Annotated in this window: 54 protein-coding genes, 3 tRNA genes and 1 pseudogene (2 of these 58 cut by a window edge); 24 read left to right on the plus strand and 34 right to left on the minus strand. The window is 71.9% G+C overall.

Annotation, left to right across the window (positions count from 1 at the left end; all coding sequences use genetic code 11):
* On the plus strand, positions 1–1,248 hold the 3' portion of the coding sequence (locus ABT360_RS00935; protein ID WP_351808663.1) for a tetratricopeptide repeat protein. It extends 87 nt beyond the left edge of the window; 1,248 of the gene's 1,335 nt are visible here — the last part of the coding sequence; its start codon lies off the left edge, out of view; the stop codon is at positions 1,246–1,248.
* A 44-nt stretch (positions 1,249–1,292) separates the two neighbouring features.
* Here ABT360_RS00935 and ABT360_RS00940 read toward each other — a convergent pair whose 3' ends face one another.
* Positions 1,293–1,889, minus strand: a complete 597-nt coding sequence (locus tag ABT360_RS00940; protein ID WP_351808666.1) for a histidine phosphatase family protein — start codon at positions 1,887–1,889, stop codon at positions 1,293–1,295.
* Between the two features lie 118 nt (positions 1,890–2,007).
* On the opposite strand from ABT360_RS00940, the gene ABT360_RS00945 reads away from it, so the two are divergent.
* From ABT360_RS00945 to ABT360_RS00970, 6 genes are all read left to right on the plus strand, one after another.
* Positions 2,008–3,132 (plus strand): hypothetical protein, encoded by a 1,125-nt coding sequence (locus tag ABT360_RS00945; RefSeq protein ID WP_351808669.1) that lies wholly within the window; start codon positions 2,008–2,010, stop codon positions 3,130–3,132.
* Positions 3,123–4,712, plus strand: coding sequence for a hypothetical protein (locus ABT360_RS00950; RefSeq protein WP_351808672.1), 1,590 nt, complete (start codon positions 3,123–3,125; stop codon positions 4,710–4,712). Before ABT360_RS00945 ends, ABT360_RS00950 begins: the two co-directional genes overlap by 10 nt.
* Positions 4,709–6,073: an AAA domain-containing protein gene (locus tag ABT360_RS00955; RefSeq protein WP_351808674.1), complete on the plus strand. Its 1,365-nt coding sequence runs from the start codon at positions 4,709–4,711 to the stop codon at positions 6,071–6,073. Before ABT360_RS00950 ends, ABT360_RS00955 begins: the two co-directional genes overlap by 4 nt.
* Positions 6,074–6,274: 201 nt before the next feature.
* Positions 6,275–6,628, plus strand: coding sequence for a hypothetical protein (locus ABT360_RS00960; RefSeq protein ID WP_351808677.1), 354 nt, complete (start codon positions 6,275–6,277; stop codon positions 6,626–6,628).
* Positions 6,629–6,736: 108 nt separating this feature from the next.
* Entirely contained in the window at positions 6,737–7,333 is a 597-nt protein-coding gene (locus ABT360_RS00965; RefSeq protein WP_351808680.1) for a bifunctional DNA primase/polymerase, read from the plus strand.
* Positions 7,324–7,397 (plus strand) — tRNA-Lys (locus ABT360_RS00970). Before ABT360_RS00965 ends, ABT360_RS00970 begins: the two co-directional genes overlap by 10 nt.
* A 91-nt stretch (positions 7,398–7,488) precedes the next feature.
* Here the strand turns inward: ABT360_RS00970 and ABT360_RS00975 are convergent.
* Entirely contained in the window at positions 7,489–8,730 is a 1,242-nt protein-coding gene (locus ABT360_RS00975) for a M6 family metalloprotease domain-containing protein (RefSeq protein ID WP_351808683.1), read from the minus strand.
* Between the two features lie 342 nt (positions 8,731–9,072).
* Between ABT360_RS00975 and ABT360_RS00980 the strand changes: the two genes are divergently transcribed.
* On the plus strand, positions 9,073–10,938 hold the full coding sequence (locus ABT360_RS00980; protein ID WP_351808686.1) for a putative bifunctional diguanylate cyclase/phosphodiesterase: 1,866 nt from the start codon (positions 9,073–9,075) through the stop codon (positions 10,936–10,938).
* Positions 10,939–11,003: 65 nt separating this feature from the next.
* On the opposite strand, the gene ABT360_RS00985 is transcribed toward ABT360_RS00980, so the two are convergent.
* From ABT360_RS00985 to ABT360_RS01000, 4 genes are all read right to left on the minus strand, one after another.
* Positions 11,004–12,689, minus strand: a complete 1,686-nt coding sequence (locus ABT360_RS00985; RefSeq protein WP_351808689.1) for a glycosyl hydrolase family 18 protein — start codon at positions 12,687–12,689, stop codon at positions 11,004–11,006.
* A 186-nt stretch (positions 12,690–12,875) separates the two neighbouring features.
* Entirely contained in the window at positions 12,876–13,976 is a 1,101-nt protein-coding gene (locus tag ABT360_RS00990; protein WP_351808692.1) for an LLM class flavin-dependent oxidoreductase, read from the minus strand.
* Positions 13,977–14,036: 60 nt separating this feature from the next.
* A complete protein-coding gene (locus tag ABT360_RS00995; protein WP_351808695.1) occupies positions 14,037–14,759 on the minus strand; it encodes a maleate cis-trans isomerase family protein in 723 nt (240 codons plus the stop codon).
* Complete coding sequence (locus ABT360_RS01000; protein WP_351808698.1) at positions 14,756–15,526, minus strand: maleate cis-trans isomerase family protein; 771 nt, start codon at positions 15,524–15,526, stop codon at positions 14,756–14,758. Before ABT360_RS01000 ends, ABT360_RS00995 begins: the two co-directional genes overlap by 4 nt.
* A gap of 59 nt (positions 15,527–15,585) precedes the next feature.
* On the opposite strand from ABT360_RS01000, the gene ABT360_RS01005 reads away from it, so the two are divergent.
* Both ABT360_RS01005 and ABT360_RS01010 read left to right on the plus strand, forming a co-directional pair.
* Positions 15,586–16,536 (plus strand): D-2-hydroxyacid dehydrogenase, encoded by a 951-nt coding sequence (locus ABT360_RS01005; RefSeq protein WP_351808701.1) that lies wholly within the window; start codon positions 15,586–15,588, stop codon positions 16,534–16,536.
* Positions 16,529–17,926 (plus strand): amidase, encoded by a 1,398-nt coding sequence (locus ABT360_RS01010; RefSeq protein ID WP_351808704.1) that lies wholly within the window; start codon positions 16,529–16,531, stop codon positions 17,924–17,926. The genes ABT360_RS01005 and ABT360_RS01010 overlap by 8 nt, the downstream gene beginning before the upstream one ends.
* A gap of 17 nt (positions 17,927–17,943) precedes the next feature.
* Here ABT360_RS01010 and ABT360_RS01015 read toward each other — a convergent pair whose 3' ends face one another.
* Positions 17,944–18,441: a DUF3830 family protein gene (locus ABT360_RS01015; protein WP_351808707.1), complete on the minus strand. Its 498-nt coding sequence runs from the start codon at positions 18,439–18,441 to the stop codon at positions 17,944–17,946.
* Between the two features lie 42 nt (positions 18,442–18,483).
* On the opposite strand from ABT360_RS01015, the gene ehuB reads away from it, so the two are divergent.
* The 6 genes from ehuB (at position 18,484) to ABT360_RS01045 (ending at position 22,595) form a co-directional block, all read left to right on the plus strand.
* The gene (ehuB, locus tag ABT360_RS01020; RefSeq protein ID WP_351808710.1) at positions 18,484–19,371 is read left to right on the plus strand and encodes an ectoine/hydroxyectoine ABC transporter substrate-binding protein EhuB; all 888 of its coding nucleotides are present in this window, start codon (positions 18,484–18,486) and stop codon (positions 19,369–19,371) included.
* Positions 19,368–20,120 carry an ectoine/hydroxyectoine ABC transporter permease subunit EhuC gene (gene ehuC, locus ABT360_RS01025; RefSeq protein ID WP_351808713.1) on the plus strand — a complete coding sequence of 251 codons (753 nt, stop codon included), beginning with the start codon at positions 19,368–19,370 and terminating at the stop codon, positions 20,118–20,120. Before ehuB ends, ehuC begins: the two co-directional genes overlap by 4 nt.
* Positions 20,117–20,767 (plus strand): ectoine/hydroxyectoine ABC transporter permease subunit EhuD, encoded by a 651-nt coding sequence (ehuD, locus tag ABT360_RS01030; RefSeq protein ID WP_351808716.1) that lies wholly within the window; start codon positions 20,117–20,119, stop codon positions 20,765–20,767. The genes ehuC and ehuD overlap by 4 nt, the downstream gene beginning before the upstream one ends.
* Positions 20,757–21,497: an ectoine/hydroxyectoine ABC transporter ATP-binding protein EhuA gene (gene ehuA / locus ABT360_RS01035; RefSeq protein WP_351808719.1), complete on the plus strand. Its 741-nt coding sequence runs from the start codon at positions 20,757–20,759 to the stop codon at positions 21,495–21,497. The genes ehuD and ehuA overlap by 11 nt, the downstream gene beginning before the upstream one ends.
* Before the next feature lie 166 nt (positions 21,498–21,663).
* Positions 21,664–22,422 (plus strand): IclR family transcriptional regulator, encoded by a 759-nt coding sequence (locus ABT360_RS01040; RefSeq protein ID WP_351808722.1) that lies wholly within the window; start codon positions 21,664–21,666, stop codon positions 22,420–22,422.
* A gap of 99 nt (positions 22,423–22,521) precedes the next feature.
* A tRNA-Lys gene (locus ABT360_RS01045) sits at positions 22,522–22,595 on the plus strand.
* Between the two features lie 77 nt (positions 22,596–22,672).
* Here the strand turns inward: ABT360_RS01045 and ABT360_RS01050 are convergent.
* From ABT360_RS01050 to ABT360_RS01070, 5 genes and pseudogenes are all read right to left on the minus strand, one after another.
* A complete protein-coding gene (locus ABT360_RS01050) occupies positions 22,673–23,326 on the minus strand; it encodes a response regulator transcription factor (protein WP_351808724.1) in 654 nt (217 codons plus the stop codon).
* Positions 23,305–23,468, minus strand: a pseudogene (locus tag ABT360_RS01055) (sensor histidine kinase); the annotation flags it as partial. The pseudogene ABT360_RS01055 and the gene ABT360_RS01050, both read right to left, overlap by 22 nt.
* Before the next feature lie 215 nt (positions 23,469–23,683).
* Positions 23,684–24,274 (minus strand): lytic polysaccharide monooxygenase auxiliary activity family 9 protein, encoded by a 591-nt coding sequence (locus ABT360_RS01060; RefSeq protein WP_351808727.1) that lies wholly within the window; start codon positions 24,272–24,274, stop codon positions 23,684–23,686.
* 115 nt (positions 24,275–24,389) lie between these two features.
* On the minus strand, positions 24,390–25,619 hold the full coding sequence (locus tag ABT360_RS01065) for an SPFH domain-containing protein (RefSeq protein WP_444852154.1): 1,230 nt from the start codon (positions 25,617–25,619) through the stop codon (positions 24,390–24,392).
* A 20-nt stretch (positions 25,620–25,639) separates the two neighbouring features.
* Positions 25,640–27,013, minus strand: a complete 1,374-nt coding sequence (locus ABT360_RS01070) for a peptidoglycan-binding protein (protein ID WP_351808730.1) — start codon at positions 27,011–27,013, stop codon at positions 25,640–25,642.
* Positions 27,014–27,207: 194 nt separating this feature from the next.
* Between ABT360_RS01070 and ABT360_RS01075 the strand changes: the two genes are divergently transcribed.
* The 3 genes from ABT360_RS01075 to ABT360_RS01085 all read left to right on the plus strand — a co-directional run bounded on the left by ABT360_RS01075 (position 27,208) and on the right by ABT360_RS01085 (position 31,571).
* Positions 27,208–27,281, plus strand: a tRNA-Lys gene (locus ABT360_RS01075).
* Between the two features lie 415 nt (positions 27,282–27,696).
* Positions 27,697–29,622, plus strand: coding sequence for a glycosyltransferase family 2 protein (locus ABT360_RS01080; RefSeq protein ID WP_351808733.1), 1,926 nt, complete (start codon positions 27,697–27,699; stop codon positions 29,620–29,622).
* On the plus strand, positions 29,619–31,571 hold the full coding sequence (locus ABT360_RS01085; RefSeq protein WP_351808736.1) for a galactose oxidase-like domain-containing protein: 1,953 nt from the start codon (positions 29,619–29,621) through the stop codon (positions 31,569–31,571). Before ABT360_RS01080 ends, ABT360_RS01085 begins: the two co-directional genes overlap by 4 nt.
* A 61-nt stretch (positions 31,572–31,632) precedes the next feature.
* On the opposite strand, the gene ABT360_RS01090 is transcribed toward ABT360_RS01085, so the two are convergent.
* From ABT360_RS01090 to ABT360_RS01155, 14 genes are all read right to left on the minus strand, one after another.
* A complete protein-coding gene (locus ABT360_RS01090; RefSeq protein ID WP_351808739.1) occupies positions 31,633–32,664 on the minus strand; it encodes a glycoside hydrolase family 6 protein in 1,032 nt (343 codons plus the stop codon).
* A 154-nt stretch (positions 32,665–32,818) separates the two neighbouring features.
* Complete coding sequence (locus ABT360_RS01095; protein WP_351808742.1) at positions 32,819–33,481, minus strand: class F sortase; 663 nt, start codon at positions 33,479–33,481, stop codon at positions 32,819–32,821.
* A 2-nt stretch (positions 33,482–33,483) separates the two neighbouring features.
* The gene (locus ABT360_RS01100; RefSeq protein WP_351808744.1) at positions 33,484–34,071 is read right to left on the minus strand and encodes a hypothetical protein; all 588 of its coding nucleotides are present in this window, start codon (positions 34,069–34,071) and stop codon (positions 33,484–33,486) included.
* Positions 34,072–34,207: 136 nt separating this feature from the next.
* Complete coding sequence (locus ABT360_RS01105; protein ID WP_351808747.1) at positions 34,208–34,987, minus strand: HAD-IIA family hydrolase; 780 nt, start codon at positions 34,985–34,987, stop codon at positions 34,208–34,210.
* 81 nt (positions 34,988–35,068) lie between these two features.
* Complete coding sequence (locus ABT360_RS01110; protein WP_351808750.1) at positions 35,069–36,607, minus strand: alkaline phosphatase family protein; 1,539 nt, start codon at positions 36,605–36,607, stop codon at positions 35,069–35,071.
* 138 nt (positions 36,608–36,745) lie between these two features.
* The gene (locus ABT360_RS01115; protein ID WP_351808753.1) at positions 36,746–37,804 is read right to left on the minus strand and encodes a 2-aminoethylphosphonate ABC transporter substrate-binding protein; all 1,059 of its coding nucleotides are present in this window, start codon (positions 37,802–37,804) and stop codon (positions 36,746–36,748) included.
* Positions 37,805–37,818: 14 nt separating this feature from the next.
* Positions 37,819–38,616, minus strand: a complete 798-nt coding sequence (locus ABT360_RS01120; RefSeq protein ID WP_351808756.1) for an ABC transporter permease — start codon at positions 38,614–38,616, stop codon at positions 37,819–37,821.
* Complete coding sequence (locus ABT360_RS01125; RefSeq protein WP_351808759.1) at positions 38,597–39,460, minus strand: 2-aminoethylphosphonate ABC transporter permease subunit; 864 nt, start codon at positions 39,458–39,460, stop codon at positions 38,597–38,599. Before ABT360_RS01125 ends, ABT360_RS01120 begins: the two co-directional genes overlap by 20 nt.
* Positions 39,453–40,508, minus strand: a complete 1,056-nt coding sequence (locus ABT360_RS01130) for an ABC transporter ATP-binding protein (protein ID WP_351808762.1) — start codon at positions 40,506–40,508, stop codon at positions 39,453–39,455. The genes ABT360_RS01125 and ABT360_RS01130 overlap by 8 nt, the downstream gene beginning before the upstream one ends.
* Positions 40,505–41,185, minus strand: a complete 681-nt coding sequence (locus tag ABT360_RS01135; protein ID WP_351808765.1) for a phosphonatase-like hydrolase — start codon at positions 41,183–41,185, stop codon at positions 40,505–40,507. Before ABT360_RS01135 ends, ABT360_RS01130 begins: the two co-directional genes overlap by 4 nt.
* 2 nt (positions 41,186–41,187) lie before the next feature.
* Positions 41,188–42,300 (minus strand): TIGR03364 family FAD-dependent oxidoreductase, encoded by a 1,113-nt coding sequence (locus ABT360_RS01140; RefSeq protein ID WP_351808768.1) that lies wholly within the window; start codon positions 42,298–42,300, stop codon positions 41,188–41,190.
* A gap of 104 nt (positions 42,301–42,404) precedes the next feature.
* A complete protein-coding gene (locus ABT360_RS01145; protein ID WP_351808965.1) occupies positions 42,405–43,169 on the minus strand; it encodes a GntR family transcriptional regulator in 765 nt (254 codons plus the stop codon).
* A 62-nt stretch (positions 43,170–43,231) separates the two neighbouring features.
* Complete coding sequence (locus ABT360_RS01150; RefSeq protein ID WP_351808771.1) at positions 43,232–44,035, minus strand: hypothetical protein; 804 nt, start codon at positions 44,033–44,035, stop codon at positions 43,232–43,234.
* A 184-nt stretch (positions 44,036–44,219) separates the two neighbouring features.
* Positions 44,220–45,287 (minus strand): ROK family transcriptional regulator, encoded by a 1,068-nt coding sequence (locus ABT360_RS01155; protein ID WP_351808774.1) that lies wholly within the window; start codon positions 45,285–45,287, stop codon positions 44,220–44,222.
* Between the two features lie 56 nt (positions 45,288–45,343).
* Here ABT360_RS01155 and ABT360_RS01160 point away from each other — a divergent pair, with 56 nt between their 5' ends.
* Both ABT360_RS01160 and ABT360_RS01165 read left to right on the plus strand, forming a co-directional pair.
* Positions 45,344–46,408, plus strand: coding sequence for a Gfo/Idh/MocA family oxidoreductase (locus ABT360_RS01160; RefSeq protein ID WP_351808777.1), 1,065 nt, complete (start codon positions 45,344–45,346; stop codon positions 46,406–46,408).
* Entirely contained in the window at positions 46,405–46,872 is a 468-nt protein-coding gene (locus tag ABT360_RS01165; RefSeq protein ID WP_351808780.1) for a heme-degrading domain-containing protein, read from the plus strand. The genes ABT360_RS01160 and ABT360_RS01165 overlap by 4 nt, the downstream gene beginning before the upstream one ends.
* A 78-nt stretch (positions 46,873–46,950) precedes the next feature.
* Here ABT360_RS01165 and ABT360_RS01170 read toward each other — a convergent pair whose 3' ends face one another.
* Positions 46,951–47,394: a DUF2000 domain-containing protein gene (locus tag ABT360_RS01170; protein ID WP_351808783.1), complete on the minus strand. Its 444-nt coding sequence runs from the start codon at positions 47,392–47,394 to the stop codon at positions 46,951–46,953.
* A 49-nt stretch (positions 47,395–47,443) separates the two neighbouring features.
* Between ABT360_RS01170 and ABT360_RS01175 the strand changes: the two genes are divergently transcribed.
* Positions 47,444–48,247, plus strand: a complete 804-nt coding sequence (locus tag ABT360_RS01175) for an AraC family transcriptional regulator (protein ID WP_351808784.1) — start codon at positions 47,444–47,446, stop codon at positions 48,245–48,247.
* An 88-nt stretch (positions 48,248–48,335) separates the two neighbouring features.
* Here ABT360_RS01175 and ABT360_RS01180 read toward each other — a convergent pair whose 3' ends face one another.
* The 6 genes from ABT360_RS01180 to ABT360_RS01205 form a co-directional block, all read right to left on the minus strand.
* Positions 48,336–48,869, minus strand: coding sequence for a hypothetical protein (locus tag ABT360_RS01180; RefSeq protein ID WP_351808787.1), 534 nt, complete (start codon positions 48,867–48,869; stop codon positions 48,336–48,338).
* 215 nt (positions 48,870–49,084) lie between these two features.
* Positions 49,085–49,636 (minus strand): DinB family protein, encoded by a 552-nt coding sequence (locus tag ABT360_RS01185; RefSeq protein ID WP_351808790.1) that lies wholly within the window; start codon positions 49,634–49,636, stop codon positions 49,085–49,087.
* A 424-nt stretch (positions 49,637–50,060) separates the two neighbouring features.
* On the minus strand, positions 50,061–50,918 hold the full coding sequence (locus ABT360_RS01190) for a fumarylacetoacetate hydrolase family protein (protein WP_351808793.1): 858 nt from the start codon (positions 50,916–50,918) through the stop codon (positions 50,061–50,063).
* A gap of 101 nt (positions 50,919–51,019) precedes the next feature.
* Positions 51,020–51,712 carry a YidC/Oxa1 family membrane protein insertase gene (locus tag ABT360_RS01195; protein ID WP_351808796.1) on the minus strand — a complete coding sequence of 231 codons (693 nt, stop codon included), beginning with the start codon at positions 51,710–51,712 and terminating at the stop codon, positions 51,020–51,022.
* 89 nt (positions 51,713–51,801) lie between these two features.
* Positions 51,802–52,110, minus strand: a complete 309-nt coding sequence (locus ABT360_RS01200; RefSeq protein ID WP_351808799.1) for a DUF6412 domain-containing protein — start codon at positions 52,108–52,110, stop codon at positions 51,802–51,804.
* A 14-nt stretch (positions 52,111–52,124) separates the two neighbouring features.
* Positions 52,125–52,910: a class E sortase gene (locus ABT360_RS01205; RefSeq protein WP_351808802.1), complete on the minus strand. Its 786-nt coding sequence runs from the start codon at positions 52,908–52,910 to the stop codon at positions 52,125–52,127.
* 65 nt (positions 52,911–52,975) lie between these two features.
* Between ABT360_RS01205 and ABT360_RS01210 the strand changes: the two genes are divergently transcribed.
* Positions 52,976–53,989, plus strand: coding sequence for an SEC-C domain-containing protein (locus tag ABT360_RS01210; protein WP_351808805.1), 1,014 nt, complete (start codon positions 52,976–52,978; stop codon positions 53,987–53,989).
* 131 nt (positions 53,990–54,120) lie between these two features.
* Positions 54,121–54,579: an excalibur calcium-binding domain-containing protein gene (locus tag ABT360_RS01215; RefSeq protein WP_351808807.1), complete on the plus strand. Its 459-nt coding sequence runs from the start codon at positions 54,121–54,123 to the stop codon at positions 54,577–54,579.
* 9 nt (positions 54,580–54,588) lie between these two features.
* Here ABT360_RS01215 and ABT360_RS01220 read toward each other — a convergent pair whose 3' ends face one another.
* On the minus strand, positions 54,589–55,375 hold the 3' portion of the coding sequence (locus ABT360_RS01220) for an MrcB family domain-containing protein (RefSeq protein ID WP_351808810.1). Its footprint extends 320 nt past the window's final position; only the last 787 of its 1,107 coding nucleotides appear in the window; the start codon falls outside the window, past its right edge; the stop codon is at positions 54,589–54,591.

Below are 55,375 nucleotides of genomic sequence, written 5' to 3' on the forward strand. Positions count from 1 at the left end.
CGGGCCGCCCGGGAGATCGGCGAACAGGTCGCGTGTGACGCCCGCTACATCGGGCGCGTGGAGTCGGGCGAGATCCGCTGCCCCAACTACGCGTACGAGCGGGTGTTCCTGCACATGTTCCCCGGACTGTCCCTGACGGACCTGGGGTTCGCCGCCCGGGAGCAGGTGCGCGGCCGGGGGGCGCGTACCGCGGCCGCCGACGTACCGGCGCCACCGATCACCATCCGGAACGATGAGGAGAGCGACGTGCTGCGTCGCGCATTCATGACGAGCGGTACCGCCACCGTGGCGGCCGCCTCGCTCGGCCTCGGCGGCACCGTCCCCGCGCCGCGGGCCGGCGGCAGGTTCGGCGAGACGGAGGTGCACGCCGTCGAGGAGGCGGTGCGACGGATCCGGCTGCTCGACGACCGGCACGGCGCGGACCGGCTGTACCGGATGGCCGCCGAGCCGCTCCGTACCGCCTACGCCCTGCTCGACGCCGGGACGGCGGCCCGCCAGTCGACGGCCGACCGGATGCACGCGGGCGCCGGTGAGCTGGCGCTCTCGGTGGGCTGGCTGGCGCACGACTCGGGCCGCATGGACGACGCCCGCTCGCACTACGCGGAAGCCCTGGCCACCGCGCGGGTCGCGGGCGATCCGGCCCTGGAGGCGCACGCCTTCTCCAACGCCGCGTTCCTGGCCAGGGACGCGGGCCGGTACCGGGAGGCGGTACGGGCGGCGCAGGCCGGGCAGCGGGCGGGCCGGCACCTGTCCTCACCGCGCCTGCTGGCCCTGCTGACGCTGCGGGAGGCGGGCGGCTGGGCGGGGCTGGGCGACCGGGCGGCGTGCGAGGAGGCGCTGGGGCGGGCCCACACGCTGTTCGGGCGCGGGCCGGGCGACGCGGACCCGGAGTGGATGTCGTTCTTCGGCGAACCGGAGCTGGAAGCGCTGGAGGCCCAGTGCTGGTCGGCCCTCGGCGACTGGCCGCGCGCCGCCCGGCACGCGCGCCGCGCGACGGCCCTGCAGAACCCGCACTTCACCCGCAACATGGCGCTGTACCGGGCCCAGCTGGCGACCGACCTGGCGCGCGGCGGCTCCCCGGAGGAGGCCGCGGCGGCCGGTGAAGGGGTCCTGGACCTGCTCGGCGAGGTCCAGTCGGGCCGTATCCGGGCGATGCTGGCCGAGACGGTCCGCCTGCTCACCCCGTACGGCGGCAGCGCGGCGGTGACGGCCTTCCTCGCCCGCCGCGCCTCCTTGGTGGCCCTCTAGGGCCTCTCGTTCGGATCTTGCTGGGCTGATCCGAACGAAAGACCCTAGCCCTCCAGGTGCCCGGTGTCGTTCCAGCGTTCGAGCGCGGGCGCGCCGTAGGCCCAGCCCAGGGCGGACAGGCTCGTCGGGTCGAGGCGGACCCGGGCCGCGAACGACACGTCCTCGCCCAGCCAGCGCGCGGCGATGGAGCGCAGGATGTGGCCGTGCGCGAAGACCAGGACGTCACGGTCGGCCGAGCGCGCCCAGGCGACGACCTCGTCCGCGCGGGCGGACAGCTGCGCCAGGGTCTCCCCCTCCGGCACGCCGTCGCGCCAGATGAACCAGTCCGGCCGGCCCGACTTGATCTCGGCCGGGGTCATGCCCTCGTAGGCGCCGTAGTCCCACTCCATCAGCGTGTCCCAGCGCTCCGCGCGGTCGCCGAAACCGGCCAGTTCGCAGGTCTCACGCGCGCGTGCCAGGGGACTCGTACGGATCTCGACGCCGTTCAGGCCGTCCCAGGGCCCGCGGTGGAGCCGTTCGCCGAGCAGCTTCGCGCCCCGGCGGCCCTCCTCGAGCAGCGGTATGTCCGTCCGGCCGGTGTGCTTGCCCAGCAGCGACCATTCGGTCTGACCATGCCGGGCGAGCAGGATCCGCGGTGCCATGGGGGCTCTCCTGAAGTTCTCGCATGGGGTGTCCGTCCATCATCGCGTACGGCCCCGCCGGCATGGATGGTGGGCATCCGGGCCCCGATTGTCAGTGGCGGATGCGAGACTTCCGCGGGTGAGCGAATCCCTGGGCAGCGGACCGGTTCGGCGTCCGCAGACGACACTCCGGCACCAGCTCGCCGAGCTGCGCGGTCCGGCCGTCGCGCCGCATCCGCTGGATGCCCGCGCGCTGGCGGCGCTGGCCGCCAATCCCGGCTGCCGGCGCCGGGCGCTGCTGGACGGCGCCGGTGTCGACAAGGCCGCGCTGGCGTCGGCGCTCGGGGCGCCGTCGGGCTTCGGGCAGTCGCAGTTCGCGTTCATGCGGGGCAACGCCTTCGAGGCCAAGGTGAAGGCCGACGGCGGCATGGAGCTGATGCGGCTGCTGGGCGTGGCCGAGCCCGAGGACGTCCGGGTCCCCGATCTGGCGGCGGCCGGACCGGAGGGCCGTGCGGCGCGTACGGCTCTGGCGCTGCGCGAGGCGACGGCGGCCGGGGCGTGGTCGCTGCTCGACCACCCGATGCTGGCCCTGGAGGTGGCCGGTTCGCCCGCGTATCTGGAACCGGACGCGGTCGTGGTCGGCCCGGACGGGCGGTGGACGGTCGTCGAGATCAAGTCGTTCCCGATGATCGACGGCTCGGCGGACGCGGCGAAGGTGGGCGCGGCGGCCCGGCAGGCCGCGGTGTACGTGCTGGCGCTGGAGCGGGTCGCGGCGCTGACGGACGGTGCTTCGGTGGCGCACTCGGTGCTGCTGGTGTGCCCCAAGGACTTCTCCAACCAGCCGACCGGCTCGGTCGTCGACGTACGCAAGCAGCTGTCGGTGACGCGTCGGCAGCTGGCGCGCCTCACCCGGATCGAGGACATCGCGGCGGCCCTGCCGGACGGGGTCACCTTCGACGTCGAGGCGTGCTCGGCGGAGCAGCTGGCCGCCGCGGTGGAGGCGGTGCCGCACGCGTACGCGCCGGAGTGCCTGGCCGCGTGCGAGCTGGCGTTCCACTGCCGCGACCGGGCCCGGGAGGCGGGCGCGGTGGAGACGCTGGGCCGTTCGGTGCGCGGTGAGCTGGGCGGGCTGACCACGGTCGGCGCGGTGCTGGCGGCCGCGCGAGGCGAGGCCGGTGATCCGGACGATCCGGCGGTGTCCGCGCTGCGGCGGGCGGCGGCGCTGCGGGCGGAGTCCCTGGAGGAGGTGGACGCATGTCGCTGATCTCCACGCTCGCACGGCTGGAGGCCGTCGAGTCCGGGCGCGCCCAGCCGCTGGCCACGGTGCGGCACCGGCATGTGGCGGAGCGGCCGCTGGTCCTCGTACCGCTGACGACCGCCGGTGAGGCGGGTGCGCCGCTCGGGGCGCTGGTCGGGACGGATCCGCAGGAGCCCCGGCTGCTGGTCGTGCCGCAGCCGCGCGACCGTGACCTGCGGTTCGCTTTCCTGGCGGAGTTGGCCGAGGCGGTCCTGCCGTACATCGAGGGGTACGCGGACGACGTCGAGGCCGCCGAGCGCAACGGGACGGACCCGGAGACCGGCAAGAAGGTCAAGGTCGAGGTGGAGCTGTGCGCGGACGCGCCGCAGCTGATCGTGCCGAGCCGCGCGGGCGTCGAGTACGTACGGCTGCTGGGCCGGTCGATGCGGTTCCGGCGCACGGCCGAGCAGGATCCGGAGACGCCCTTCCCGGCGCCGCCGCGCGTGCCGCTGCTGGGGCGCTGGCTGACGCACTACGGGGAGCGGGCGCGGGTGCCCGGTTCGTCGCTGCTGCTGGCGGCGACCGACCTGCTGAACCGGCACTGGGCGACCGGCCAGTCGTCGCTGGAGGACCAGCACCTGGCGGCGCTGCTCGCCTGGGTCGACACCCCGGACGGGACGTCGGGGGCGGAGGCGGCGCTCCGCGCCGAGCTCGCGCGGGACCGGGACGGTCAGCTGCTGTGCCCGCCCGCCGGTCCGGCGACCGACCCGGCGTTCGACAACCGGCTGCTGGCGCCCGCCATCGAGCGGTACGACCGGGCGCGGCAGGCCCTGGCGTCGGCGGAGGACGGGGAGGCGGCCGACGAGCGGCTGGGTGACCTGCACCGGGCCGAGCGGGAGGTCCGGCGGCTGATCCTGACGCAGCTGCGGCCGACGTGGCACGCGGTGTGGCGGGCGGTCGAGCTGGTGCGGGAGCTTCCGCCGGGCGCGCGGGTCGCGGACCGCTGGACCCGCGACCGCTGGTCGTTCACCGGCCAACGGGACCGGGTGCGGGCGGGTGAGCCGCCCCAGCCGCGCCGGGACGACGCCGTGACGGCGGCGAACAAGCTGGCCGCGCGGGAGAGCGCCCAGACTCAGCTGGAGGCGCAGGAGGCGCTGGACGACCCGCTGGTGATGGCGGGGCGGCGCCTCGCGGGTGAGGCGTTCCTGGCGGAGGTGGTCGACGTGACGATGGCCTGGTCGGAATCGAAGCGGCCCTCCCCGCGGCCGCTGCTGACGGTGCGCACGGACGACGTGCCGCACATCGGCGAGGGGGTGAAGGTGTACCGGTCGCTGGACGGCAAGCCGCAGAGCGCCCAGTTCGTGCGGTACGAGGAGGACGGGTCGCTGGTGCTGCGGCTGCTGGACCGGATGGGCCGCTCGAAGGACCCGGCGGAGGGCTCGGTGCCGGAGAAGGGCGACCGGCTGGTGTGGACGCTGTTCGAGCACGACCAGCGGGTCGGCCCGAAGCTGCCGGACCCGGAGGAGACGCCGTGGACGCACGGCGGTCCCCCGCGCGCCGACGCGGCCGAGAGTCCCGACCCCGTGACCCCGGAGGACCTGCTGTGACGTCCGCTGCCTTCGATCCTCCCCCTGGCTTCGCCGGGGGGTCCCCCACCGCCGAGGCCGCGCGGGCGACCCGCGAGATTCTGGGCGACACGCTGCACGGTGACGCCCGGGGCGTCGTCGTGGACTCGCCGCCGGGCGCGGGGAAGTCCACCCTCGTGGTGCGCGCCGCGCTGGAGCTGGCGGCGGCCGGCCGCCCCCTCATGGTCGTCGCGCAGACGAACGCGCAGGTCGACGACCTGGTGCTGCGGCTGGCCGAGAAGGAGCCCGAGCTGCCGGTGGGGCGGCTCCACAGCAATGACTCGGACCCGTACGACAAGGCACTCGACGACCTGGGCAACGTACGGAAGTCGGCGAAGGCGGCGGACCTCGCCGGGCTGGACGTGGTGATCTCGACGGCCGCCAAGTGGGCGCATGTGAAGGGCGTCGAGCCGTGGGGGCACGCCATCGTGGACGAGGCGTACCAGATGCGGTCGGACGCGCTGCTCGCGGTGGCGGGGCTGTTCGAGCGGGCGCTGTTCGTGGGCGACCCGGGGCAGCTGGACCCCTTCTCGGTGGTCGGCGCGGATCAGTGGGCGGGGCTGTCGTACGACCCGTCCGCGAGCGCGGTCTCGACCCTGCTGGCCCACAACCCCGAGCTGCCGCAGCACCGGCTGCCGGTGTCCTGGCGGCTCCCGGCGTCGGCCGCGCCGCTCGTCTCGGACGCGTTCTACCCGTACACGCCGTTCCGCAGCGGAACGGGGCCCGGCGACCGGCGGCTGTCCTTCGGCGTGCCGTCGGACGGCTCGGCCCCGGACCGGGTGCTGGACGAGGCGGCCGAGTCCGGCTGGGGCCTGCTGGAGCTGCCCGCCCGGCACACCCCGCGTACGGATCCCGAGGCGGTACGGGCGGTGGCGCTGGTGGTGCGGCGGCTGCTGGACCGGGGCGGGGCGGCGACGAGCGAGCGCGCCGAGGCCCCGGTGCCCCTCACCCCGGACCGGATCGCGGTCGGCACGGCCCACCGCGACCAGGCGGCGGCGGTGCGGACGGCGCTCGCGGAGCTGGGTGTCGCGGGGGTGACGGTCGACACGGCGAACCGTCTCCAGGGGCGGGAGTACGACGTGACGGTCGTCCTCCACCCCCTGTCGGGCCGCCCGGACGCGACGGCGTTCCACCTGGAGACCGGCCGCCTGTGCGTCCTGACCTCCCGCCACCGGCACGCGTGCGTCGTGGTCTGCCGCGCGGGCGTCGCGGACCTGCTGGACGAGCACCCGTCGACGGAGCCGGTCCAGCTGGGCGTGACGGTGAAGTTCCCGGACGGCTGGGAGGCCAACCACGCGGTGCTGTCCCACCTGTCGGAGCACCGCGTCGCCTGGCGGCCATGACCGCCCGCACCCACCGGCACCGGCTGCCGGCCCGCACCGCCGGACGGGGTCCGGCACGCAGCCGGAGGCGGCCGCCGTAGGGGCTTGTCCGCCGGGGCGAGGGGGCGTACTTGCGCCGGGCGGGAGAATGGAAGGTGGTCCATCACGACGGGGGGCGTCCCCGCGGGTGGGGGAAGCGCGTCGTGCGAAGAGGAGAGGTTCATGGCGGAGACCGAGCGGAGCGAGCAGCGGCGGCTCAGGCCGGCGCCCCTGCTCTTCGAGCCTGCGGAGGCCGCCTCCGACCCCGAGCACTTCTTCGACCTGGAGTCGATGGAGGACCCCCGGGAGCTGCTCACCCGGTCCACCGAGCTGGCGCTGGCGTTCCGGGCGGCGACCGACCGGGCGGTGGAGTTCCAGGCGGTCGCGGCCGCGCAGCTCGCCGATCCGCGGCGGTTCGACCGGCTGACGGCCGGGGACATTGCCGAGCGCGCCGAGTGGACCGAGGACTACGCCAAGAAGATGATCGAGTTCGGGCGTGACCTGCTCCGCGGCGGAGGCCGTCCCGGCGACGAGTAGCCGGGTGGCATATGACGGGGGCGCAAGATACTCCTCGCTGCCCCGCCCTGTCCCGATTTCCCGCAACTCCCCGAAATCGGACCGTCACGGCCGGTACACCTGGATGCCATGAGCGCATGGCTGCGAAACGAATCGACCCAGGACCACGCCACCGAGGTCACCGCGGCCGGGGCCGGCTGGCTGACGTCGGCGGCCGCGTACCCGCGTTCCACGCTCGCCCTGTGGGAGTCGCGGCCGACCGCGCCGGCGGTGCTGCCGTGCGGTTCGGTCTTCGACGTGGTGAGCGTGGAGTCGGTCTTCGGGCGCCGCATGCTCGACCGGCTGTGGGGCGAGGGCCCCGGCTCCGGCCCGGTCGCCGTCCACCGTGGGCGGATGCTGCTGTTCACCGCGCCCGGCACGGCCCACCGCCTGCCGTCGCTGCTCCGCTGGGAGGAGTGGGGCGACGCCGTGCCGCCGCTGCTCTGCCACGGCAGCGGAGACGCGATCACCGTCCCGCCACTGACGCCGGGGGCCGCGGACGGCGGCGGCGCACCGCGCTGGCTGGTGGCGCCGGACGCCCGTCATCCCTGGCTGCCGGGGCCGGAGGTGATCCTCTGGGCCTGTGTCCGGGCGGTCCGGGCGGGGGCAGCCGCGGGCGTGCGGGTTTCGATTTTTCCTCCCGCCGATCAGGGTGCTAAGGTCTACGACGTCAGCAGGCGCCGCTAGCTCAGTTGGTTAGAGCAGCTGACTCTTAATCAGCGGGTCCGGGGTTCGAGTCCCTGGCGGCGCACAGACGGGAAAAGCCCCTCGCGGAAGCGAGGGGCTTTTTCGTCGGCCGCGGCGGCCACGTGCCACGCCGGCCACCTTCGCCACGGGCTTCCTCAGGGGACCGTGACCCGCACCGTCCACGCGCCCGTCCGGGTCCGGTCGGCGACCTCGACCCGGGTGTTCTCCCCCGGCACCGTGAAGGTCTCCCCCACGCCCAGCGGTGCGTCCGCCAGCGGCGGGTAGACCGACCGGTCGAAGCAGGCGTCGGTCGACGGGTGGGTGTCGATCACCTCGACGGGCCCGGCGCCCGACACCGCGTCCGTACGGACCCGGTAGATCAGCACGCCCTCGGTGCAGGTGCCCCGGTCGTTCCCGGTCGCCCCACGTGCCTCGATCGCCAGCGCGCTGTTGCTGCCGGTCCTGACGACCCCCAGGCGGGTGCCGACCGACACACCCCGTTCGGGCGCGGCCGCCAGCGGTTCCAGGGTGAAACGGCTGCTGCCCGGCTCCCCCATGCAGTACACCTGGCGCCGGTTCAGCCAGCCCAGCTTCCACTTGTGCCAGCCGAAGAGTTCCGGGGCGAGGGCGAACTGGCTGCCCATCACGTCCCAGTCCCCCACATGGGTGTCCCAGTCGCCCTTGCCGTCCATCGGCCGGTGGTAGAGGTCCGGCAGGTCGAAGACGTGTCCGGTCTCGTGGGCGAGGACGTTGCGGTCCGGCGGGTGCCGCTCGAAGACCGTGACCACCCGCTTGATCGCCACGCCGTCCGCGTACAGCGGGGTGTTGAAGTTGACGACCTTGGTGGCGTCGGAGTCCACGCCGGGCGCGTCCGGGTCGGCGACCAGGTAGACGATGTCGTACCGCGAGAAGTCGACCACCGGGTCGGCCGCGGCGAGCGCGTCGCGCAGGTAGGCGGCGCGGCGCTCCGGTTCCCAGTCGCGCCTTATGGCGTACGCGGTGGAGGCGTGGGGCATCCGGATCCACTCGCGGCGCGGGTGCGGGTGCAGGGTGAACTTCCCGTAGGAGGCCCGCTGGAAGAAGTGGCTGGTGGCGGGGAAGTAGTCGGCGGCGAGGGTGTCGGGGGCGACCAGCGGCCGGGAGTCGGGGAACGACAGGAAGACCATGAGGGCGTCGAGCTCCCGGGCCGGCCGCGGGTAGGCGGCGTTCCAGGTGTCGAGGCCGAGCGAGTGGTGCGCGTCGGTACGCGGCAGGGCGCACGGGCCCGCCGCGGGGGCGGCGCTCGCGGGGCCGGCGACCAGGCCGGTGGCGGCGAGCGCGAGGAGAGCGAAGAGCCCCGCGGCGGTGGACCGCAGGCGGCGGCGTTCCACTCCGTCGGGTGTCTGCTGACCCTCCACGTCAACCTCCGGTACGGCATACGGGACGTCCCACCACCCTGTGACGGTTTGTGGCGTTACGCCCTGTTCCGCTGCCCCACTTGGGTGAGCGGCCGACGCGCCGGACCGGTCCCGGAAGTTCACCGACAGTCACATCCGGTCACCGCAGAACGGTGCTGCGCCACACCCGTGCAGAAACGATCGGCCACCCACGGACGGCGGATTCCTCACACCAATCACACGCGTCTCACGCGGTGGCGGCGCTGGAACGACCGCCGCGAGAGCCTCTATGATCGGCACACTTTCCTGGCCGACCCATCCCGACCACATCTGTGCGTCACAACTGCCTTGCGGGAGCGAGCCGTGAACGGAACCTCCGAAGGACCGGGAGCTGCGGCAGTCTCACCGACCGGAACCGCCCTGCGCCCGGTCACAGAGAGTAACGAAACTGTCGGTGAACCGCGCCACTCGGCTGCCGTCGCCCGCGTCCCCGCAGAGGCGCCCGACGCGCATGACGCGCACGTCCCGGACGACTACCGCGCTGCCTTCAACGCCGCCCACATCGCCATGGCGGTCGTGGACCCCGAGGGGCTCGTCGTGACCGCGAACGAGGCCCTCGCCGCGCTGCTGGGCACCGACAGCGCCTCCCTCCGCGAGCTGGCCGCCGCCGACCTGGTGGACCTCGCCTCCGACAGCCGCACCTGGCACGCGTACCGCGAAGTGCTGCGCGGCCGCCGCTCCCGGTTCCGCTGTACGCGCCGCCTCAAACATCCCGACGGGCGCTCCCTGTGGGCCGAGGTGACCGTGGCGCCGGTCACGCCCAGCCGGGGCGTCCTGCTGTCGATCGCGGACATCAGCGACCGGCGCCAGCTCCAGGCGCGGCTGCGGCACCTCCAGATGCACGACCCGGTGACCCGGCTCCCCAACCGCACCCTGTTCTTCGAGCGCCTGACCTCCGCGCTGGAGAACTCCTCGTACGACGACGGCGGCACCGGCCGCATCGGCCTGTGCTATCTGGACCTCGACGGGTTCAAGGCGGTCAACGACACCCTCGGGCACCGCGTCGGCGACCGGTTGCTGGCCGCCGTCGCCGCGCGGCTCACCGAGTGCGCCGACAGCGACGGGCACACCCGCGGCGGCAGCCACCTCGTGGCCCGGCTCGGCGGGGACGAGTTCGCGATCCTCGTCGAGGACTCCACCGGGACGGAGCAGCTCGCCGACCTGGCCCGGTCCGTACTGGCCGCCGTGCAGCGGCCGTTCGACCTGGCCGGGCAGCGGTTGTCGGTCTCGGCGTCCATCGGGGTCGTCGAGCGGACCGCCGCCGGCACCACCGTCAACGGCCTGATGCAGGCCGCCGACACCACGTTGTACTGGGCCAAGGCCGACGGCAAGGCCCGCTGGACGCTCTTCGACCCCGAGCGCAACGCCCACCGCATGACGCGGCAGTCGCTCTCCTCCACCCTCCGACCGGCCGTCGAGCGGGGCGAGTTCGCGCTGGAGTACCAGCCGCTCGTCGGCATGTCGGACGGCACCGTACGGGGCGTGGAGGCACTGGTCCGCTGGAACCATCCGCAGTTCGGTCCACTGGCGCCGAATCGGTTCATCGGAATTGCTGAAGAGGACGGCTCGATCGTCCAGCTCGGCCGCTGGGTGCTGCGTACGGCGTGCCGTCAGGCCCGGCGGTGGCAGCTGGACCACCCCGGCGAACGGCCGCTGTTCGTGAGCGTCAACGTCGCCGTGCGCCAGGTGTGGGACTCCGACCTGGTCGCGGACGTCGCAGGGATCCTGGCCGAGACCGGGCTCGCCCCGCATCTGCTCCAACTGGAGCTGACCGAGTCGGCGGTGATGGGCTCGGCCGGGCGGCCGCTGCAAGCCCTCCAGGCGCTCAGCGACATGGGCGTACGGATCGCCATCGACGACTTCGGCACCGGCTATTCCAACCTCGCCTACCTCAGCCGCCTCCCCGTCTCCGTCCTCAAACTGGACGGTTCCTTCGTCCGGGGGTTCCAGGACGAGGAGCATCCGAACCCGGCCGACGAGGTGATCGTCGAGGCACTGGTGCAACTGGCCCACCGGCTCGGGCTGACCGTGACCGCCGAGTGCGTGGAGACCTCCGGTCAGGCCGCCCGGCTGCGCCGAATCGGCTGCGACACGGGCCAGGGCTGGCTGTACTCCCGGGCGGTGGCCGCGGAACGCATCGCCGAACTGATCGGCGTCACCCCGGACTGACCACGCACCGCCGCCCCCTGCCCGAGAAGGTCCTCGGGCAGGGGGCGGCGGCATGCGGTGAGCGGTCAGCAGGAACCGAGGTCCTGCCAGACGCCCCACTCACCGGTGGTCCCGGGCTCCTCGCCCTTCGTCCACCACTTGGCCTTCCAGAGGTGACCCTTGTGGGACACCTGCGCACCGCCGGTGTACTCGGCCGCGGACGACCAGGCAGCGGTCGTGCAACCGGCCGGCGGATCGGTCGGCGTAGGTGTCGGCGTAGGCGTAGGCGTAGGTGTCGGCGTCGGAGTCGGAGTCGGAGTCGGGTCCGGGCTCGACGGAGACGAACCGACGGCCGTCACGATGTCGTTCAGCAGGGTGGTCTTCTCGTCCAGCCCGAGCAGCGAGTACATCATCGCGCCCGCCAGGCCCCGGCTGTGGGCGTAGTCCGCACGGGCCTGGATGGCGCGCTTGTCCAGCCCGGTGAAGAACTCGCCGTCCTTGTAGAAGTACGCGGCCTTCGCCTCGTCGTCCCAGAAGGTGGTCGCCGCGTTGTCGACGATGCCGCCGAGCTCCTTGTAATGCGCGATACCGGCCTGTTGGCTGACCGGCCGGGCGGCCGAAGCCCCGGTCGCGGGCTGCGCGAGTCCGTTCTTCGCCCCGGCCGGGACGCCCTTCCAGCCTCGGTAGTAGAACTCGTACCCCAGCGTCAGCTTGTTCGCCGGGAAGCCGCCCGCGATGCCGTATGCCGGCTTGCCGTCGATCCACGCGTCGATGGCGTTGTCGATCGAGTACCTCTCGGTGCCCGGCTTGATGGGATCGGTCGGATCATTCGCGCCGGAGTACAGCGGCGACTGGTGATAGGTGGGCCCGTCGCCGTCCCAGGCGCCGTGCATGTCGTACGTCATGATGTTCGCGTAGTCGAGATACGCGCCGATCTTGTCGGTCTCGATGTGCTTGATCTTGTCCTGACCGGCCGGCAGGGCGGCGGTCAGCAGATACTTCTTCCCGCCGTGGGCGGCCCCGTACGCGTCGAGCTGCTTGCGGAACTCGGCGAGCAGCAGGGTGAAGTTCTGCTTGTCCTCCGGCCCGTAGTGATTGCCGAGGTGCCCGTCGGGCGAACCGGGGTACTCCCAGTCGATGTCGATGCCGTCGAAGATCCCGGCGGCGGTGCCGGGGCCGCCGTACCCGCCCTCGACCGGCAGGTCACCGGCGATGTACTGCTTGACGCACGAGGCCACGAACTTCTTCCGGCTCGCGTCCGTCTTGGCGGCGTCGTGGAAGTACTTGGAGTACGTCCACCCGCCGAGCGAAATGTTGATCTTCAGCTTGGGGTACTTCGCCTTCAGCTCCTTGAACTGGTTGAAGACACCCACGATCGGCTGGTCCCACTTGTCGGCGACGCCGTCGACACTGTCGGCCGCCGAGAAGGAACGCTGGTAGTCGGCGTACGAGTCACCCGCGCCGTCACCGGCGTTGGGGTTGTTGTCGTCCCCGGCCGCCTTGTTGGCCTCGAAGCACGTCAACTCCGTCGGATGGATGTTCCCGAACGAGTAGTTGATGATGTCCAGCTTGCCGGCGATCCCCCGCGTATCGAGGTGTTTGGGGTAGAAGGCGTTCCCGTACACGCTCCACTGGTCGTAGTACGCGATCTTCACCCCGCCGGAGGAGGGCGCGGCGGGCTGCGCGGTGGCCGTGCCGCCGACGGCGGCCAGCGCCCCGGCGGCGAGCACCACGCTCGTGAGCGCGGCGATGAGGGGTTTGCGGTGGTGCACGTGCGGCCTCCGAGGGGCGTGTGCGGTACGGGAGTTGGAGCAGTGATAGCCGCCGCGCGAACACCGCGTCAATGGTCCGGACCAAACGAGGACTAGACCAACCCTGCGACAAAACCCCTCGTCACAGCGTTGCCCCCCGAACAAAAACCGCCCGCCACCACCGGTGACGAGCGGTTTAAGGTTCACTTAGGAAGCTTGTGCGGCCGTTCCCGAGTCAGAACCATCGCCGGGCAGTCCGTACGCGTCCGCGATCAGTTCGTACGACCGCAGCCGCACCTCCGCACCGTGCGCGTTGGCAGTGATCATCAGCTCGTCGGCGCCCGTCCGCTTCTGGAGGCCGTCCAGGCCGTCCCGGACCGCTTCCGGCGTGCCGTGCACGACGTTGGCCAGCCAGCCGTCGACGAAGTCCCGCTCGGCCGCGCTGAACTCGTACGCCTCCGCCTCCTCCGGCGTCGGGATCAGCCCCGGCCGCCCGGTGCGCAGCCGGACCATTGACAGCGCGCCGGTCAGCACCTGCCGCCGCGCCTCTCGCTCGTCGTCCGCGGCCAGCGCCGAGACCCCGATGAGCGTGTACGGCGCGTCCAGCACCGCCGAGGGCCGGAAGGACTCCCGGTACAGGTCCAGCGCCGGGACGGTGTTCCGCGCCGAGAAGTGGTGGGCGAACGCGAACGGCAGCCCCAGCATCCCCGCCAGCCGCGCACTGAACCCGGACGAGCCCAGCAGCCACACCGGCGGCCGCCCCTTCGGCCCCTGCACCGGCCCCGGCACGGCGTGGATCCGGGCGTACGGGTGACCGTCGGGGAAGTCGTCGTCCAGGAAGCGCACCAGCTCGGCCAGCTGCTCCGGGAAGTCGTCCGCGCCCTCGCCCACCCGCGACGTACGGCGCAGGGCGGCGGCCGTGGCGCCGTCCGTTCCGGGAGCGCGCCCCAGCCCCAGGTCGACACGCCCGGGCGCCATCGCCTCCAGGGTGCCGAACTGCTCGGCGATGACGAGCGGCGCGTGGTTGGGCAGCATGACGCCGCCCGAGCCGAGGCGGATGCGTGACGTGTGGGCGGCGAGGTGGGCGAGGATCACGGCCGGGGACGAGGAGGCGACACCGGGCATGGAGTGGTGCTCGGCCACCCAGTGGCGGTGGTAGCCGCGCCGCTCGGCGAGCCGGGCGAGGGCGACGCTGGTGCCCAGGGCCTGGGTCGCGGTACGGCCGCTGCCGACGGTGACCAGGTCCAGTACGGACAGGGGTACGGGCGCGGTTCCGCTCGCCGTGCCTCGAATCGCGTCGTCACTCACCGGTGGACCCTCCTGCGCGGGAAATACGTACAGCCACCGTTAACAGGAGGGTCTCTCCGGTTATTCCCCCTTCCGCGCGAACAGCGCCCCCAGCTCCGTCGACCACGCTCCGCGCCGCTCCGCCAGCCGCAGCCCCTCCCACACCGTCACCTGGTTCGCCGTGAGCACCGGCTTGCCCACCGCCGCCTCCAGCTCCGGCAGGCACCCCACCGTGTGCAGCGCCGTGTCCGGTACGAGGACGGCCTCCGCGTCGGGATGGTCGGCCGCCCGCACCAGCTCCAGCACCCGCTCCGGGCCCCACGTCGCGACCTCGGCCGCCGTGACGACCCCGCCCGCCCTGGACGCGACCACCTCGACGCCGGCCGCCTTCAGGAACCGGACGAACAGCTCCGTGACGTCCTCCGGGTACGTGGCCGCCACCGCCACCCGCCCGGCTCCCACCTCCCGTACCGCGTGGGCGAAGCCGAACGAGGTGCTCGACGCCGGGAGCCCGGCCGTCACGGCGAGGGAACGGATCTGCTCATGGGCCCCCTCCCACCCGTACACGAACGATCCGCTCGTGCACGCCCACACCACCGATTCGGCGCCGGACAGGCGCAGCTCCTCCACCCCGGCCGCGAGCCGCTCCGCCGAACCCATCTCCATCAGCGCGTCGACCCGGTGGGCGTCCTCACCGATCTCGGTGTGGACGATCGGCACGTTCACGCCGGTCAGCAGCGCCTCGATCCGGGGGTAGTCGTCCTCGGCGGAGTGCCCGGGGTAGAGCAGTCCGACAGTCGTCATGTCACGCCCTCCTGGGGGTCTCGGGCCGGCTGGGCCCCGTTCATGAGCAGCGCCTGGTACGGGCCGACGGCGCGGGCGCCGATCCGGCGCAGCGCCGCCCACATGGTGACCTGGTTCGCGGACAGCACCGGCATCCTCAGCTCCGCCTCCAAGTGCGGGATCACGTCGTACGTGGCCAGGTTCGTGCAGGAGAGGAACAGCGCGTCCGCCGCGCCGGCCACCGCCCGCCGCGCCATGTCCACCACCGCGCGGTACGGCACCTTCCAGATGTGCCTGGTCAGTCCGAGGAAGGCCCGCCCCGTCACGGCTGCCCCCGCTTCGCCGAGATAGTCCTCCAGGGCCGCGGTCACGGACTCGGTGTACGGCGTGACGAGCGCGACCCTGCGGACGCCCAGCTCCGTCAGTGCCTCCAGGAGCGCCCCTGACGTCGTCACCGAGGCGATGTCACCCGCCCGGGTCATCGCCGCGCACATGGCCCGCTCCGCTGCGAGGCCCCCGACGAAGCTGCCGGAGGCGCAGGCGTACGCGACGACCTCCGGTTCGGACGCCGACAGCGCCCGCACGGCGTCGGTCAGCGTCTCGTGCTCGCTGACCAGCCGGGCGAGGTCCAGGGAGACCTCGACGGGGAGGTACGGCGTACGGGTGAGGCGCAGCGACACCTCCTCGGGCACCCAGCGCCACAGCTCCCGGTCGAGCGCGAAATCGAACGGGGCCACGACGCCGACACCGCGCTGCGGAGCCGGCCCGCCGAGGAAGGAGACGTCCATCGCAGGCCTCCCAGCGTCTTGTTGACGACGGTAGGTTCGGGTGCCAACGTGGTCAATCGATGCCGCTGCCGACTCTCCTCGTCCTCGAGGCCGACCCGCCACCCCGCCTCGGCCGGCTGACCGGGCGGGTCCACGTCCGGTACGCCGACGAGACCACCCTCCGCGCCGAGCTGCCGTCCGCCGATGTCCTGCTGGTGTGGGACTTCACCTCCGACGCGGTCCGCGCGGCCTGGCCCGGCGAGGGGCCGAGACCGGCCTGGGTGCACACCCCGAGCGCGGGGGTGGACCGGCTGCTGTGTCCGGAACTGGTCGCCTCCGACACGGTGGTGACGAACGCGCGGGGCGTGTTCGAGCAGCCGATCGCCGAGTACGTGGCCGGCCTGGTGCTGGCCATGGCGAAGGACCTGCCGGGCACGCTGGAGCTCCAGCGGGAGCGGCACTGGCGGCACCGGGAGAGCCTGCCGGTGGCGGGCAGCCGGGCGGTGGTGGTCGGGGCGGGGCCGATCGGCCGGGCGATCGCCACCACGCTGCGGGCGCTGGGCGTGCGGACGGCGGTGGTGGGGCGGACCGCGCGGCCGCGTATCCACGGGGCCGATGAGCTGGATCTGCTGCTGACGCGGGCGGACTGGGTGGTGTGCGCGGCACCGCTGACCGAGGAGACGCGCGGCATGTTCGACGCGCGCCGCTTCGGGCTGATGCAGCCGTCGGCCCGGTTCGTCAATGTGGGGCGCGGACAGCTGGTGGTGGAGGACGACCTGGTCACGGCGGTGTCCAAGCGGTGGATCGCGGGGGCGGCGCTGGACGTGTTCACCGAGGAACCGCTCGGCGAGGACAGTGCGCTGTGGGACGTGCCTGGGCTGATCGTCTCGCCGCACATGAGCGGGGACACGGTGGGCTGGCGGGACCGGCTGGGGGCGCAGTTCGTGGAGATGTACGAGCTGTGGGCGGCCGGGCGGCCGCTGCCGAACGTGGTGGACAAGAAACGTGGGTACGTACCCGTGCATGACTGAGCCGACGACGTTCCTCACGGACCTGACCGCCCGCCAACTCCTCGACGGTTACGCCCGGGACGACTTCTCGCCGGTGGACGCGGTGCGCGCGGCGCTGGCCCGGATCGAGGCGGTGGAGCCGCTGGTGAACGCGTTCGTCCGGGTCGACGCGGAGGAGGCGCTGGCGAGCGCGGCGGCGTCGGCGGAGCGGTGGCGGCGGGGGGAGCCGCGCGGGCGGCTCGACGGCGTGCCGGTGTCGGTCAAGGACGTCCTGCTCCAGGCGGGCGGCCCGACGCTGCGCGGCTCGAAGACCGTGCGGAGGGACGGCCCGTGGGACGAGGACGCGCCGGCGGTGGCCCGGATGCGGGAGGAGGGGGTGGTGTTCCTGGGCAAGACGACGACGCCGGAGTTCGGCTGGAAGGGCGTCACCGATTCGCCGCTGTCGGGCGTGACCCGCAACCCGCACGACCCCTCGCGGACGGCGGGCGGTTCCAGCGGTGGCAGCGCGGCGGCGGTGGCGCTGGGGGCGGGGGCCCTGTCGCTGGGGACGGACGGGGGCGGGTCGATCCGCATCCCGGCGTCGTTCTGCGGGGTCTTCGGGCTGAAGCCGACGTACGGGCGGGTGCCGGTCTATCCGGCGAGCCCGTTCGGCACCTTGTCGCACACGGGTCCGATGACCCGGGACGCGGCGGACGCGGCCCTGCTGCTGGACGTGATCAGCGGTGACGACTGGCGGGACTGGTCGCACCTGGGCCCGGCGCGGCCGGTGGGCGCCACCCTCCAGGAGGGCGTGAAGGGGCTGCGGATCGCCTACTCGGCGTCTCTGGGCGGGCAGGTGGCGGTGCACCCGGAGGTGGCGTCGGCGGTGCGGGCGGCGGTGGAGCGGCTGGCGGGTCTGGGCGCGTACGTGGAGGAGGCGGATCCGGACATCGCGGATCCGGTGGACGCCTTCCACACGCTGTGGTTCAGCGGGGCGGCGCGGCTGGTCCAGCGCCTGGGGCGGGAGCAGCGGGAGTCACTGGACCCGGGGCTGCGGGAGGTGGCCGAGCAGGGGGCGCGGTACAGCGCGCTGGAGTACCTGGCGGCGGTGGACGTACGGACGGCGCTGGGCCGCCGGATGGGCAGGTTCCACTCGTCGTACGACGTGCTGGTGACGCCCACCCTGCCGCTGACCGCGTTCGACGCGGGTGTCGAGGCGCCGAACGGGTCCCGGAGGTGGACGGCGTGGACGCCCTTCACGTACCCCTTCAACCTCACGCAGCAGCCGGCCGCGTCCGTACCGGTGGGCACCGACGGCGACGGGCTGCCGGTGGGGCTCCAGCTGGTGGCCGCCCGCCACCGGGACGATCTGGTGCTGCGGGCGGCGCACGCGCTGTACGAGTGCGGCGCGGCGGGCGCCCCCGCGCCGTAGGGCCGAGCCGCCCTGGCCTACGCCCGGCGGAAGCTGAGCGTCTCGCCGAGCGCACCCGCGCGCCACAGGTCCTGACAGGCTTCGGCCATCCGGTCGAGACCGTCGACCACCGTGCCCCACACAATGCCGGGGACCCAGCCGGTGTCGCCGTTGAGGAGCAGGTTGTTGCGCTCGTAGAAGAGGGCGAGGTCGACGGTGACCGGGCGGCGGGAAAGTTCCTCGCGCCCGTACCCGTACGCCGCTGTCCCCAACTCCGTCGCCTCGAAGGTGAAATAGCACAGGTCACCCGGAATGGGGGTCACGGTCGGGTTCTCCAGCGGTGGCTCCTGCTCGGCAAACGCCGGAAACAAGGCGTAGATTTCGTTCCGGGCATATTTCGCGTGGTAGACATCGCCGCCCAGCGGCAGCGCCTCCCACACGGCCGCACAGGTCAACGGCGCCCGGTCGTCCAGCAGTTTTGCGGTGCACCGCACCCCGCGCTTGTCCAGGGACACGGTCAGGTATCGGTCGGCCATCCTCCAGGCATACCCCGCCCGGAGACGGGTAGCGGCGCGCCCATGGCTCGAACAGCTCGTCGACACAGAACACGCCCCCTGGCGCGGCGCACCCTGCTGCTCGGTTCGGCCGCGGCCGCCGTGGGCGCCGCCGCGGCCACCGGTTGCAGCCGGGTCGCGTCCGGCAACGCGCTGGACCGGCTCAGATCCCAGGGCACCGTCCGCCTCGGCATCGCCGGTGAAGTGCCCTACGGGTACGTCGACGAGCAGGGCGAATTCACCGGCGAGGCGCCCGAACTGGCCAAGGTGATCTTCAAGCGGCTCGGCATCGGCCGCGTCCAGCCCGTCGCCACCGACTTCGCCTCCCTCATACCCGGCCTGAACTCCCAGCAGTTCGACGTCGTCTCGGCCGGGATGTACATCAACAAGGAGCGCTGCGAGCAGGTCATCTTCTCCGACCCCGAGTACCAGATGCTCGACTCCTTCATCGTCCGCAAGGGCAACCCCAAGAACCTCCGGTCGTACGAGGACGCGGTGCGCAGCGGGGCCAGGATCGCGACCGGCACCGGGTACGCGCAGATCGACCACGCCGTGGCGGCCGGGTACCCCGAGAAGGACATCGTCATTCTCCAGGACCAGGTGGCCGGGTTGAACGCCGTCGAGTCCGGCCGCGTCGACGTCTTCGTCACCACGGCCCTGACGACCCGTGAGGTGGTGAAGAAGAGCACCAGGGCGGAGGCGACCGCGCCCTTCGCGGCGGTCGTCGACGGAAAGAAGAAGATCGACGGCGGCGGCTTCGCCTTCCGCCCCACCGACACGGAGCTCCGCGACGCCTTCAACACCGAGATCCACAAGATGAAGAAGAGCGGTGAGCTCTTCCGCATCCTGCGGCCCTTCGGCTTCACCGAGGCCGAGATGACCACCCTCACCGCCGAGGAGCTGTGCCGATGACCGCCGGACTCTGGCAGAACTGGGTACTCCCCGGCATCTGGATCACCATCCAGCTCCTCGTCTACAGCGCCGCCCTGGCCGCGCTGGTCGCCTTCACCGTCGGCATGGCCCGCACCCACCGCTCCCTGCTGGTCCGCTTCCTGGCGGGCGCGTACACGGAGATTTTCCGGGGTACGTCGGCGCTGATCCTGATGTTCTGGCTGTTTTTCGTGGTGCCGCCGCTGCTGGGCTGGCAGCTGGTGCCGATGTGGGCGGCGGTGCTCGCGCTGGGTCTGTCGTACGGGGCGTACGGCGCCGAGATCGTGCGCGGCGCCCTCAACTCCGTACCGAAGGCACAGCGGGAGGCGGGCATCGCGCTCAGCTTCACGCCCTGGCAGCGGATGCGGCTGGTGGTGCTGCCGCAGGCGGTGCCCGAGATGATCCCCAGCTTCTGCAACCTGCTCGTCGAACTGCTCAAGGGCACGGCGCTGGTGTCACTGCTCGGGGTCGGTGACGTGTCCTTCGCCGCGTATCTGGTGCGCCTGGCCACCCAGGAGAGCGCGCAGATCTACTCCATCATCCTGGTGATCTACTTCGTGATCGCATTCGTCATCACCCGCTCCATGAAGGTCCTCGAACGGAAGACCAAGGCCAACCTGGGGGTGGTGGCGAAGTACCCCGATCCCCCGGGAGACAACCCCCGGACCCCCGGCAGAAGGACAAGGCGCCTCGGGGCGGCCGGCGCGTCCGTGCGAGGTGGTCTCAGGTGACCTGGGACTGGTCCGCGGTGGCGGACTTCATGCCGCGCTTCTGGGACGGGCTGCTGGTCACCCTCCAGGTGCTGGTGCTCGGCTCGCTGATCTCCTTCACCCTGGGGCTGGTGTGGGCGGCCGGGTTCCGGGCCCCGAGCCGCCTCGTGCGGTGGCCGGTCCATGTGGTGACCGAGTTCATCCGCAACACGCCGCTGCTGGTGCAGCTGTTCTTCCTCTTCTTCGTCCTGCCGGAGTGGGGGGTGCAGTTCTCGGCGCTGACCACCGGCACCCTCGCCATCGGACTGCACTACTCGACGTACACCGCGCAGGTCTACCGGGCGGGCATCGACGCCGTACCGGCCGGGCAGTGGGAGGCCGCCACCGCGCTGAGCCTGCCCGCCCACCGGACCTGGTTCGCGGTGATCCTGCCGCAGGCGCTGCGCCGGATCGCGCCCGCGCTCGGCAACTACGTCATCTCGATGCTGAAGGACACGCCGCTGCTGGCGGGGATCAGCGTGCTGGAACTCCTCCAGCAGTCCCGGCTGGAGAGCGCCTCCACCTTCCAGTACACCGAGCCGCTCACGGTCGTCGGTGTCGCCTTCGTCCTCGTCGCCTACCCGGCTTCCCTCTTCGTACGGTCCCTGGAGCGCCGCCTTGTCAAGTGAACTCATCCGTTTCGAGAACGTCAGCAAGCGCTTCGGCGAGAACACCGTCCTGGACGACCTGTGCTTCTCGGTGGAGGAGGGCAAGCACGTCACGCTCATCGGGCCGTCCGGGTCGGGGAAGACCACGATCCTTCGGATGCTGATGACCCTGGAGCGCCCGGACTCGGGAACCATCCAGGTGAACGGCGGCCGGCTCTTCCCGGCCGACGAGAAGCAGCGGCGCGAGGTGCGCAAGAAGATCGGCATGGTCTTCCAGCAGTTCAACCTGTTCCCCAACATGTCCGTGCTGCGCAACATCACCGAAGCCCCGGTGCGGGTCCTCGGCCTGGACAAGGACGAGGCCGAGCAGCGCGCCCGGGAGCTGCTGGACCTGGTGGGGCTGGCCGAGAAGTGCGATGCCAGACCCGCCCAGCTCTCCGGCGGCCAGCAGCAACGGGTGGCGATCGCCCGGGCGCTGGCGATGCGGCCGAAGGTGCTCCTGCTGGACGAGGTGACCTCCGCTCTCGACCCGGAGCTCGTCGCCGGTGTGCTGGACCTTCTGCGGGACATCGCCCGGAGCAGGGACATCACCATGCTCTGCGTCACCCATGAGATGAACTTCGCCCGGGACATCTCCGACGAGGTCTTCATGTTCGATTCCGGGAAGGTGATCGAGTCCGGTTCGCCGGAGAAAATCTTCTCCGATCCGGAACAGGAACGTACGCGCGACTTCCTCGGTGCGGTGCTCTGACCTTCCGTTACCGCCCGGAATTTTGCCCGGGGCATATGCCCTGGTGTCCCGCCCCAGCGTATGCGCATGGGGCGGGACAGTTTCTTGTCAACAGGAGCCCACGAAACGGCTCTTGGCCGCTATCGTGGTACGGAAGCTTGCGGTCACAACCTGGTAGGGGGAAACCGTGGCGCTGAAGCCCGAGCCGACCGCGCCGTTCCATTCGGTGCAGTACGCCCTGCGTGTTCTCGAAACGATCTCCCGGCACGGTGGCGGGGTGACCGACGTCCAGATCGCACGCGAGACCGGGCTCCCGGCGGGCCACCTGACCCCGCTGCTGCTCATGCTCCGCCGCGAGGGGTACGTCGAGCAGGTCAGCGACGGCGCCTATGTCGTGGGCGACTCCCTGGTGCTGCTCGGCTCGGGCGCCACCCGGCGCGAAGCCCTGGAGACCAAGCTCCAGGAAACCCTCACCGAGCTGCGCGACTCGGTCGGCGCCGCCGTCTACATCAGCCGGTACATCGACGGCGAGGTCAAGATCACGCAGATGGCGGACGGTCCTCACACACCCAAGGTCAATGAGTGGGTGGACTTCCGTTCGGCCGCCCACGCCAGCGCGGTCGGCAAGTGCCTGCTGACCCAGCTCGACCAGAACGGCCGGCGCGACCACCTCTCCCGCCACAAGATCGCACGGCTGACCTCGCGGACGATCACCAGCGAGAAGGTGCTGTTCTCGAAGCTGGACAGCCAGCCGCCGACCGTCCCGGTGCTCGACCTCCAGGAGTACGCCGTGGGCACGGTCTGCGCGGCGGTGCCGCTGACGGCCGGATCGGCGGTCGGCTGCCTGGCCCTCTCGCTGCCGATCGAGCACGCGCACCGGCTGCGCTCCGCGGCGGACGCGCTGAACCGCAGGGCGGCCCCGGTGGTGCTCTCGCTGGCGCTCTGAAGCCGCGCTTTAAACCTTTGCCGGCCGCAATGTGAGCCAGCTCACGGACTCGTGGTCGGAAGCACCCCTCGGACCAGGTAGTATTAACTCTGTCAGCAGGCGCCGCTAGCTCAGTTGGTTAGAGCAGCTGACTCTTAATCAGCGGGTCCGGGGTTCGAGTCCCTGGCGGCGCACAGACGGAGAAAGCCCCTCGCGGAAGCGAGGGGCTTTCTTGTTCTGGGATCCTCTGGGTCCTCCGGTTCTCCGGTTCTCAGGCGCGGAGGAACGCCAGGACGGCGAGCACCCGGCGGTGGGTGTCCCCGGCCGGGGGCAGGTCCAGCTTCCCCAGGATGTTGCCGATGTGCTTGCCCACCGCCGCCTCGGTCACCGTCAGCCGCCGGGCGATCGCCCCGTCCGAGTGACCTTCCGCCACCAGGGCGAGCACCTCGCGCTCCCGCGGGGTCAGCGCCGCCAGCGGATCACGATGGCGGCGCAGCAGCTGGCGTACGACCTCGGGGTCGACGACCGTGCCGCCCGCCGCGACCCGGGCCAGGGCGCCCAGGAACTCCTCGTCCTGGCCGATCCGGTCCTTGAGCAGATAGCCGACCCCGGTGCCGTCACCCGATTCGAGCAGCTCGGCGGCGTGCGCCCGCTGGACGTACTGGCTGAGGACCAGCACCGGCAGGGCGGGGCGCTCGGCGCGCAGCGCCACGGCGGCACGCAGCCCCTCGTCGCGGAAACCGGGCGGCATCCGGACGTCCGTGACCACGATGTCCGGATCGTGCTCGGCCACCGCACCCTGCATGGCGGCCGCGTCGCCCACCGCCGCGACGACTTCGTGGCCGAAGCGGGCGAGAAGCCCGGTCAGCTCTTCGCGCAGCAGCACACTGTCCTCGGCCAGGACTATCCGCAGAGGGCTCGGCAAGGGATCTCCACTCGCAGCACGGTCGGCCCGCCCGTCGGGCTGATGATCGCCAGTCTGCCATCGAGGACGGCGATACGGTCGGCCAAGCCGGTCGGACCGGTGCCATTCGTGGCTCGGCCCCGCCCGTGCCGTCGTCCTCCACCCACCCCTGTATGGAGCAGCTCGCCGGACAGTCGGCCGACCGCCGGGACCGGCCGCCGCGCGGATGGTCACTTCCTGGTCAGGGCCTGCCAGGGCGTACGGGGATCCATGGAGATCACGGTAGGCGCCGGGCTCACGGCGCCACCATGGTCCCAGCGGGTGTACGCGGGTATGGCAGGCCCTGCCGGCCGCACGGCGGCCGGCCCTGTCCGGCCGTCAGAACTGCACGTCGGAGCAGGCGTAGAAGGCGTTCGCCGTGTCCGCGATCGTCCAGACGGCCAGGATCAGGTGCTTGCCGGTCTTCCCGCTCGGGATGGTGCCCTGGTGCGTGAGCGTGGACGGCGGCTGCTGGGCGTTGTACGGGACGGTCAGGAACGGCTGGGCGTCCAGGGCCGCACGGGTGAGTGGCGCGGTGGCGTTCCAGCCGTTCTTGGTGATGTAGTACTTGAAGTCGGTGGTGCGGTGCCGGGCGGTGAACTGCCAGCGGAAGGTGTAGCTCTGACCGCCGGTCACCCTGGTGGCGGGCCAGTTGCCGCCGCGAGGGTCGTCGAGCTGGGCGAACTGGCTGTTGCCGCCGGCGCAGATCCTGCCGTCGGCGGGGCCGGCCGACGGGAAGCCCTTGGGGCCCTCGACCGACTGCGGCTCCCACTGGATGTTGCCGCAGTTGGTCACGGTGCCGTTGGCGCAGAGCTTCTGCCGGCTGATCGGGGAGTCGGTGTAGCCGTGGCTGCTGGCGTTGCCGGCGGCCAGGAGGGAGGCCCCGGCCACGCCGAGGGCCACCACGGCCGTGCCTATCTTGTGTCGCATGCTGTCGCTCCCGGTGGACGTGGGGGAAGTTCCATGAGCCGTGCTGCACGCGTGAGGGGATCCGGTCTAGACCAAGTTCCAATGTATGGACGTCAGTTGAACATGTCCATACCAATCACGGACCTTCGACCGGACCACTCCGGCCCGTGTAGAACGCCACCGTCAGGTCCTTGACCAGCGCCTTGCGGTCGTAGTCGTCCAGCTCGACCAGACCACGCGTGGTCAGCCGGTGGACCATGTCGTCCACCGCGTCCACCACGGATGTGAGCACCGTGTCCCGGTGCTTGGCGTCGATCGCCGCGACCCGGCGCCGCTGCATCGCGGCCGCGATCTCCGGCGCGTACTCGATCCGGGTCGGCTGCGCCGAGAAGACGTCGATCCCGACCGGGGCGCACTCCGCCGACAGCATCCGCGTCAGCGCCTCCCCCACCACTTCCGCGTCCCGCAGCGTGGGGGCGTCCTCGTGAAAGGCGTCGGCCGGCAACTGCGACAGCACCCGGGCCATCGCCGACTCCACCTGCTCACGCAGGTACTGCTCGTGGTCCGCCACCCCGAGCGCCGCCCGGACCGTGTCCCTGATCCGCCACACCACCAGCACCACGACCCGCAGTGCGGTGCCGTTCGCGTCCACGGCCGGCAGCGGCTCGCTGCGCCAGTGCCGAAGCCGGACGTCGACGCGGCGGCGCAGCAGCAGCGGGCTCACCCACATGAGCCCCGTGCGCCGCACACTGCCCCGGTAGTCCCCGAAGAGCGTGAGGACCCACGCGTACCCGACCCTCCCCCGGCCCAGCCCGCCGAAGGAGAAGAGCACCACCAGCACGCCCAGCGCCAGCACCGCCCAGATGCCGAGCGGGATGCCGTGGTACGGGCGTGACGGCAGCCCCAGCATGCCGGTCACCGACGGGGGCACCGCCCCGGTCCACCACAGCAGCGCGGCGCACCCGGCCAGCGCGACCGCCCCGGCCACCACCCCCGCCCACCCGGGCAGCACCGGCCCGGGCCGCTCGATCAGCTCGGGGTCGGCCGCCGGCACGGGCCGCCGCGCCGGAGCGGGCACCCTCGCCGCGCCCGGACCACCCGGACCACCCAAAGTGCCCGAAATACCTGAAACGCCTGACGTGCCCGAAGCAGCGGCACCTGCGGCGCCCTGCCCGGCGCGGCGCACGTCGCCGGGCGTCCGCTCCCGTACGACGTTGACCGGTCCGGTGGCCACCGCGCCCGGGTCCGCCTTCTCGTCGTCGCGGAACAGCAGATGCACCGGGATCTGCCCGGTGGTCTCGTTCCCGATGACCGGGACACGCCGACCGGTCGTCGTCCCGCCACCCTCCGGCGTCGCCGTACTCAACCCTGCCTCCTCGTGGTCGGTCATCGGAAAAGCCGCCGCCAGGTCTCGGGACCCGGGTAGCCGTTGGCTGCGGCGCCGCGCCAGCCCTGGGCGCGCTGGAACGCCTCGACATTGCGCCGGTCCGCCTCGGTCCAGCGCGGCCCGGGCCCCGCGCGGTAGTGGGCACCGAAGCCGCGCTTCACCAACTGGCGCCCGAGTCGCTCGACGTGCTTGTTGGACTGGCCGGGCCGGAAGTACGCACGGCCGGGGAACGCGGACGCCGAGGTGGCCGCGCCGGCGTGGCCGGAGGGGATGTCGCGCCCCTGCCCGGTGACCAGCAGCCGCCAGGTGTCCGGCCCGGGCAGCCCGTCCGCGTCCCGCCCGATCCAGCCCTGCGCCCGCTGGAAGGCCCGCGTCGCCCTCCGGTCCGCCTCGCTCCAGCGCGGCCCCGGCCCCGACCGGTAGAACCGCTTGCCGCCCCGCTCGGCGAGCATCCGCCCGAGCCGTGTGACGTACCGGTTGTTCGCGCCCGGGCCGAAGGACCCCGAGCCGGGGTACGCGACGGAGGCGCCCGGGCTGCCGGGGTTGCCGAGGGCCCCGCCGCTCAGGCCCTTGTAGCGGTAGGCGACGTAGCGGCTGGAGTTGTTCCAGTACGCCATCGGCGTGGCCAGCCTGCGGGCGTGCGGCCGGGTCTGCTCGTAGGCCGTGTACGAGGTGTGCGTGTAGTCGGTCCAGCCACCGAAGATGGTGACGTGCGAGCCCCGGTTGGGGTCGGCCGGGTTGTGGAAGAGCAGGATGTCGCCGGGCTGGAGCTCGGACCGGTCCAGCCGGGTGCCGAACCGGTCGAGGGAGCCGGTCCATTCGTTGCCGGCGAGGTTCCAGGCCATCGAGACGAAGCCCGAGCAGTCCTGGCGGTACCCGTCCGTCCAGTACTTCTCCATGGAGTACGGGACCTTCACGGCGACCCAGCGCTTGGCGCGGTTGATGATCTCGGCACGGGTGGACCTGCGGAGGGCCGGGGCGGAGACATGACCGCCCGTCGGCCCGGCGTGCGGCCGCCCGTGCAGCGGCCCGGCGCCGCCCTGCGGGGTGGCGACATCCGGGTCGTCCCGGTCACGAACGCGTCCGGAGAACCCCATGGGCACCACGGAACCTGCCGGCCCCACGTGCCCCATCGGCCCGGCCGGGCCCGCCGGGTGGGTGACGGCGGCCGCGCCGTCCGTTCCGGCTCCGCCGCCGAGGGCCACCCCGGCGGCGGTGAACAGGACCAGCGCGCGGCGGGCGCCGTGCGCGGCGGGGTGGCCGCCGGCCCGCAGGGCGAGGCGGAGGGCCGTCTCGCGCCGCTGCCGGGCGCAGCCGGTGCAGGGACAGTCGGCGGCGGGCTCGTACTCCTCGAAGACCGGTACGGCGGCCATGCGGATCCCCTCCAGGTTCTTCCGGTGCTGCGATACGGGCGCCAGTGTCTCAACTGTCCTGACATGTCGCATTTTGACGGTTGAAAGGGAAAAACCTGCCAGCCGACAGGCCGGGGCGGCCCAATGATCGGCGGGACCAGCCCCGGCGGTCCGGACCACCCCCGGGCATCGGGTAAAGTTATGCAGGTCAGCAGGCGCCGCTAGCTCAGTTGGTTAGAGCAGCTGACTCTTAATCAGCGGGTCCGGGGTTCGAGTCCCTGGCGGCGCACGCGAGGCTGAGGCCCCCTCACACGAGTGAGGGGGCCTCAGTCGTTCCACCGCTCCCGAGAGCCACCCAAATCACGCATATGCCCGGTAAACGGTCGGTTTCACCCTTGCGATCAAGCGAGGCGGCCGTAGACCCTATCCTGGAACCGACGCCCCTCAATGGGGCATGAGGTTCGTGCAGTTGGCGGCAGTTTCGGGGATGCCCCGGTTGCGGGGACCGCGGGGTGGGGGCCCCGCTCACGCACGGGATGCCGTGACAGGCATCATGCAACCGGAAGGTCGCCTTTCCCTGTCTACGGGGATGGTGACCTGCCACATACACGTCGGGACACGCCTGGCCCAGGGGGACCGCGCGCTCCGGACGGAAACGACACGACCAATCACGCAGCCAGCACATGCGTGCGGGGGGAAGACTCATGACGTCGACGCCGACCGGCGCCCGGCAGGACAACGACCCGTCCCAAACCACTCAGCTCCGGGTTCCCCCGCAGCTCCGGACCGGTGGGGCGCGGCAGCGCGTCGCCGCCAAGCCGCTGCCGCGCTACGACTACGAGCACTACAGCCGGCTCGCCGGACCCCTCACCCAGCCCGACCCGAACAAGCCGTACAAGGTGCAGTACCGCTCGCTGCTCTCCCAGGAGCCGCACCGCATCCGGGTCGCGCTGATGCTCGCCGCCGCCCCGGTGCTGTCGCTGGTGCTGCTGGTCTGGCTGCTCCAGCCGTCGCACTGGACCGAGCGCGACTACCCCGCGTTCGACTGGCTGCCGGCCCTCGACATCGTGATGCTCGTCTCGATCGGTCTGATCGAGTTCTTCCGCTGCATGAACGTCCTGTCGAACGCACACGCGACGCTCGTCGCCCGCGACCCGGTCCCGGTCGTGCCGGAGTCCGGCACCCGGGTCGCCTTCCTCACCTCCTTCGTCCCGGGCAAGGAGCCCCTGGAGATGGTGACGAAGACCCTGGAGGCCGCCGTCAAGATCCGGCACCGCGGCCTGATGCACGTCTGGCTGCTCGACGAGGGCAACGACCCCGAGGTCAAGGCCGTCTGCGAACGCCTGGGCGTGCACCACTTCTCCCGCAAGGGCATCGCGAAGTGGAACCAGCCCGCCGGCCCCCACCGCGCCAAGACCAAGCACGGCAACTACAACGCCTGGCTGGACGCGCACGGCGACAACTACGACTTCTTCGCCTCCGTCGACACCGACCATGTGCCGCTGCCCAACTACCTGGAGCGCATGCTCGGCTTCTTCCGCGACCCGGACATCGGCTTCGTCATCGGCCCGCAGGTCTACGGCAACTACGACAACTTCGTCACCAAGGCCGCCGAGTCGCAGCAGTTCCTCTTCCACGCGCTGATCCAGCGCGCCGGCAACCGCTACGGCGCGCCCATGTTCGTCGGCACGTCGAACGCCGTGCGCATCAAGGCCCTCAAGCAGATCGGCGGCCTGTACGACTCGATCACCGAGGACATGGCCACCGGCTTCGAGATCCACCGCCACAAGAACCCGGCGACGGGCAACAAGTGGCGCTCGGTCTACACGCCGGACGTGCTGGCGGTCGGTGAGGGCCCCAGCGCCTGGACGGACTTCTTCACCCAGCAGATGCGCTGGTCGCGCGGAACGTACGAGACGATCCTCAAGCAGTACTGGAAGGGCTGGTACTCGCTGCCGCCGAGCAAGCTCTTCAACTACACGATGATGATCATCTTCTACCCGATGTCCGCCCTGAACTGGATCCTCGCCGCACTGAGTTGTGCGCTGTTTTTGGGCCTGGGTGCCTCGGGTGTGAACATCGACCCGGCCGTGTGGCTGATGCTCTACGGCAACGCCTCCGCGCTCCAGATCGGCCTCTACGTCTGGAACCGCCGCCACAACGTCTCCCCGCACGAGCCGGAGGGATCCGGCGGTGTGGCCGGCATGGTCATGTCCGCCCTGTCCGCCCCGCTCTACGCCAAGGCGCTGATCGACTCCGCCCTCCGCCGCAAGAGCTCGTTCGTGGTCACCCCCAAGGGCGACTCGGCGAGCCCGGACAGGTGGTTCGCCACCTTCCGGTACCACTGGTACTTCATCGCCATCTTCGGCGGATCCATGGTCGCCGGGTTCGTCTTCGGGAACTCCCACCCCGCGATGATCATCTGGGCGTCGTTCGCCACACTGATCACCGCGACGCCGATCTTCGTCTGGCGGCACATGCTGCGCCAGGAGAAGAAGAAGCGCCACGGCCGGCACGGACGGCCGCCGCAGCCGCCCACGCCGGCGGTGGACCACGCGCCGCAGGCCAAGCCGGGCTGGGCCGCGCAGAACGACACCATGCAGATCGCCCTTGGGGGACGTAACAAATGAGCAGCCTGCCCGTCCGGCCGAACCACCGGAGGAACCGCGCCCGTCGCATCCTGATAGGCACGGCGGTGGTTGCTGTGGTCGCCGGGTTCAACGGGCCGGCCCTGTACAGGTACGGCTCGGAGAAGTACCACGACTACAAGATCAACAAGCCGGAGTACAAGGCCGCCAACGGCCACTGGGACTTCCTCGACGTCCCCTCCGAGTTCCGGATCAACACCATCCACGCGGCGCTGCTGCACACCGGCAAGGTGCTGCTGGTCGCGGGCTCCGGCAACAACCAGAAGAACTTCGACGCGAACAAGTTCGAGTCGGTCCTCTGGGACCCGAAGACCGACAAGTTCAAGAAGATCCCCACCCCCAAGGACATGTTCTGCGCCGGGCACACCCAGCTGCCCGACGGCAAGCTGCTGATCGCCGGCGGCACCAAGCGGTACGAGAAGCTCAAGGGTGACGTCACCAAGGCCGGCGGCCTGATGATCGTCCACAACGAGGACCCGGACAAGCCGATCACGCTGCCCGCCGGGACCAAGTTCACCGGCAAGGCCAACGGCAAGACCTTCGTCTCCAAGGACCCGGTCCTGGTGGAGAAGGCCGAGAAGATCTTCGACAAGACCACCGGCCGCTTCCTGCGGACCCAGCCGGGGCTGGGCCGGATCTACGTCGAGGCCGAGGAGTCCGGCAAGGAGTTCGAGACCGGCACCGAGGACAATTACAAGGTCGAGGGCCTGAAGGGCAAGGACGCCCGCAACGTCTACGGCATGGCGCAGAAGCTCGCCCTCGACAAGAAGGACTTCCAGGGCATCAGGGACGCCTTCGAGTTCGACCCGGTCGCCGAGAAGTACATCAAGGTCGACCCGATGAACGAGGCGCGCTGGTACCCGACGCTCACCACCCTCAAGGACGGCAAGGTCCTCGCCCTGTCCGGCCTCGACGAGATCGGGCAGATCGTCCCCGGCAAGGACGAGATCTACGACCCGAAGACCAAGACGTGGAAGTACACCGGGATCGAGCGCCGCTTCCCGACGTACCCGGCGATCTTCCTGATGGACAACGGCAAGCTGTTCTACTCCGGCTCCAACGCCGGGTACGGCCCCGCCGACGTCGGCCGTGAGCCGGGCGTCTGGGACCTGGAGACCAACACGTTCGACAAGATCCCGGGCCTGAGCGACCCCGACAGGATGGAGACGTCCGCGACGGTCATGCTGCCGCCCGCGCAGGACCAGCGGTTCATGGTCATCGGAGGCGGCGGGGTCGGCGAGTCCCAGGAGTCCAGCGAGAAGTCCCGGCTGGTCGACCTGAAGGACCCGAACCCGCGCTTCAAGGACGGCGCCTCCCTCGACAAGGGCACCCGCTACCCGAGCGCCTCGCTGATGCCGGACGACACCGTCCTGGTCACCGGCGGCTCGGAGGACTACCGGGGCCGCAGCGACTCCAACGTGCTGGAGGCGCGGACGTACGACCCGAAGACCGGGACGTACACGCGCGTCGCCGACCCGCAGGTGGGCCGCAACTACCACTCCGGCTCGGTGCTGCTGCCCGACGGCCGGGTGATGATCTTCGGATCGGACTCGCTCTTCGCCGACAAGGCCAACACCAAGCCGGGCGTCTTCGAGCAGCGCATCGAGATCTACACCCCGCCCTACCTCTTCCGTGACTCCAAGCCCGAGGTCACCGGCGGCCCGGCGAAGATCAAGCGCGGTGGGAGCGGAGTCTTCAAGACCCCGGACGCCGCGAGGATCAAGACGGCGAAGCTGATGCGGCCGAGCGCCGTCACGCACGTGACCGACGTCGACCAGCGCTCGATCGCGCTGGAGATGAAGAAGACGGCCGACGGCATCGAGGTCACCGTCCCGAAGAACCGCTCCCTGGTCCCGTCCGGCTGGTACATGCTCTTCGTCACCGACGACAAGGGCACCCCGTCCGAGGCCGTGTGGGTCGAGGTGCCGTAGCTCCCCCGGTACATGAGGAAGGGCCCCGGCTGCTGCCGGGGCCCTTCTCCCTGTGTGGGTCCTACTTGCTGTTGCGGGCCAGTTCGAGGGCGTACTCGGGGAACCAGTCGCCCGCCTTCGGGCCGCCCTTGCAGTCACCGTCCGACTCGCCCGGGCGCTTGATCCACAGGTACGCGTCGACCAGCGGGTCCCCGGTCTTGGTCGTCGGTGTCTCGCCGAGGGCGCGGCCCGGCGGGTTGCACCAGTTCTCGGCGGGGTCGCCCTTGGTGTAGGGGCCGTTGCCGTTGCGGCTGGTGTCGATGACGAACGGCTTGCCGCCGACCTTCTTCGAGACCTTCTTGCCGTACTCCTTGCTGGCCTCGGTGGTCTGGAAGTTGGCCACGTTCACCGCGAAGCCGTCGGCCTCGGCGACACCCGCCCACTTCAGCGGCTCGAAGATCTGGTCCGGCTTGCCCCAGCCGGCGTTGCCCGCGTCCAGGTACACCTTGGTGTGCGGCAGCTGCTTCAGCCGCTTGACGGCGCCCTTGAGCAGGTCGTACCGCTCCTCGTGGTACTGGTCCTCGGTGCAGCCGTCCACCATGTGCATCACGGCGTCCGGCTCCACGATCACCGTGGCCCGCCGGTCGCCGATGCCCTTGGCGACCTTGTCCAGCCAGGCGCGGTACGCGTCGCCGTCGGCGGCGCCGCCCGCGGAGTGCTGGCCGCAGTCGCGGTGCGGGATGTTGTAGAGGACGAGCACGGCGTCCCGGTCGGCCTTCGCGGCGGCCTCGGTGAAGCCGCGGGCGTCCTCCTCGGGCTGCTCCGTGCCGACCCATTCGCCCACCGGCTGGGAGGCGATCTTCTTGATGAGCTCGGCGTCTTCCTTCTTGCCGTCGCGCAGATAGCTGGCGACCTGCTGGGCCGCCTTGCTGCCGGGATTGACCCAGAACGGATCGATCGCCTTCGGCTGCTGGCTCACGCCCGGCACGGCCGCCGGCTCCTTGCCGCCGCCGGCGTCGGGGGAGGTACAACCCGCCAGCAGCAGTGCCGCCACGGCGCCCACCGCCCCCGTGGCCGCCCTCACGCGGGCACGCCCGGTGCAACTGCCGTACATCCACTCCCCCTTGGTGCACTGTGGCGGGGCCACCCCCCAGGCGGGTGGCGGGGCCACCCCCCAGGCGCCCCCTCCCGGACAACCCGGTCGAATCCATCCTGACACACGTGTCCGGAAAGCCACGAGGGCGGTCTGGATCGGGCCAGGTGGTCCGTCACCTGCCGCCCGTCAGGTACGCGGAGACGACGACGTTCGCCGTGTAGGTGCCCGACGCACGGTCGAAGGTGCCGCCGCAGGTGATCAGGCGCAGTTCGGGGCGGCCCGGTTGCCGCTGCCCGTACGCCTTCTTCGGGTCGAACTCGTGCCGGGCGAAGACCTGCACGTCGTCGATGGTGAACTCGGCGACCGAGCCGTCCGTCCGGGTGACCTCGATCCGCTCGCCGGGGCGGGCGGAGCTCAGGCCGTAGAAGACGGCGGGTTCCGTCTCGGTGTCGACGTGACCGACGAAGAGCGCGGCGCCGTCCGTGCCCGGCTTCGCCCCGTCGCCGAACCAGCCGACGGTGTGCGCCTTCTCGTACGGGGGCGGGTCTATCGCGCCGGCCTCGTCCAGGCCCCGCGGGGCGACCGGGGCGGTGATCCCGAGCGACGGGACCTCCAGGCGCTCGGGCGCGGCGGGCTCCATCGGCGGGCGGGCCGGTGGCAGCGGGACGCCCAGGGGGCGGCCGACGGCGGCGACGTCACCGGTGGTGGGCGCGGACAGGCCGCCGGGGCCGGCGGTGATGTCCTTGCCCCACAGCCACAGACCCAGCAGCAACAGCGCCCAGGCAACACCGGTGAGCAGCCGGCCGTGTCCGGCGGGGTGGGGTGCGGAGGACACGGTCAGTCCGCGCGGGTACGGCGACGGCGGCGCGTGCTGCGGAAGGCGACGGCGACCGCCGCGACGCCCGCGAGCACCAGGCCGATCACGGTGTGCGAGGTGCTCGGCCCCTGCTCCTCGGTACCGCCCCGGGGCACGTCGGCGGCCAGCTGCGCCGCACCTCCGCCGCCGGCCCTGACCGGGGCCACGGGGCTGGGCGGCGAGTGGTGGGTGACGTGGACGGTGCCGGCGTCATGGTGGTCCCGCCCGTCGCAGTGGACGGTGAGCGGGTAGGAACCGGAGTCCAGGTGGGACTTGACGGTGGTGTCGCCGTACAGCGGCCCGCCCTTGCCCTCGCGGCCGGACAGCTCGGCGTCCGCGACGAACGCCTTGGACCTGACCGTCCCGTGCTTGCCGTGGCAGCCGTGGACCCGGATGTCCACGTCCCCGCCGGGCTCGGTGGTGGCCGGGACGACCAGGGCCGTCACCTTCTCCCGGTGCTTCTCGCCGTCCCGCTGCTCCTCGCCGTCACCGGCGTACGCGGCTCCGGCCGACAGCACGAGGGCGGTGGCCGCCCCTGCGGCACGGAGAGCAAAAAGAGCTGAACGCATCGTGAACCTCCTGCACTGAAGATTCACCCCGTTCGGCGGTTTCCGCATCCGCAGGGGGACGGCGGTCACCCGGTCTTTCACCCGGTCGGGCGCCCCTGACCTGGGCCGATGGGAGCACGGCCGGACCTGGGAAGGATCAGATGCGATCCACCAGATCGGCGATCGAGTCGACCACCGTGGAGGGGCGGAACGGGTAGCGGTCCACATCGGCGGGGGTGGTGAGCCCGGTGAGGACCAGGAACGTCTCCATACCCGCTTCCAGGCCGGCCAGCACGTCGGTGTCCATCCGGTCGCCGATCATGGCGCTGGTCTCGGAGTGGGCGCCGATGGCGTTCAGCCCGGTGCGCATCATCAGCGGGTTGGGCTTGCCCGCGAAGTACGGGTCCTTGCCGGTGGCCTTGGTGATCAGCGCGGCGACCGAGCCGGTGGCGGGCAGCGGGCCCTCGGCGGACGGGCCGGTCTCGTCGGGGTTGGTGCAGATGAACCGGGCGCCCGCGTTGATCAGCCGGATCGCCTTGGTGAGGGACTCGAAGCTGTAGGTGCGGGTCTCGCCGAGGACCACGTAGTCGGGGTCGTGGTCGGTGAGGATGTAGCCGATGTCGTGGAGCGCGGTGGTGAGCCCCGCCTCGCCGATGACGTACGCCGTGCCGCCGGGCCGCTGGTCGTCCAGGAACCGGGCGGTGGCCAGGGCGGAGGTCCAGATGTTCTCCACGGGCACGTCCAGGCCCATGCGGGCGAGCCGGGCGTGCAGGTCGCGGGCGGTGTAGATGGAGTTGTTGGTGAGGACCAGGAAGGGCCTCTCCGCATCCCGCAGCTTTTTGATGAAGGCGTCGGCGCCGGGGATGGGGATGCCCTCGTGGATGAGGACGCCGTCCATGTCGGTGAGCCAGGATTCGATCGGCTTGCGCTCTGCCATGGGGCGGGACTCCTGCCGTACAGGTACATGCATGCGTGCTGGGGACGCCGCGACAGCGCTGTGGCGGCGCCCCCAGCCTAATCAGGATGCGGTGATCTTCACCCCGTCGATCGTCCAGTACCAGTTGTTGGACCCGGTGTAGCGGAAGCGGAAGCTGACGCTGGAGGCCCCGGAGGGGACGGGGACGGTGAGCGACTGGGGCTGGGAGAGGACGTCGGAGGTGTAGCTCTTGACGAGGGTGGGCGCTGCGCCGTTGAAGGAGGCGAGGACTTCGGCGCTCTGGCCGCCCTCCTGACGGTAGAGGGTGGTGAAGCCGAGCGTGACCCGGGTCTTGCCGCTGACGGCGTACGCGGGCGTGACCAGGGTCGAGTCGTACGTACCGGAGAAGGACTTGTCCGCCCACTCGTCGGAGTCGGCGACCGCGAAGACGCCGCGGGCCCGCACGTTGAGCTCGCGCTGCTGGTCGCGGTGGGTGCGGGACCAGAACTCGTCGGTGGCGAAGGACCAGCCGCGCCACTCCGTCATGCCGCCCGTGCCCATGGCGTTGTTGATGACGGACCAGCCGCTGGGCGGGGTGTGGGTGAAGCCGAGGATCCCGGCCGGGATGCCGGTCTCGTCGACGCGCTGCCCCAGGGAGGACTGGAGGGTGTCGAAGGGGTCGGTGGAGCGCTGCTGGATCGGCTTGCCGTCCAGGCCCCAGGAAGGGTCGGGGACGATGCCGAGCTGGTGGAAGACGGTGGCGGCGACGTCGACAAGCCGGGTGTCGATGGGGCGGGCGCCGGCCGCGATGCCGGGGCCGGTGGCGAGAACGAAGGTGCGCCGCTCCTCGATGGAGCTGCCGCCGTGGCCGCCCGCGTCGACGTGGCCGTGGTCGGTGGTGACGATGACGGTCCAGCGTTCGGTGGCGTAGGAGGGGCGGGCCTTGATGGCGGCGAGCATCCGGCCGAGCTGGGCGTCCTGGACGGCGATGGCGTCCAGGTACTTCTGTCCGGTGCCGCCCGCGTGCGCGACGACGTCGGTGTTGCCGAGGTAGACGAACAGGACGTCCGGGTTCTGGTCGCGGAGGACCGACTCGGTCTCGGCGGTGATGGTGGCGTCATGCGCGACGTACCCGTCGCGGTCGCCGTCGAGGACCAGTTTGGCGTCGGCGCCGGGGGTGACGGTGCCCTGGGTGTCCAGCGGCTTCCAGTCGACGGCCGCGTACGTGGACAGCTCGGGGCGCACCTGGGCGAGGCGGGCGAGGAAGCCGGGGTACTGCCCGTAGTTCTTGCCCGTGAAGGTGTTGTCCCTGACGCCGTGCTTGTCGGGCCAGACGCCGGTGGAGATGGTCGACCAGCCGGGGCCGGAGGAGGTGGCGGCCATGGGGCCCGCGTACAGCAGGGACAGGCCGTAGGTGCCGTTGGCCATCATGGACTTCATGTGCGGGGCGTTGGCCGCGTCGATTCTGTCGTGGCGCAGACCGTCCATCCCGACGACGAGCACTTTGTCCTTGCTGGTGCCGTTGGGGAGGGTGGGGGCGGCGGCGTGGGCGGCCGGGGCGGCGGCGACTGCCGCCGTGGCGGCCCCGGCTGCTGCTGCTGCTGCGAGCACGGTACGGCGGGACATGCCGGTGTTCGGCATCGGGGAACCTCCGTCGATGGTGTGGGCGCACATGCCAACGCCCCTGGTTTCCCAGGGGCGTTGGTCCGTACCCGTTATCCTTCCGCTACCTTTCGCGGGGCGCCAGGCACGTGCGGTGAACTCTTGGCTGCGCCTCGGCTAGCTTCCCGTTGCCGACTTCCACGCGTCGACGTACGACGTCAGGTTCTGGTCGATGTCCGCCCAGTCGGGCTCGAAGATGTCGACGCCCTCCATCAGCTCGGCCAGCTCGACGGCGTTGGCGTCGGTGGGCCTGACGTCGGCGCGGGCGGGGAAGCCGCCGCCGATGGCGCTGACCTGGCGCTGCGCCTGCTCGCTCAGCATGAAGTCCAGGAGCTTCCTGCCGTTGTCGCCGTGCGGGGCGTCCTTGACCAGGCCCGCGGCGTAGGGGAGGGCGAAGGTGGTGGGCTTCCCGCCCTGCCGGGCGGGGAACCAGATGCCGAGGTTCGGCATCGACCGGCCTTGCGCGAAGTTCATCTGGACGTCGCCGTTGGCGACGAGGATCTCGCCCTTGTCGACCTTGGGGGCGAGCTTGGAGGTGGAGGAGGACGGGCCGACGTTGTTGGCCTGGAGTTTCTTCAGGAACTCCATGGCCGGTTCCTGGCCGCCGAAGTCGTGCATGGCCTTGATGACGACGGCGGTGCCGTCGCCCGCGACGCCGGGGGTGGAGTACTGGAGCTTGTCCTTGTACTTCGGGTCGAGGAGCTCCTCCCAGGTGGTGGGGGGCGTGGTCAGCTCCTTCTTGTTGTGGATGAACCCGAAGTAGTTGTTGACGACGGACGTCCAGGTGCCGTCGGCGGCCTTGCCGGAGCCGTCGACCTGGTCGGAACCCTTCGGTTCGTACGGCTGGAGGAGGCCCTTGGAGCCGGCCTGCTGGATGAAGGGCGGGAGGGTGACGATGACGTCGGCCTGGGTGTTGCGCTTCTCGCGGGCGGCGCGCTGCACCATCTCACCGGAGCCGCCCTCGACGTACTCGACCCTGATACCGGTCTGCTTCTCGAAGTCCTGGAAGACCCGGTCGTACCAGCCGTCGCCCTTCTCGCCCTTGAGGCCGTCGGCGCTGTAGACGGTGACCACCTTCTCGTCGGAGGCGGCGGAGGATCCGCCGCAGGCGGTGAGGCCGGCGGCGAGGAGGAGGGCGCCGGTGACGGCGGCGGCCGGCTTGGCGTGCGTGAGCATGACGTCGTTCTCTCCTAGCGGTAGGAAGCGCGGGTACGTATGCGGGAAGCGGCGAGCAGGACGAGCAGGGTGGTCGCCATCAGGACGACGGCGATCGCCGAACCGCTGAACAGGGAGCCCCGGTCGGTGGCGGTGAAGATCAGCACCGGGAGCGGCAGCCAGTCCGGCGGGTAGAGCATCATCGTGGCGCTCAGTTCCCCCATGGACAGGGCGAAGCAGAGCCCGGCGGCCGCGTTCAGGGACGGCAGCAGGAGCGGCAGCTTGACCCGGAGGAGTACGCGGGCGGGGCGGGCGCCGAGGCCCGCGGCGGCCTGCTCGTACATGGGGTCCAGGCGGAGGACGGCCGCCGAGACGGACTGGTACGCGAACGCGGTGACCAGGACGGTGTGGGCGAGGATCACGATCCAGCGGGTGCCGTTGAGGAGGAACGGCGGCTGGGAGAAGGCCACCAGGACCGCGAGCCCGACGACCACGGACGGGACGGCGACCGGCAGCATGAACAGCGCGTCGAGGGTCCTGCGTCCACGCCTGCCCAGGGACGCGGCGGCGAGGGCGGCCCAGGTGCCGACGACCAGTGCGAGGACGCCGGCCGTCACGGCGGTGACCAGGCTGGTGGTGAGCGCCTGGAGGGACTCGCCGCGCACGGCGGAGGCGTAGTGCCCGGTCGTCGGGCCGGAGGGGAAGGCGCCGGACCAGTTCGTCGAGAACGACGCGGCGAGGACGACGAGCAGGGGGACCGCGAACAGCGGCAGGAAGAGGGCGGCGAACAGGGCCCAGGCGGCCCACCTGCCCTTAACGCTGTGCACCAGCACGGCCGCTCACCACCCGGTACAGGGCGTACAGCCCCACGGAGATCGCGATGTTGACGACCGCGACGACGCACGCGGCCGGATAGTCGGATTCGAGGATCGCCTTGCCGTAGACGAGCATCGGCAGGGTCGTCACGCCCTTGGCGCCGGTGAACAGCACGATGCCGAACTCGTTGAGGCACATCACGAGGACGAGGCTCCCGCCCGCCGCCAGCGCCGGCAGCGCCTCCGGCAGGATCACCCGCCGCACGATCCGCGCGGGCCGGGCACCCAGCGAGGACGCCACCTCCAGCTGCGCGGTGTCGATCTGCGCGAACGCGCCGAGCAGCGGGCGCATCACGAAGGGCGTGAAGTACGTGATCTCGGCGAGCAGTACGCCCCACGGCGTGGTCAGGAACCGGAACGGTCCTTCGGCGGCGCCGGTGACGCCCGTCCACAGGCCGTTGGCCATGCCGACGGTGCCGTAGAGGAAGAGGAGGGCGAGCGTGATGAGGAAGGAGGGGAAGGAGAGGAAGACGTCGATGAACTTGGCCACCGACCTGCCTCCGGGGAACGGCACGAAAGCGATGATGAGCGCGAGCGTGAACCCCAGGACCAGGCACCCGACGGTCGCCCCGACGGCCAGCCACACGGTCGTCCCCAGCGCCTCGCGGAACGCCTCCGACGCGAAGACGTCGCCGTACGCCCCGGGCGCGAGGGATTCCCGTACGACGAGGGCGAGGGGGTAGAGGAACGCGAGGGCGAGGACGGCGACGGGCGGCAGGGCCCACACCCAGGCGGGTACGCCTCCGCTCCCCCTGGCGCCGTCGGTGGCCGCGCCGCCCACCAGGGTGCCCGTGCTAGCCATGGGCGACCACCCCCGCTCCCAGCAGCACCGCGTCGTCCGGCGCGAAGTGGAGCGTCACGGGGGCGCCCGGGTGCGGCGGGTCCCGGAGTTCGCGGAGGTCGGCCATCAGCCGGTGGCCGCCGACGTCGACGTACAGCCGGTGCGTCGCGCCCCGCCACTGGACCTCGGCGAGCGTGCCGTGCAGGGCGTTCGGGCCGTCGCCGAGGCCGATGAGGTGCGGCCGGACGCACAGGGTGGCCCGCGCGCCACGGGCGGCGGCGGCCGTCGGCACCTTCAGCTCGCGGCCGGCGAAGGTCACCCCGTCGCCGGTGACCGTCACCGGCAGGAGGTTCGCACTGCCGACGAACGACGCCGTGAACTCCGTACGCGGCCGCCGGTACAGCTCCCGGGGCGTGCCGCAGTCCCGCAGCCGCGCCCGGTCCATGACGGCGATCCGGTCGGCCAGCGTCAGCGCCTCGACCTGGTCGTGGGTGACGTACAGGAGGGACACGTCCGGCAGTTCGCGGTGCAGCCGCGCCAGTTCCGCCAGCATCCCGGAGCGCAGTTGCGCGTCGAGTGCCGACAGCGGCTCGTCCAGCAGCAGCACGCCCGGCCGGATGGCGAGCGCCCGCGCGATGGCGACGCGCTGCTGTTGGCCGCCGGACAGTTCGCGCGGGTAGCGCCCGGCGTACGCGGCCATGCCGGTCAGCTCCAGCGCTTCGGCGACCCGGCCCGGTATCTCGCCCTTCGGTGCCTTCCGGGCGCGCAGCCCGAACGCCACGTTGTCCTCGACCCGCATGTGCGGGAACAGCGCGTAGCTCTGGACGACCATCCCGATGCCCCGCCGGTGCGGGGGCAGCGCCGTGACGTCACGGCCGCCGAGGAACACCCGCCCCGAGGCCGGGCGCACGAACCCGGCGACGGCGCGCAACGCGGTGGTCTTGCCGGAGCCGGACGGCCCGAGCAGTGCCATGACCTCGCCGGGTTCGACGGTCAGGTCGAGGGAGTCGAGGACGATGTTCTTCCCGTACGCGACGGAGACGTTCTCGAAGCGTATGCCGCTGGTCATGCTTCCACCCGGGCCAGCAGGTCGGGCAGTCCGGCGACCGAGCCGAGGATGTGCGTGGCGCCCGCGTCCCGCAGCGTGTCGGCGTCGTGCGCGCCCGTCAGCACACCGGCGACGACCCGGGCCCCGGCGCGTACGCCGCTGAGCATGTCGTACGAGGTGTCCCCGGCGACCGCGGCGCCCTGGACGCCGTCCGCCGCGCCCGTGCGGAGGAGGGCGGTGAGGACCATGTCGGGGTAGGGGCGCCCGCGTCCGCATGCGGTGTCGGCCGGGCACAGCGTCAGCCCGACGAGGTCCCGCCAGCCGAGTGCGTCGAGGATCGCGTCCTGGGTGACGCGGGCGAAACCGGTGGTCAGGACCACCGTGCGGCCCTCTTCCCTGAGCGTCCGGATGGCATCGGCGGCACCCGGGACGGGTTCGATCCGTCCGGCGGCGACGAGCTTCCCGTACGCCTCCTCGAAGGCGGTGTTGGCCTGCTGGGCACGGGTCTCGTCCCCGAAGAGGTGGCGGAAGACGGAGATCTTGGACTCGCCCATGGTGGCGCGGACGTGGTCCAGCATGGGCGCCGGGTCCTCGCCCAGGTGGCGGGCGGCCGTGGCGAAGGCCTCCTCGACGAGGCCGCCGTCGGCGACGGTCGTACCGGCCATGTCGAGGACGACGAGGTTCATACGCATCGTCATGGTCACCAGCCCAGGTCGTTCGCGGTCGTTTCGGCGATGGCGGGCGAGCACGTCATGCCGCGTCCGCCGGGGCCCGTCACCAGCCAGACGACGCCCCGCACCTGCTGGCGGTGGACGACGCGGCCGGGGTCGGTGCACTGCGCGTACACCCCGGCCCAGCGGCGGCGGACGGGCGGCAGCGGGCGTCCGAGGAGGGATGCGACGACACGGGTGAGGTGCTCGTAGGGGTCTTCGAGGGTGTCGAAGGCGAAGGGGTGCTCGTACTCGTGGGTGTCGCCGATGGTCAGCCCGCCGTCGAGGCGCTGCACCATGAGCAGCTGCATCCGGTGCGCGGCGGCGACCGGCTCCTGGGCCTGCCCGGCGTCCAGGGCGGTGGAGTCGTACGCCGGGTAGTAGCGGAAGCTGTCGGCGTCGGCGACGGACGTGGTCAGGGGCTCGTCGAGCGGGTCGGTCTGCATCATCTGGAGGCGTACGCGGCGTACGGGGATGTCGCCCGCGACCTCCCGGACGAGCCCGCCGAGCCACGCGCCGGTGCACAGCACGACGGCGTCACCGGTGTGGACGTCGCCGTGGTCGTCCCGCACCCCGTTCTCCCCCACGAGGTCGCGCACCTCGCGGCCGGGGAGGAAGGTGTACCGCCCGGAGGCGCGGAGGGCCTTCCGCAGCGCGAGCTGGGCGGGGCGGGGCTCGACGGCCGCGTCCCGCTCGCACCACAGGGCGGCGCGGAAGTCGCCGCGGAGGGCGGGGTTCATGGCGCGGGCGTCGTCGGCGGTGACCAGCTTGAAGCCACGGGCGGCGGCATCGGGGCGGGCGACCGCGGCTTCGGCGACGGCCAGTTCCAGGTCGGTGCGGACGGGGGTGAGCGAGCCGATGGCCCGGAAGCCCAGCTCCGGCACCCGGGCGCCGATGGACTCCCACAACTCGCGGGCGCGCAGAGCGGTTTCCAGCTCCTCGCCGGCTGCGCGGCCGCTCACCCAGATCTGGCCGAAGTTGCGGAGGGAGGCCCCGCGGGCCTCGATCTCGCGCTCGATCTGTACGACCTCGTGGCCGCGTTCCACTGCGTGCCAGGCGTGCATGGTGCCCACCACGCCGGCTCCTACGACGATGACTCTCACGGACGGAAACGGTCGTGGCGGTGGGTGGCGCGGGCCGGTCGGGTCGGCGACGGGAAGGTGAACGCCCCCTCAAGGTTGGCCTAGACCCGTTATCTTCCCGTGACTTACCTCTGGGTTCCGAGGCGCGTGGTGAAACTGAACCGGTCACCGCGGTAGAGGGTCCGCACCCGTTCCAGCGGGCGGCCCGCCGTGTCCCGGGACAGGCGGTGGAGCAGCAGCATCGGCAGGGCGGGCGGGGTGCCGATGAGCAGCGCCTCGCGCGGGGTGGCCAGAACCGTCTCGATGCGCTCGTCGGCGTCGCCGAAGTCGATGCCGAGCCGTTCACGGAGGTAGGCGTAGAAGGACGAGTCCGGGTCGAAGTCGCTGTCCAGGCGCGGCACTCGGGCCTCGGTGACGTACGTGCTCTCCAGGCCGACCCGCTCGTCGTCGGCGAGCAGCACGCGCTCCATGTGCCAGACGGGTTCGCCCGGTTCGGCACCCAGGTCGGCGGCGAGCGCGGCGGGGCAGGGGAAGCGGTCGAGCGTCACCAGGTTGCGGCCGGGGCGGCGGCCCTGGCGGCGTACGCCCTCGGTGTAGCTGGCGAGCGACAGCGGCTGCTCCAGCTTGGGCCCGGCGACCACCGTGCCACGCCCCTGGCGGCGCAGCCGGCCCTCCAGCAACAGCTCGCGGAGAGCCTGGCGTACGGTCTCGCGGGAGACCTCGTAGCGTACGGCCAGGTCCCGCTCGGCAGGCAGCGCCTGCCCCTCGCCCAACTCGTCGATGAGCGCCGCCACATGGGCCTTGACCGCGTAGTACTTGGGGACGCGGCCGTGCTCCGGGACACCGGAGCGGACGGGTGCGCCAGGTGCCTGGCCGTTCGGGTAGTCCACGTAATCCACGGACGGGATGTTCGCAGACATACGTGAACGCGAGGGTGAACGCGGGGCGTCGGTCAGCCCTTCCGGCCCCGGAGCCACCCGGCCAGGGAGAGCGTCCCGGCTCCCAGGAGGAAGGCGACGACCGAGGCAGCGGCCACGAACAGGACGTTCCGGCCGGTCCTGGGCAGTTCCTCGGCGAACTCGCTGGCGGGTTCCTCGTCCACGAGGGCGAACCGGTAGTCGGCGGACTCGCCCACCCAGTCGCCGTCGTCACCGCGCCGCTGGACGACCGCGGCGTTCGCGGTGACCGTGTCGGGCCGGGCGTCGGAGGTGAAGGCGAGGCGGACGGGCACGGTGACGGTCCGTCCCGGCGGGACGGTGAAGCCACGGAACCGGTCGCCGCCCTCGGCATCGTCGTCCAGAACGCCGACGAGTTCGTGTTCCTCGGTCGTCTCGATGGTGACGGGCTGCTGACGGCCCTTGCCGCCGTTCTCGTAGAACTCCAGCTGGATCTGGCCGGGGCGGAGGGCGCGGGCGCGGTCGGTGAAGACGATGACGGGGTGGATGTTGCCGCAGGGCTCGGTGGTGGTGTTGGTCAGCTCCACCTTCCAGGTGTGGAACCCGCCGCCGGGGCGGTAGGCGGTGGGGCCGCCGACGATACGGGTGCGGATCGGGAAGTCGGCGGCGGAGGCGTTGCCGCAGGTGGGCTGACGGTCGGGCGCGGCGGCCTCGTACGCCGCGGTGCCGTCCGCGGGGGCGTGGGGGGCGGCGGGGGCGGCAGGTACCAGCGGCGCGGCCGCCGCGGGGGCCGCCGCGGTGAGTGCGAGTACGGCGACGGCGACGGTGGCGCCGAGGTCGGTGACGTTGCGCAATCGCATGGGGAACCTTTGGCGGCGGGTGGACGGTCGTGCCCCGAGAACGTCCCACGCCCGCACGCCGACACACCGCCGAAGCGGCCACGTCCCGCCGTACGGCACCGCTGATGCGCCCGATCGGCCCAATGCCCGGGCCGGCCGGGCCCCCGGCGCCGCCGGCGGCCGGGACACCCGCCCCGGGCCCCGGCTACCGGCCGAAGACCGGGGCGAGGACCAGCTGCGCGGCGCCTTCCGCGACCGGGTGGGCGGAGCCCTCCGCGAGGGTCACGGGCACCACGGGGTCGCCCGCGCGCCGGGCGCGCTCCTCCAGGACGGCGCGCACGCCCCGTACGAAGGGCTCCACCGCGCCGGTCACCACGCGGCCGCCCAGCAGCACGCGATCGATGTCGAGGAGCTTGACGAGGTTGGCCGCCCCGGCGCCCAGCACCCTGGCCGCTTCGGCGAGGTCGCCCCGCGCGACGGCGGCCAGGCACAGCGCCTCCAGGCAGCCGCGCCCGCCGCACCCGCAGACCGGGCCGTCCAGCTGGATGGTCTGGTGCCCGAACTCCCCCGCGCCCGTCCGCGCGCCCCGGTACACGGCGCCACCGAGGACGAGCCCCGCGCCCAGACCCGTACCGAGGTGGAGGTACGCGAACGAGTCCCCGCCCGCCCCGCTCAGGGCGAGATTCAGTGCCGCCGCGTTCGTGTCCTTGTCGAGCACCACGGGCAGCCCGAGCCGCCGCGCGAGCGCGTCGCGCAGCGGGAAGCCGTCCCACTCGGGGAAGCGGGTCACCCGGTGCGGGACGCCCGCCGCGTGGTCGAGCGGGCCGGGCATGGCGACGCCCACCCCGAGCACCGTCCGCGTGGTGAGCGCGGCGACCTCGCCGGCGACCACCTCCATGACCACCTCGGCTCCCGAGCCCAGGTCGAGCGGTACGACGCTCGACGCCACGACGACGCCCGCGAGGTCGACGAGGACCGCGGTGAGCTCGTCCCGGTCCAGGTGCAGGCCCACGGCGTGGGCGGCGCCGGGGACGAGCCGCAGGACGGTGCGCGGCTTGCCGCCCGTGGAGGCGCGCCGCCCCGCGTCGGTCGCGAGCCCCTCGTCCCGCAGCCGGGCGGTGATCTTGCTGACCGCCTGCGGGGTGAGCCCGGTCCGCTCGGCCAGTTCCAGCCGGCTGGCCCCGTCCTCGCCCGCCGCGCGCAACAGGTTGAGCACGAGCGCGGCGTTGTGGCTGCGGAGAGCCGGCAGGTTCACACCCGTATCGCTGTTCACCGTCCCATTGTCGCGCCCGCTTGCACTTTGGCAACAGCGTTGCTTAAGTGGCAGGCATGAACGGACCGCTGCGCGTCGGACTCGTCGGCCATGGGCTGGCGGGCTCCGTCTTCCACGCCCCGCTGATCGCCGCGACCGAGGGCCTGGTCCTCGACACGGTCGTCACGTCCAACCCGGAGCGGCAGCAGCAGGCCCGGAGCACGTTCCCGGGCGTCCGCGTCGCCGCGTCGCCGGACGAGCTGTGGTCCCGCCCCGGCGAGCTGGACCTGATCGTCATCGCCTCGCCCAACAAGACGCACGTTCCGCTCGCGACCGCCGCCCTCGAGGCCGGTCTGCCGGTCGTCGTCGACAAGCCGGTCGCCGGCACGGCGGCCGAGGCGCGCGGGCTCGCCGCCCTCGCCGAGGAGCGCGGCCTGCTCCTCTCCGTCTTCCAGAACCGCCGCTGGGACAACGACTTCCTCACCCTCCGCTCGCTGATCGAGCGCGGTGACCTCGGTGACGTACAGCGCTTCGAGTCCCGCTTCGAGCGGTGGCGGCCCCAGCTCAAGGGCGGCTGGCGCGAGTCGGGCGCGCCGGAGGAGTTCGGCGGGCTGCTGTACGACCTGGGCAGCCATGTCGTCGACCAGGCGCTCGTGCTGTTCGGCCCCGCGGCGCGGGTGTACGCCGAGTCCGACGTACGCCGTGAGGGCGCCGAGGCGGACGACGACACGTTCATCGCGATCACGCACGCGAGCGGTGTCCGCTCCCACCTGTACGTGAGCGCCACGGCCGCCCAGCTGGGCCCGCGCTTCCGGGTGCTGGGCTCACGGGCGGGGTACGTCAAGTACGGCCTGGACCCGCAGGAGGCGGCGCTGCGCGAGGGCGAGCGCCCCGGCCCCGGTTGGGGCACCGAACCGGAGTCCCTGTGGGGCCGCCTCGGCGCCGGAGAGTCCCCCCTCACCGGCGGTGGCACCCCGGTCGAGTCCCTCCCGGGCGACTACCCGGCGTACTACGCCTCGATCGCCGCCGCCCTGCGCGACGGCACACCCCCGCCGGTCACCGCCCACGAGGCGGCGGCCGCGCTGGACGTCCTGGAGGCGGCGCGCCGCTCGGCCCGCGACGGTGTGACGGTGACGCTGTGACGGCGCCGGACGTGGCGCGGCTGGAGGAGGAGCAGGCCCGCCTGACCCTCCCCCGCTTCACGTACGACGACGCCTGGACGCTCGGCACGCTCCTGGTGGAGCTGGCCCGCGAGCGGAACGCCCCGGTCGCCGTCGACATCCGGCGCGGCGCGCAACAGGTGTTCCACGCCGCGCTGCCCGGCTCCAGCGCGGACAACGACGCCTGGATCGACCGCAAGCGCCGCGTCGTCGAGCGGTACGCCGAGAGCTCCCTCCTGGTCGGCACCCGATTCCGGGCCAAGGGCAAGTCCTTCGACACGGACTCCCGCCTGGACCCGGACCGTTACGCGGCCCACGGCGGCTCGTTCCCGATCACGGTCATGGGCGCGGGCGTCATCGGCACGGTCACCGTCTCGGGCCTGCCGCAGCTGGAGGACCACGCGCTGGTGGTGGAGGCGCTGGAGCGCCTCGTCAGCGCCCTTTGAGCCGGCGGGCCACCCCCCTCCCCCGAGGGGTGGCCCGCCTTTTCCCCTCCGGTTTCCCCTCGGGCCGGCCTCCGGCACTCAGGGGTGCAACCGGCTGCCCTTGATCACCTTGTCGATCGCGTTGCGCGGCCCGTACACGGCGAGACCCACCAGGTCCAACTGGTCCTTCGGCACGGCCCGTACCGCCGCGCGATTGTCGCGGTCGTTGCCGGTGGCGAAGAGGTCGGAGGTGAACACCGACCGGGGAAGCGAGCGGGACAGGGCGCGGCCGTGCGCGGCGGTCAGCGTCTCCTTCGTCGCCTCGAAGACCAGGACGGGCTGACGGAACATCGGCAGATAGGGGGTGCCGTCGGCGTCGGCGTACGCTTCGCCGATCACCTCGGGGAGCTCCGAGCCGAGACCGCTGACCAGGAACGCGGTCACGTTCAGCCGCTGCCAGGTCTCCAGGTCCTCACGCAGCAGGACGGCGATCTTGGTGTCGAAACGTACGGGCGTGCTCTCGGTCGTCGTCGTGGTCGTCATGCACCGAGACTGCCCACCGCCGCACCGAGCCGTCTTGTACGTTCTTTGCATGGTGGCCCGGCAGGAGGTTTCCGCGTGGCGCCCGCGGGTGACGGGTGTCGTGGAGGTCTTCCACGCCCACTTCACCGAGCACGCGTACCCGATGCACGTCCACGACGCATGGACCTTGCTGATCGTCGACGACGGAGCGGTCCGCTACGACCTGAACCGCCACGAGCGCGGCACCCCGCGCGGCACGGTGTCCCTGCTCCCGCCGCACGTTCCGCACAACGGCTCACCCGCCACCCCGCAGGGCTTCCGCAAGCGGGTGCTCTACCTGGACCTGACCGAGCTGGACGAGAGCTTCATCGGCCCCGCGGTGGACGGCCCCGACCTGCTCGACCCCGTCCTGCGACAGCGCGTCGGGCAGTTGCACACGGCCCTCGCGAACCGGGGCGACGAACTGGAGGCGGAGAGCCGACTCGCCCTGATCGGGGAGCGACTCCGCGGCCACCTGCGGCCACGGCTCACCGCCGGACCGCCCGAGCCCGACCGCGGCGTGGCGCAGAACCTCCGGGAACTCCTCGACGAACGGTTGCTGCAGGGGCTTTCCCTGGAGGAGGCCGCGAAGCTGCTGCACACCCACCCCGCTCACCTGGTGCGGGCGTTCAGCGCCGCCTTCGGCATCGCCCCGCACCAGTACCTGATGGCCCGCCGCGTCGACCGGGCCCGGCGACTGCTGCTCGACGGGCAGCCACCCGGCGAGGTGGCCGCCGCGGCCGGCTTCTACGACCAGTCGCATCTGACCCGGCACATCAAGCGTCTCGTGGGCATCACCCCCGGCCGCTACGCCCGCCTGGCCGCTCCCCGCTGACCCCGGCGGGGACGAGCCCCTGGCACGGCAGTGACCGGGGCCGGCCGTGCCCCCGCGGAGGGATGGGCGGGCATGACCGCCCCCTCCCCTACCGGACCTCTCCCCTCAGGACGTCGTCGCCCCAGGCCCGCAGACGTGTCTCGAGTTCGCCGTCCCCGTCCAGCACATACTCGCTGAAAGCGTTCCGCTCGTGGGCCAGCACCGCTGCCTCCCACACACAGGGGGCGAGACCCTGTCGGCCCGGCCGCATCCGACCAGTGCCCCCGGCCGGGCCGGTGAACACCACCAGATCGGACATGTATCCCTCGATCCACGTGTGCACCAGGACGTAGTCGCCGTCACCGCCGGCATGCACGAGCAGGACGGCCAGTCCCAGAGAACCGCGGGCACCCCCCGACGCCAGGTGGTCCGCAGCGAGCCTCAGCGCCGCGGACTCCTCCTGCCCGCCCACCACACGCCCAGGCGCCTCGATCGCGTACACCTTCACCAGGTGCCCCGATGCTTCCCGCGTGCCCAGCGGCCTCACGGTACGGGCGTGATACCCCGCAGCGAGGGAAAGCAGCTCGCCGGCGGCAATGGACGCGGGCAGCCGTCCCGGCGACATCTCAACAAGATCGGTCATACGGGCATTCTGGATGACGCGACAGGCAACCCGCTGGTCAGGCTCCCAGATGCGCCGGACAGACTTCGGTGCTTCGAGTCGGGGATTCGTCGGCCACGGGGGGTCTCACTCCGCCGCATTGCCTGGCAGCACTCCGCAGTTGCTCCCCACCGTGGCCTCCGACCGTTGCCGTTGGCCGGCCCCGTCCGCCACCTCGGGGGAGCCGGGCCTTGCGCTCACACACCTACCGCTCCGTCGATCCGCTCACGCAGCAGATCGGCGTGCCCGTTGTGACGGGCGTACTCCTCGACCATGTGGATGAGCACCCACCGCAGCGACACCGTGCCGCGCCACGCGTCGTGGCCCTCGGCATCGAGGTCGGGCGCCTCGGCGACGAAACGGGAGGCGAAGGCCACTTCTGAGCGCCACGCCTCCCACGCCTCCGCGATGACCGCGGGGTCGGACACCGCACCGTCGAAGTCCCCGTCAGGGGCGGCACTCGAGGAGAAGAGGGGCGCCGCGTCCTGCCCGGCCAGCACCTTCCGGAACCAGCGGCGCTCCACATCCGCGAGGTGCCTGATCAGACCGAGCAGCGAGAGAGTGGACGGTTCCACGGACCGCCTGGACAACTCCTCTTCCAGACCGGAGCACTTCAGCTCCAGAGTCGCGCGCTGGGCCTCCAGAAAGCCGACGAGCATGCCCCGCTCGTCGCCGGTCGCCGGGCCGCTGAACCGGGGATCGTTCTCGCTGCCCGTGAAGAATTCGGCTCGTCTGCTCAGGTTCGCCATTCCACCATCCTCCCCCACACAGGGTCCGGGCCCAATGGGGTTTCGCTGACGGCGAGTTGGCCTGACGGATCGATACTCTGCACGACCGGCTGCCCCGGTCGTCCGGCATCGACGCGGGGACACACCATGGGTATGCGGCTCAGCGGCGGCGTCGTCGACGCCACGGGATGACCCGTCACGAGGACGACTGGATCAGCCTGGGCCGTACTTCGCCCTCCAGCGCGTCCCGGAGCCCAGGCCGCGAAGAATCGGGGGCACCCGAGATCCATGGACAGGGCGTGACAGCCGGGAGCATCCGTACGTGGATCCTGGCACCCGCCTCTCATGTCTGTGCCGCCCGACGCCAACGGGCCGCCCGATGCCCGGGCGGCCCGTCTCGTCTTGCGTCAGGCACCCGTCAGGCGGCCCCCGCCGAACGTCCTCGTCAGGCGTCCTTGAGCTCCTGGCGCTGCCGCCCGAGCCCCTCGACCTCCAGTTCCACGACGTCCCCGGCGCGGAGGTACGGCTTCGGCTCCGGCTGGCCCATGGCCACGCCCGCCGGCGTACCGGTGTTGATGACGTCGCCCGGGTAGAGGGTCATGAACTGGCTGACGTAGCGCACCACTTCGCCGACGGGGAAGATCTGGTCGGACGTGGAGCCGTCCTGTTTCAGCTCACCGTTCACCCAGAGCTTCAGCGACAGCGCCTGCGGATCCGGCACCTCGTCCGCCGTCACGAGCCAGGGGCCCAGCGGGTTGAACGTCTCGCAGTTCTTGCCCTTGTCCCAGGTGCCGCCGCGCTCGATCTGGAACTCGCGCTCGGACACGTCATGGGCGACCGCGTACCCGGCGACATGCGCGAGCGCGGCCTCCGCCGAATCCACATAGCGGGCCGTACGTCCGATGACTACCGCGAGCTCGACCTCCCAGTCGGTCTTGCGGCTGCCGCGCGGTACGAGCACGGTGTCGTCCGGCCCGACGACCGTGTCGGGCGCTTTGAGGAAGACGACCGGCTCGGCGGGGGTCGCCTGGCCCGTCTCGGCGGCGTGGTCGTGGTAGTTCAGCCCGATGCACACGACCTTGCCGATCCGCGCGACCGGCGGCCCGATCCGCAACCCGGCCGGGTCCAGCACGGGCAGCACACCGGCGCCGACGGCGGCCCTGACGCGGTCGAGCGCGGAGGCGTCCGAGAGCAGGCTCCCGTCGATGTCCTGGACGACCGCCGACAGGTCCCGCAGGACCCCGTCCTGGTCGAGCAGCGCGGGGCGCTCGGCGCCCGCCGTACCGACGCGCAGCAGCTTCATGGTCTTCTCCCTGTGGTCGAGGTAGGCCCCGGCCGATGGAGTGCGGCCATCGGAGGATTGGTCGATCCTCCAAGACATCGGATCACCCCGCAAGACCCCGTTCACACCGTGGACGTCTCGCGGTACAGGTAGGCCCGCTCGGCAGCGGTCCACGCCGTGCTCGTGACGACGTAGAGCGCGGCGGCGAGCGGCACCACGGCGACGGTGACGAGCGTCGCGAAGGACAGCAGCGGCATCACCTTCCCCATCCCCGCGCCCGGGCCACCGGCCATCCCCTCGCCCAGCTCCGCCATCTGCCCCTTCGTACGCCGGTACGTGTACGTGGCCAGGGCGGCGACGATCACGAACAACGCCACGTACACCAGCCCGGCGGCCCCGAAGACGCCGCCATCGGCCAGGGCGTCCGTCCAGCGCCCGACGAGGGGCGCGGCGAGCAGGGTGTGCCCCGCCATCGTTCCGCCCGAGAACAGGTGATACATCAGGAAAAAGGCAGGTGCCTGAAGGAGGCTCGGCAGGCAGCCGGCCAGCGGCGACACCTTCTCCTCGGCATGCAGCTCCAGCACCGCCCGCTGCAACCGCTCGGGGTCCTTGGCGTGCTTCCTGCGCAGCTCGGCGATCTGCGGCGCCAGCCGCGTACGCGCCTTCTGCCCGCGCGCGGCGGCCCGGGACAGCGGGTGCACGGCGAGCCGGACGAGCATGGTGAACACGACGATGGCGGCGGCGGTGGCGGAGCCGTGGAACAGGGGCTGGAGCAGGGCGGCGAGCTGCTCGACCAGCGAGGCGAAAACGGACATGGAAAGGAGCCCTCCGAGGGTCTCGTCGTACCGGAAATCGGGATTTCGGCAGGACGGAACCGCGCGGGGCGAGCCCGGAAGGAGAACCCCTACGCGGCCGTCACGACGAGACGGCCGGGCGCTCGGGGCCGCCGGCGCCCGGAGGCGTCGGGATCGCGCTGTGGCAGGAACGCCGTGCGCTGCTCACGGTCGCGGATGGCCGTACGCACCCGTGTCGGCGGTACGGCGGGCACGCAGCGCGCGGCGATGACGGCGCACGCGACGAGCTCGGAGGCGACGGCGGCGAGCGCCACGGCAGCGGAGAGGGCGCCGCCCTCGGCGTACAGGCCCTCGGAGAAGAGGAACAGCAGGAAACCGAGGAGACCACAGCGCGCCAGCCGCGCGACAAGAGCACTCATGCCGCCCCCCTTCCTCACCTCAGTTTCCCCCACACGATGAGCCGGTGCGTCGAACTGTACTCAGGAGTGCATGTGGTGAGGGTCACGTAGCGGCCGGGCTCGTCGTAGCCCTTGGGTACGGGGGCGATGGCGGCGGTGTCGCGGGGCGAGGTCCGCGCGAGCATGCGGTCGACCACGTACGTGAAGACCCCGTCCCGCGTCTCCACGACGATCTCGTCCCCCTTCCGGAGCCGGTTGATGTAGCGGAAGGGCTCGCCGTGGGTGTTGCGGTGCCCGGCGAGGGCGAAGTTCCCCAGCCGGCCGGGCAGGGCGGTGCCGGGGTAGTGGCCGACGTACCCCTTGTCGAGCACGCCGCGCCTGGCGACGCCGCGGGCGACGGGGACGGTCACGCGGAGGGCGGGGATGCGGAGGACGGCGTAGGCGGGAGCATCCCGGGCGGCGGGACGCGGCTCCCCGGCGGGCACCGCGGCCGAAGACTCCCGAGCCGGCTCCCTCCCGAGCGGCGGCCCTGCGGAGGCGTCCCGCTCCTGCTCCGCCGGGGGAGCGGCTGGGGGCGCGGCCGGGGGAGCCGCCGGGGGCGCCGCCGCTTCCCCCGCCCACTCCCGCTCCAGGGCGTGGACCTGGCGCTGCGCACCGGCGCGCGCCTGCTGGTTGGTCCACCAGAACTGATGGACGACGAGGAGCAGGAGCACCACCCCGGCCGTGACAGCCAGCTCACCCGCCGCCCACACCCCACGGGCGAACGCCCCGCGCCACCCGCGCCGCCGCTGCCGTACCACCACTGGTATCCGCTCGCGCACGGCGGCACCATAGGTGCTCGCCCGCCAACCCACCAGACCCGCCGCACAGCAGTACGGTGTCACCCATGCGCCCCGACACGCCTGCCGATCACATCACCGAAGCCGAGCGTCTGCTGCGCACCGCGGAGCGGTACCCCGAGGACCGGGAACCGCTGCTGCTCCGGGCGGCCGCCCACCTGGAGCTGGCCGGCGCCCGCGCTCGGGCGACGACGCTGTACGACGACCTCCTGGCCGCGACGCCGCCTCCGGAGAACCCGCACCTGGTCAAGGCCCTGAAGGCGGCCAACCTGTGGGAGTACGGCCACGAGGCCGAGGCCCGGGCCATCATCGAGGGCCTCCGCGCCACACCGCCCTCCGACCCGGCCGCATGGGAGATCGTCGCGGAGACACTGGAGGCCCACGACGAGCTGGAGGCCTCCGAGACGACGTTCACCACCGCCGTGACGACCCTGGTCCCCTCACCGGACGACGAGGTCCCGTACCCGACCCAGTCGCTCCTGGTGGGCCGGCACCGGGTGCGCCGCCTGCTCGCGCTGCGCCACGACGACTGGGACGTCCTGGCGGACCGCCTCCACAGGGGCGCCGTGCCGTTGGACGAGCTGCACGACCCGAAGCGCCTGTGGTCGCTCGGCTCCTCCGACCCGGCCGAGCTCCAGGCGGAGATCGCGCGCCTGCGCAGCGAGCTCGGCTCGTACCGGACGGCCCTGTCCCGCCCGTTCCCGGTCGCGGTCCTGCTCTGGCCGGCCGACGAGCTGACCGAGCTGCTGGCCGCCTATCCGGAGCTGGAGTCCGAGTACCCGACCCACGAGGCCCACCTCACCGACCTCGAAGCCTCCCTCCGCGAACTCGCCGCCGCGGGCACCCCGAACCTGGGCATCGTCCAGGGCACGGTCCCCTCGTACGAAGCGTTCGCGGCCTCGGAGGCCACCTCCCCCTCCAACGCGGCGCTCCTCCCCCAATACGCCACCACCCTCGCCGCCCGCGGCCGCGCCACCCCCTGGCCCCCGGCCCGCACCTCCCCCTGCTGGTGCGGCTCGGGCACGAAGTACGGCGACTGCCACGGCACGGCGCAGATCTGACCGTTCGGGAATTGGACCGTTCCCCTCCTCTTCACCTTCCGCATGCAGTACTTTCACAATTGACTACTGCCGCTGACTGGCTCCTGTTCCCCCACACAGCCCCAGTCCCTGTGTGAGGGAGACATGTGCCCATGAGCACCCCGTACCAGCAGCCATCCGCCGCCCGCCCCCTGTACCGCATGAAGCGCGTCTGGGCGGGCGGCCTGCTGCTCCTGCTGATCGGCACGGGCTGCGGAGCCGTGAGCGCCGAGGAGGCCCCCAAGTCGGCCGCCACCAAAGCCGCCCCAGCCGTCACGGTGACCACCACGGCCACCGCCACGGCCACCGCAACCCCCACGGCCGCCCCCGCCCCGGCCCCCACGGTCACCGTCACCGAAACGGTCACGGCGACGGCCACGGTCACCCGCGAGGCCCCCGCGGCGGCCAACGACGACTCGGGCAACGCCGATTCGGACACCGGCGGCGACGTCTACTACAGCAACTGCGCCGACGCCCGCGCCGCCGGCGCCACCCCGGTCCGCCGCGGCGACCCGGGCTACGGCCGCCACCTCGACCGCGACAACGACGGCGTGGGCTGCGACAACGGCTGAACCGGCCGTCTAGATGGTCAGTCGCCATTCGGCGGCGAGCGACGAGCCTCCCCAACCGCCAGGGCGCTCCCAGATGGACGCGATGCCAAGGGTCTCGAGGTAGTCGGCGTAGTCCCCTATGTCGTGGGTGAAGAGGGCGATGAGGTGCGGTGCTGGCTTACCGTGGAGTGTGTAGTGCACGTGGCGGTACTCGAAGAGTTGGCCCACGGCTTCACGCCCCGCGAGGTACTCCCTCCCGGGCAGGACTGTCTTGACCTCCACCAGCCAGTCCTGCCCCGGGTGTTCACGGTGACGGAGAACCAAGTCGCGCGGGTGCACCCCCCTGTTGTGGGCCTCGTACTCGCACGCGCGGGCGTGGAGGGAGAACCTCGCCAGGAGCGCCTCGTGTTCCTGGCGTCTCTCCGCCGTACCTCCCTTGATCACGACGGAGTAGCCCTTGCTGCTCCTTGGCTGGAATCCCCCGAGGTTGTCGTCTCCACCGTGGTCGTGGTCGGGGTACTCAAGAGCCGGTTCGCTGGATCTCGGCACCTGGAACAGGAGGCGATCCGCCGCGGCGGCGTCTCGAAGGAGTTGGACGCCCTCCTTGAGATCCTCGGCCAGCGCCTCGTCGGAGGGCATACTCGCCAGCTCGTAGCGTCGTGCTGCCACGTTGGCCTTCTCGTACGAGCGAGCGCGCCAGTACTTGGTCTCGACGAGCAAGTCGAGTCCGTCCCGCCACTTGTCGGCGAGCGTCGGGTGCAGCGCACCCCTCAGTTTCTCGGCCTGCGCGGTCAAGTAGCGGTGCAGACGTGCGCCC

The sequence above is a fragment of the Streptomyces sp. NPDC000229 genome (assembly GCF_040300825.1).
Classification (GTDB): Bacteria; Actinomycetota; Actinomycetes; order Streptomycetales; family Streptomycetaceae; genus Streptomyces.

What these genes read in the sequence shown, in the direction of transcription:
- ABT360_RS01125 (WP_351808759.1), bottom strand. Translation starts at nt 39,460, where the DNA reads ATGGCTAGCACGGGCACCCTGGTGGGCGGCGCGGCCACCGACGGCGCC.
- ABT360_RS01215 (WP_351808807.1), top strand. Translation starts at nt 54,121, where the DNA reads ATGAGCACCCCGTACCAGCAGCCATCCGCCGCCCGCCCCCTGTACCGC.
- ABT360_RS01210 (WP_351808805.1), top strand. Translation starts at nt 52,976, where the DNA reads ATGCGCCCCGACACGCCTGCCGATCACATCACCGAAGCCGAGCGTCTG.
- ABT360_RS00965 (WP_351808680.1), top strand. Translation starts at nt 6,737, where the DNA reads ATGAGCGCATGGCTGCGAAACGAATCGACCCAGGACCACGCCACCGAG.
- ABT360_RS01185 (WP_351808790.1), bottom strand. Translation starts at nt 49,636, where the DNA reads ATGGCGAACCTGAGCAGACGAGCCGAATTCTTCACGGGCAGCGAGAAC.
- ABT360_RS01105 (WP_351808747.1), bottom strand. Translation starts at nt 34,987, where the DNA reads ATGGCAGAGCGCAAGCCGATCGAATCCTGGCTCACCGACATGGACGGC.
- ABT360_RS01060 (WP_351808727.1), bottom strand. Translation starts at nt 24,274, where the DNA reads ATGCGACACAAGATAGGCACGGCCGTGGTGGCCCTCGGCGTGGCCGGG.
- ABT360_RS01000 (WP_351808698.1), bottom strand. Translation starts at nt 15,526, where the DNA reads ATGGACGTCTCCTTCCTCGGCGGGCCGGCTCCGCAGCGCGGTGTCGGC.
- ABT360_RS01170 (WP_351808783.1), bottom strand. Translation starts at nt 47,394, where the DNA reads ATGACGACCACGACGACGACCGAGAGCACGCCCGTACGTTTCGACACC.
- ABT360_RS01015 (WP_351808707.1), bottom strand. Translation starts at nt 18,441, where the DNA reads ATGGCCGACCGATACCTGACCGTGTCCCTGGACAAGCGCGGGGTGCGG.
- ABT360_RS01100 (WP_351808744.1), bottom strand. Translation starts at nt 34,071, where the DNA reads ATGCGTTCAGCTCTTTTTGCTCTCCGTGCCGCAGGGGCGGCCACCGCC.
- ABT360_RS01190 (WP_351808793.1), bottom strand. Translation starts at nt 50,918, where the DNA reads ATGAAGCTGCTGCGCGTCGGTACGGCGGGCGCCGAGCGCCCCGCGCTG.
- ABT360_RS01180 (WP_351808787.1), bottom strand. Translation starts at nt 48,869, where the DNA reads ATGACCGATCTTGTTGAGATGTCGCCGGGACGGCTGCCCGCGTCCATT.
- ABT360_RS00960 (WP_351808677.1), top strand. Translation starts at nt 6,275, where the DNA reads ATGGCGGAGACCGAGCGGAGCGAGCAGCGGCGGCTCAGGCCGGCGCCC.
- ABT360_RS01005 (WP_351808701.1), top strand. Translation starts at nt 15,586, where the DNA reads ATGCCGCTGCCGACTCTCCTCGTCCTCGAGGCCGACCCGCCACCCCGC.
- ABT360_RS01010 (WP_351808704.1), top strand. Translation starts at nt 16,529, where the DNA reads ATGACTGAGCCGACGACGTTCCTCACGGACCTGACCGCCCGCCAACTC.
- ehuC (WP_351808713.1), top strand. Translation starts at nt 19,368, where the DNA reads ATGACCGCCGGACTCTGGCAGAACTGGGTACTCCCCGGCATCTGGATC.
- ABT360_RS01195 (WP_351808796.1), bottom strand. Translation starts at nt 51,712, where the DNA reads ATGTCCGTTTTCGCCTCGCTGGTCGAGCAGCTCGCCGCCCTGCTCCAG.
- ABT360_RS01115 (WP_351808753.1), bottom strand. Translation starts at nt 37,804, where the DNA reads ATGCTCACGCACGCCAAGCCGGCCGCCGCCGTCACCGGCGCCCTCCTC.
- ABT360_RS01175 (WP_351808784.1), top strand. Translation starts at nt 47,444, where the DNA reads ATGGTGGCCCGGCAGGAGGTTTCCGCGTGGCGCCCGCGGGTGACGGGT.
- ehuB (WP_351808710.1), top strand. Translation starts at nt 18,484, where the DNA reads ATGGCTCGAACAGCTCGTCGACACAGAACACGCCCCCTGGCGCGGCGC.
- ABT360_RS01110 (WP_351808750.1), bottom strand. Translation starts at nt 36,607, where the DNA reads ATGCCGAACACCGGCATGTCCCGCCGTACCGTGCTCGCAGCAGCAGCA.
- ABT360_RS01130 (WP_351808762.1), bottom strand. Translation starts at nt 40,508, where the DNA reads ATGACCAGCGGCATACGCTTCGAGAACGTCTCCGTCGCGTACGGGAAG.
- ABT360_RS01080 (WP_351808733.1), top strand. Translation starts at nt 27,697, where the DNA reads ATGACGTCGACGCCGACCGGCGCCCGGCAGGACAACGACCCGTCCCAA.
- ABT360_RS01150 (WP_351808771.1), bottom strand. Translation starts at nt 44,035, where the DNA reads ATGCGATTGCGCAACGTCACCGACCTCGGCGCCACCGTCGCCGTCGCC.
- ABT360_RS01090 (WP_351808739.1), bottom strand. Translation starts at nt 32,664, where the DNA reads ATGTACGGCAGTTGCACCGGGCGTGCCCGCGTGAGGGCGGCCACGGGG.
- ABT360_RS00950 (WP_351808672.1), top strand. Translation starts at nt 3,123, where the DNA reads ATGTCGCTGATCTCCACGCTCGCACGGCTGGAGGCCGTCGAGTCCGGG.
- ABT360_RS01160 (WP_351808777.1), top strand. Translation starts at nt 45,344, where the DNA reads ATGAACGGACCGCTGCGCGTCGGACTCGTCGGCCATGGGCTGGCGGGC.
- ABT360_RS01135 (WP_351808765.1), bottom strand. Translation starts at nt 41,185, where the DNA reads ATGACGATGCGTATGAACCTCGTCGTCCTCGACATGGCCGGTACGACC.
- ABT360_RS01070 (WP_351808730.1), bottom strand. Translation starts at nt 27,013, where the DNA reads ATGGCCGCCGTACCGGTCTTCGAGGAGTACGAGCCCGCCGCCGACTGT.
- ABT360_RS00940 (WP_351808666.1), bottom strand. Translation starts at nt 1,889, where the DNA reads ATGGCACCGCGGATCCTGCTCGCCCGGCATGGTCAGACCGAATGGTCG.
- ABT360_RS00995 (WP_351808695.1), bottom strand. Translation starts at nt 14,759, where the DNA reads ATGACGACTGTCGGACTGCTCTACCCCGGGCACTCCGCCGAGGACGAC.
- ABT360_RS01085 (WP_351808736.1), top strand. Translation starts at nt 29,619, where the DNA reads ATGAGCAGCCTGCCCGTCCGGCCGAACCACCGGAGGAACCGCGCCCGT.
- ABT360_RS01200 (WP_351808799.1), bottom strand. Translation starts at nt 52,110, where the DNA reads ATGAGTGCTCTTGTCGCGCGGCTGGCGCGCTGTGGTCTCCTCGGTTTC.